The sequence below is a fragment of the Scytonema sp. PCC 10023 genome (assembly GCF_963920835.1).
Lineage (GTDB): Bacteria > Cyanobacteriota > Cyanobacteriia > Cyanobacteriales > Nostocaceae > Kalymmatonema.
Map to the genome: position 1 here is coordinate 1 of NZ_CAWUDP010000053.1, position 56944 is coordinate 56944.

General features: G+C 45.2%; 58 protein-coding genes and 2 pseudogenes (1 of these 60 cut by a window edge). 13 read left to right on the forward strand and 47 right to left on the reverse strand.

Annotation, left to right across the window (positions count from 1 at the left end):
* Positions 1 to 26: 26 nt before the first annotated feature.
* The 4 genes from ACM0OZ_RS27945 to ACM0OZ_RS27960 form a co-directional block, all read right to left on the reverse strand.
* Complete coding sequence (locus ACM0OZ_RS27945; protein ID WP_414586101.1) at positions 27 to 161, reverse strand: hypothetical protein; 135 nt, start codon at positions 159 to 161, stop codon at positions 27 to 29.
* Between the two features lie 196 nt (positions 162 to 357).
* The gene (locus tag ACM0OZ_RS27950) at positions 358 to 495 is read right to left on the reverse strand and encodes a hypothetical protein (protein ID WP_414586102.1); all 138 of its coding nucleotides are present in this window, start codon (positions 493 to 495) and stop codon (positions 358 to 360) included.
* Positions 492 to 1424 carry a macrolide 2'-phosphotransferase gene (locus ACM0OZ_RS27955; RefSeq protein WP_414586103.1) on the reverse strand — a complete coding sequence of 311 codons (933 nt, stop codon included), beginning with the start codon at positions 1422 to 1424 and terminating at the stop codon, positions 492 to 494. The genes ACM0OZ_RS27950 and ACM0OZ_RS27955 overlap by 4 nt, the downstream gene beginning before the upstream one ends.
* A gap of 385 nt (positions 1425 to 1809) precedes the next feature.
* Complete coding sequence (locus ACM0OZ_RS27960; RefSeq protein ID WP_414586104.1) at positions 1810 to 2397, reverse strand: Uma2 family endonuclease; 588 nt, start codon at positions 2395 to 2397, stop codon at positions 1810 to 1812.
* 167 nt (positions 2398 to 2564) lie between these two features.
* Here ACM0OZ_RS27960 and purH point away from each other — a divergent pair, with 167 nt between their 5' ends.
* A complete protein-coding gene (gene purH, locus ACM0OZ_RS27965) occupies positions 2565 to 4133 on the forward strand; it encodes a bifunctional phosphoribosylaminoimidazolecarboxamide formyltransferase/IMP cyclohydrolase (protein ID WP_414586169.1) in 1569 nt (522 codons plus the stop codon).
* A gap of 405 nt (positions 4134 to 4538) precedes the next feature.
* On the opposite strand, the gene ACM0OZ_RS27970 is transcribed toward purH, so the two are convergent.
* Positions 4539 to 4691: a hypothetical protein gene (locus tag ACM0OZ_RS27970; protein WP_414586105.1), complete on the reverse strand. Its 153-nt coding sequence runs from the start codon at positions 4689 to 4691 to the stop codon at positions 4539 to 4541.
* A 357-nt stretch (positions 4692 to 5048) separates the two neighbouring features.
* Between ACM0OZ_RS27970 and ACM0OZ_RS27975 the strand changes: the two genes are divergently transcribed.
* Together ACM0OZ_RS27975 and ACM0OZ_RS27980 are read left to right on the forward strand one after the other, a co-directional pair.
* Positions 5049 to 5543 carry a hypothetical protein gene (locus ACM0OZ_RS27975; RefSeq protein WP_414586106.1) on the forward strand — a complete coding sequence of 165 codons (495 nt, stop codon included), beginning with the start codon at positions 5049 to 5051 and terminating at the stop codon, positions 5541 to 5543.
* A 499-nt stretch (positions 5544 to 6042) separates the two neighbouring features.
* Positions 6043 to 7095: an Acg family FMN-binding oxidoreductase gene (locus ACM0OZ_RS27980; protein WP_414586107.1), complete on the forward strand. Its 1053-nt coding sequence runs from the start codon at positions 6043 to 6045 to the stop codon at positions 7093 to 7095.
* Between the two features lie 576 nt (positions 7096 to 7671).
* Here ACM0OZ_RS27980 and ACM0OZ_RS27985 read toward each other — a convergent pair.
* From ACM0OZ_RS27985 to ACM0OZ_RS27995, 3 genes are all read right to left on the reverse strand, one after another.
* Complete coding sequence (locus tag ACM0OZ_RS27985) at positions 7672 to 7824, reverse strand: hypothetical protein (protein ID WP_414586108.1); 153 nt, start codon at positions 7822 to 7824, stop codon at positions 7672 to 7674.
* A 5-nt stretch (positions 7825 to 7829) separates the two neighbouring features.
* Positions 7830 to 8108 (reverse strand): SDR family NAD(P)-dependent oxidoreductase, encoded by a 279-nt coding sequence (locus ACM0OZ_RS27990; protein ID WP_414586171.1) that lies wholly within the window; start codon positions 8106 to 8108, stop codon positions 7830 to 7832.
* Between the two features lie 92 nt (positions 8109 to 8200).
* Positions 8201 to 8452, reverse strand: coding sequence for an SDR family NAD(P)-dependent oxidoreductase (locus tag ACM0OZ_RS27995; protein WP_414586109.1), 252 nt, complete (start codon positions 8450 to 8452; stop codon positions 8201 to 8203).
* Between the two features lie 364 nt (positions 8453 to 8816).
* Between ACM0OZ_RS27995 and ACM0OZ_RS28000 the strand changes: the two genes are divergently transcribed.
* On the forward strand, positions 8817 to 8999 hold the full coding sequence (locus ACM0OZ_RS28000) for a hypothetical protein (RefSeq protein WP_414586110.1): 183 nt from the start codon (positions 8817 to 8819) through the stop codon (positions 8997 to 8999).
* A gap of 56 nt (positions 9000 to 9055) precedes the next feature.
* On the opposite strand, the gene ACM0OZ_RS28005 is transcribed toward ACM0OZ_RS28000, so the two are convergent.
* The 7 genes from ACM0OZ_RS28005 to ACM0OZ_RS28035 form a co-directional block, all read right to left on the reverse strand.
* Positions 9056 to 9631, reverse strand: coding sequence for a hypothetical protein (locus ACM0OZ_RS28005; protein ID WP_414586112.1), 576 nt, complete (start codon positions 9629 to 9631; stop codon positions 9056 to 9058).
* Positions 9624 to 10178, reverse strand: a complete 555-nt coding sequence (locus ACM0OZ_RS28010; protein WP_414586113.1) for a 1,2-dihydroxy-3-keto-5-methylthiopentene dioxygenase — start codon at positions 10176 to 10178, stop codon at positions 9624 to 9626. The genes ACM0OZ_RS28005 and ACM0OZ_RS28010 overlap by 8 nt, the downstream gene beginning before the upstream one ends.
* Before the next feature lie 187 nt (positions 10179 to 10365).
* Positions 10366 to 11469 (reverse strand): Gfo/Idh/MocA family protein, encoded by a 1104-nt coding sequence (locus tag ACM0OZ_RS28015; protein WP_414586114.1) that lies wholly within the window; start codon positions 11467 to 11469, stop codon positions 10366 to 10368.
* Positions 11470 to 11883: 414 nt separating this feature from the next.
* Positions 11884 to 12030, reverse strand: coding sequence for a hypothetical protein (locus tag ACM0OZ_RS28020; RefSeq protein WP_414586115.1), 147 nt, complete (start codon positions 12028 to 12030; stop codon positions 11884 to 11886).
* A 424-nt stretch (positions 12031 to 12454) separates the two neighbouring features.
* Positions 12455 to 12919 carry a lipocalin-like domain-containing protein gene (locus ACM0OZ_RS28025; protein ID WP_414586116.1) on the reverse strand — a complete coding sequence of 155 codons (465 nt, stop codon included), beginning with the start codon at positions 12917 to 12919 and terminating at the stop codon, positions 12455 to 12457.
* Between the two features lie 17 nt (positions 12920 to 12936).
* On the reverse strand, positions 12937 to 13812 hold the full coding sequence (locus ACM0OZ_RS28030; protein WP_414586117.1) for a dioxygenase: 876 nt from the start codon (positions 13810 to 13812) through the stop codon (positions 12937 to 12939).
* Positions 13813 to 13928: 116 nt separating this feature from the next.
* A complete protein-coding gene (locus ACM0OZ_RS28035; protein ID WP_414586172.1) occupies positions 13929 to 14678 on the reverse strand; it encodes a glucose 1-dehydrogenase in 750 nt (249 codons plus the stop codon).
* Between the two features lie 655 nt (positions 14679 to 15333).
* Between ACM0OZ_RS28035 and ACM0OZ_RS28040 the strand changes: the two genes are divergently transcribed.
* Positions 15334 to 16515 carry an RNA-guided endonuclease InsQ/TnpB family protein gene (locus ACM0OZ_RS28040; RefSeq protein WP_414586118.1) on the forward strand — a complete coding sequence of 394 codons (1182 nt, stop codon included), beginning with the start codon at positions 15334 to 15336 and terminating at the stop codon, positions 16513 to 16515.
* Between the two features lie 120 nt (positions 16516 to 16635).
* On the opposite strand, the gene ACM0OZ_RS28045 is transcribed toward ACM0OZ_RS28040, so the two are convergent.
* The 6 genes from ACM0OZ_RS28045 to ACM0OZ_RS28070 form a co-directional block, all read right to left on the reverse strand.
* The gene (locus ACM0OZ_RS28045) at positions 16636 to 17631 is read right to left on the reverse strand and encodes an alpha/beta hydrolase (RefSeq protein ID WP_414586119.1); all 996 of its coding nucleotides are present in this window, start codon (positions 17629 to 17631) and stop codon (positions 16636 to 16638) included.
* Between the two features lie 22 nt (positions 17632 to 17653).
* Positions 17654 to 17848: a hypothetical protein gene (locus ACM0OZ_RS28050; protein ID WP_414586120.1), complete on the reverse strand. Its 195-nt coding sequence runs from the start codon at positions 17846 to 17848 to the stop codon at positions 17654 to 17656.
* 93 nt (positions 17849 to 17941) lie between these two features.
* Complete coding sequence (locus ACM0OZ_RS28055) at positions 17942 to 18388, reverse strand: cupin domain-containing protein (RefSeq protein ID WP_414586121.1); 447 nt, start codon at positions 18386 to 18388, stop codon at positions 17942 to 17944.
* Between the two features lie 206 nt (positions 18389 to 18594).
* Positions 18595 to 19344, reverse strand: coding sequence for an SDR family oxidoreductase (locus ACM0OZ_RS28060; protein WP_414586122.1), 750 nt, complete (start codon positions 19342 to 19344; stop codon positions 18595 to 18597).
* Positions 19345 to 19526: 182 nt separating this feature from the next.
* Positions 19527 to 19811 carry a hypothetical protein gene (locus ACM0OZ_RS28065; RefSeq protein WP_414586123.1) on the reverse strand — a complete coding sequence of 95 codons (285 nt, stop codon included), beginning with the start codon at positions 19809 to 19811 and terminating at the stop codon, positions 19527 to 19529.
* A gap of 216 nt (positions 19812 to 20027) precedes the next feature.
* Positions 20028 to 20186, reverse strand: a complete 159-nt coding sequence (locus ACM0OZ_RS28070) for a hypothetical protein (RefSeq protein ID WP_414586124.1) — start codon at positions 20184 to 20186, stop codon at positions 20028 to 20030.
* Positions 20187 to 20223: 37 nt separating this feature from the next.
* On the opposite strand from ACM0OZ_RS28070, the gene ACM0OZ_RS28075 reads away from it, so the two are divergent.
* The gene (locus tag ACM0OZ_RS28075) at positions 20224 to 21462 is read left to right on the forward strand and encodes an RNA-guided endonuclease InsQ/TnpB family protein (protein ID WP_414586125.1); all 1239 of its coding nucleotides are present in this window, start codon (positions 20224 to 20226) and stop codon (positions 21460 to 21462) included.
* On the opposite strand, the gene ACM0OZ_RS28080 is transcribed toward ACM0OZ_RS28075, so the two are convergent.
* The 19 genes from ACM0OZ_RS28080 to ACM0OZ_RS28170 form a co-directional block, all read right to left on the reverse strand.
* Complete coding sequence (locus tag ACM0OZ_RS28080; protein WP_414586126.1) at positions 21447 to 21596, reverse strand: hypothetical protein; 150 nt, start codon at positions 21594 to 21596, stop codon at positions 21447 to 21449. The two genes, ACM0OZ_RS28075 and ACM0OZ_RS28080, sit on opposite strands and share 16 nt — an antisense overlap.
* A gap of 182 nt (positions 21597 to 21778) precedes the next feature.
* Positions 21779 to 22186: a hypothetical protein gene (locus ACM0OZ_RS28085; protein WP_414586127.1), complete on the reverse strand. Its 408-nt coding sequence runs from the start codon at positions 22184 to 22186 to the stop codon at positions 21779 to 21781.
* Positions 22187 to 22207: 21 nt separating this feature from the next.
* A complete protein-coding gene (locus tag ACM0OZ_RS28090; RefSeq protein ID WP_414586128.1) occupies positions 22208 to 23149 on the reverse strand; it encodes an NAD-dependent epimerase/dehydratase family protein in 942 nt (313 codons plus the stop codon).
* Positions 23150 to 23282: 133 nt separating this feature from the next.
* Complete coding sequence (locus ACM0OZ_RS28095) at positions 23283 to 24137, reverse strand: alpha/beta fold hydrolase (RefSeq protein WP_414586129.1); 855 nt, start codon at positions 24135 to 24137, stop codon at positions 23283 to 23285.
* A gap of 206 nt (positions 24138 to 24343) precedes the next feature.
* Positions 24344 to 24802, reverse strand: coding sequence for a RidA family protein (locus tag ACM0OZ_RS28100; protein ID WP_414586130.1), 459 nt, complete (start codon positions 24800 to 24802; stop codon positions 24344 to 24346).
* Positions 24803 to 24894: 92 nt separating this feature from the next.
* Positions 24895 to 25833, reverse strand: coding sequence for an alpha/beta hydrolase (locus ACM0OZ_RS28105; protein WP_414586131.1), 939 nt, complete (start codon positions 25831 to 25833; stop codon positions 24895 to 24897).
* A gap of 78 nt (positions 25834 to 25911) precedes the next feature.
* A complete protein-coding gene (locus tag ACM0OZ_RS28110; RefSeq protein WP_414586132.1) occupies positions 25912 to 26787 on the reverse strand; it encodes an alpha/beta fold hydrolase in 876 nt (291 codons plus the stop codon).
* A 27-nt stretch (positions 26788 to 26814) separates the two neighbouring features.
* A complete protein-coding gene (locus ACM0OZ_RS28115; protein WP_414586133.1) occupies positions 26815 to 27642 on the reverse strand; it encodes an oxidoreductase in 828 nt (275 codons plus the stop codon).
* Positions 27643 to 27789: 147 nt separating this feature from the next.
* Positions 27790 to 28425 (reverse strand): MOSC domain-containing protein, encoded by a 636-nt coding sequence (locus ACM0OZ_RS28120; protein WP_414586134.1) that lies wholly within the window; start codon positions 28423 to 28425, stop codon positions 27790 to 27792.
* A 352-nt stretch (positions 28426 to 28777) separates the two neighbouring features.
* Positions 28778 to 29065 carry a DUF302 domain-containing protein gene (locus ACM0OZ_RS28125; protein ID WP_414586135.1) on the reverse strand — a complete coding sequence of 96 codons (288 nt, stop codon included), beginning with the start codon at positions 29063 to 29065 and terminating at the stop codon, positions 28778 to 28780.
* Between the two features lie 56 nt (positions 29066 to 29121).
* Positions 29122 to 29601, reverse strand: a complete 480-nt coding sequence (locus ACM0OZ_RS28130; protein ID WP_414586136.1) for a DUF1348 family protein — start codon at positions 29599 to 29601, stop codon at positions 29122 to 29124.
* A gap of 189 nt (positions 29602 to 29790) precedes the next feature.
* On the reverse strand, positions 29791 to 29928 hold the full coding sequence (locus ACM0OZ_RS28135) for a ribbon-helix-helix protein, CopG family (protein ID WP_414586137.1): 138 nt from the start codon (positions 29926 to 29928) through the stop codon (positions 29791 to 29793).
* A gap of 419 nt (positions 29929 to 30347) precedes the next feature.
* A complete protein-coding gene (locus tag ACM0OZ_RS28140; protein WP_414586173.1) occupies positions 30348 to 30722 on the reverse strand; it encodes a zinc ribbon domain-containing protein in 375 nt (124 codons plus the stop codon).
* Positions 30715 to 31425 carry a transposase gene (locus ACM0OZ_RS28145; RefSeq protein ID WP_414586138.1) on the reverse strand — a complete coding sequence of 237 codons (711 nt, stop codon included), beginning with the start codon at positions 31423 to 31425 and terminating at the stop codon, positions 30715 to 30717. The genes ACM0OZ_RS28140 and ACM0OZ_RS28145 overlap by 8 nt, the downstream gene beginning before the upstream one ends.
* 376 nt (positions 31426 to 31801) lie before the next feature.
* Entirely contained in the window at positions 31802 to 31948 is a 147-nt protein-coding gene (locus ACM0OZ_RS28150) for an SDR family oxidoreductase (protein ID WP_414586139.1), read from the reverse strand.
* Positions 31949 to 32072: 124 nt separating this feature from the next.
* Positions 32073 to 33401, reverse strand: a complete 1329-nt coding sequence (locus ACM0OZ_RS28155; protein ID WP_414586140.1) for a condensation domain-containing protein — start codon at positions 33399 to 33401, stop codon at positions 32073 to 32075.
* Positions 33402 to 33587: 186 nt separating this feature from the next.
* The gene (locus ACM0OZ_RS28160; protein WP_414586141.1) at positions 33588 to 33701 is read right to left on the reverse strand and encodes a hypothetical protein; all 114 of its coding nucleotides are present in this window, start codon (positions 33699 to 33701) and stop codon (positions 33588 to 33590) included.
* A 220-nt stretch (positions 33702 to 33921) separates the two neighbouring features.
* Entirely contained in the window at positions 33922 to 34527 is a 606-nt protein-coding gene (locus ACM0OZ_RS28165) for a pyridoxamine 5'-phosphate oxidase family protein (protein WP_414586142.1), read from the reverse strand.
* A gap of 10 nt (positions 34528 to 34537) precedes the next feature.
* On the reverse strand, positions 34538 to 35155 hold the full coding sequence (locus ACM0OZ_RS28170; RefSeq protein ID WP_414586143.1) for a glutathione S-transferase family protein: 618 nt from the start codon (positions 35153 to 35155) through the stop codon (positions 34538 to 34540).
* A gap of 293 nt (positions 35156 to 35448) precedes the next feature.
* Here ACM0OZ_RS28170 and ACM0OZ_RS28175 point away from each other — a divergent pair, with 293 nt between their 5' ends.
* On the forward strand, positions 35449 to 36003 hold the full coding sequence (locus tag ACM0OZ_RS28175; RefSeq protein ID WP_414586144.1) for a TetR/AcrR family transcriptional regulator: 555 nt from the start codon (positions 35449 to 35451) through the stop codon (positions 36001 to 36003).
* Positions 36004 to 36261: 258 nt separating this feature from the next.
* Here ACM0OZ_RS28175 and ACM0OZ_RS28180 read toward each other — a convergent pair whose 3' ends face one another.
* Positions 36262 to 37773, reverse strand: coding sequence for a GMC family oxidoreductase (locus ACM0OZ_RS28180; protein ID WP_414586146.1), 1512 nt, complete (start codon positions 37771 to 37773; stop codon positions 36262 to 36264).
* An 83-nt stretch (positions 37774 to 37856) separates the two neighbouring features.
* On the opposite strand from ACM0OZ_RS28180, the pseudogene ACM0OZ_RS28185 reads away from it, so the two are divergent.
* Positions 37857 to 38273: pseudogene (locus tag ACM0OZ_RS28185) on the forward strand (reverse transcriptase N-terminal domain-containing protein); the annotation flags it as partial.
* A gap of 119 nt (positions 38274 to 38392) precedes the next feature.
* Here the strand turns inward: ACM0OZ_RS28185 and ACM0OZ_RS28190 are convergent.
* Together ACM0OZ_RS28190 and ACM0OZ_RS28195 are read right to left on the reverse strand one after the other, a co-directional pair.
* Positions 38393 to 38929: a transposase gene (locus ACM0OZ_RS28190; RefSeq protein ID WP_414586147.1), complete on the reverse strand. Its 537-nt coding sequence runs from the start codon at positions 38927 to 38929 to the stop codon at positions 38393 to 38395.
* 3 nt (positions 38930 to 38932) lie between these two features.
* The gene (locus tag ACM0OZ_RS28195) at positions 38933 to 39538 is read right to left on the reverse strand and encodes an ISH3 family transposase (protein WP_414586148.1); all 606 of its coding nucleotides are present in this window, start codon (positions 39536 to 39538) and stop codon (positions 38933 to 38935) included.
* A gap of 656 nt (positions 39539 to 40194) precedes the next feature.
* On the opposite strand from ACM0OZ_RS28195, the pseudogene ACM0OZ_RS28200 reads away from it, so the two are divergent.
* From ACM0OZ_RS28200 to ACM0OZ_RS28220, 5 genes and pseudogenes are all read left to right on the forward strand, one after another.
* Positions 40195 to 40895: pseudogene (locus tag ACM0OZ_RS28200) on the forward strand (ISL3 family transposase); the annotation flags it as partial.
* Between the two features lie 111 nt (positions 40896 to 41006).
* Positions 41007 to 46241: a beta-ketoacyl synthase N-terminal-like domain-containing protein gene (locus ACM0OZ_RS28205; RefSeq protein ID WP_414586149.1), complete on the forward strand. Its 5235-nt coding sequence runs from the start codon at positions 41007 to 41009 to the stop codon at positions 46239 to 46241.
* Between the two features lie 220 nt (positions 46242 to 46461).
* Complete coding sequence (locus tag ACM0OZ_RS28210) at positions 46462 to 48204, forward strand: SDR family NAD(P)-dependent oxidoreductase (protein ID WP_414586150.1); 1743 nt, start codon at positions 46462 to 46464, stop codon at positions 48202 to 48204.
* Between the two features lie 98 nt (positions 48205 to 48302).
* Entirely contained in the window at positions 48303 to 53006 is a 4704-nt protein-coding gene (locus ACM0OZ_RS28215) for a PfaB family protein (RefSeq protein ID WP_414586151.1), read from the forward strand.
* Between the two features lie 87 nt (positions 53007 to 53093).
* On the forward strand, positions 53094 to 54806 hold the full coding sequence (locus tag ACM0OZ_RS28220) for a PfaD family polyunsaturated fatty acid/polyketide biosynthesis protein (protein WP_414586174.1): 1713 nt from the start codon (positions 53094 to 53096) through the stop codon (positions 54804 to 54806).
* A gap of 110 nt (positions 54807 to 54916) precedes the next feature.
* Here the strand turns inward: ACM0OZ_RS28220 and ACM0OZ_RS28225 are convergent, their stop codons facing one another.
* The 4 genes from ACM0OZ_RS28225 to ACM0OZ_RS28240 all read right to left on the reverse strand — a co-directional run.
* Positions 54917 to 55078, reverse strand: a complete 162-nt coding sequence (locus ACM0OZ_RS28225) for a hypothetical protein (protein ID WP_414586152.1) — start codon at positions 55076 to 55078, stop codon at positions 54917 to 54919.
* Positions 55079 to 55246: 168 nt separating this feature from the next.
* Positions 55247 to 55684: a cupin domain-containing protein gene (locus ACM0OZ_RS28230; protein WP_414586153.1), complete on the reverse strand. Its 438-nt coding sequence runs from the start codon at positions 55682 to 55684 to the stop codon at positions 55247 to 55249.
* A gap of 78 nt (positions 55685 to 55762) precedes the next feature.
* The gene (locus tag ACM0OZ_RS28235) at positions 55763 to 56593 is read right to left on the reverse strand and encodes an SDR family oxidoreductase (RefSeq protein ID WP_414586155.1); all 831 of its coding nucleotides are present in this window, start codon (positions 56591 to 56593) and stop codon (positions 55763 to 55765) included.
* Between the two features lie 30 nt (positions 56594 to 56623).
* Positions 56624 to 56944, reverse strand: partial view of a DsbA family protein gene (locus tag ACM0OZ_RS28240; RefSeq protein ID WP_414586156.1) — the 3' portion only. 237 nt of this gene lie beyond the right edge of the window; only the last 321 of its 558 coding nucleotides appear in the window; its start codon lies off the right edge, out of view; the stop codon is at positions 56624 to 56626.

Consider the following 56944-nt stretch of genomic DNA (forward strand, 5'->3'; position numbering starts at 1 on the left):
GATTGTCGATAAATGACTGGGGTTGCCTAGGTTTTTGGCTGCTTAGGACAAACTCCTCCATTTAATGCCAGTTCTAAAATCTTGTCATCTTTCGGATCGCGGCATTCCTGCACTTTTTCAATAATCTCAACCAGTATTGCCCGTTCAACGAATGTCTCCAAAAACTCATCTCGCTCTTCACTCGTTACAAAGCGATTGAATTTCTCCCGCCCAAGTACATCACTGAGTTCTTATAACAACTCAAGCGATAACAAAACTTCTCCGTGTTTCAAAGCATATCGAAACGCTTTCGAGGGATTACCGTTCTCGAACAGCAACGAACTCACAATCACATTTGTATCGAAAACGTAACGTGCCTTACTGCTCATTCAAAATTGAGTCTAAAATTTCTGGTGTCAATCCTCGCTCTTGCGCCTTCTGGCTGATGTCACTCATGACTTCTTCCAGTTTTCTTTTTTCACGAGTTGCTTGAGTCAGTTTTAACACATCTTTCATTCTATCCCACCCCTTGCGTTGTCACTCACGCCAAGCGACTGCCTAGCCATCTGTTTGTATTCATCCAAGTCCGACCTCAGCGCAAATTCCGCAATTGCTATGGGATAAGAAGCAGCCAGTTCAGTTACGTGTTCTGCCATCTCCGGCCAAATGCGCCCGCCCACCTTGGCGTATGCCGAGATCAGCTTATTGAGAGCGTCTTTACCAAACGTAAGGTAATGGGCGACAAAATCAATCGCTGGGTCAGTGACGGCTGCTTCAGTCCAGTCAATAAAGCCGGTCACCTGTGCCTGTGCATTAATAAGAATATGCCCAGCATGTAATTCACCATGAGTTAACACCGTTTCTTTCGGCCAAATCTCATCCCTTTGGAGCCAGTATTGCCAACGGTTCCACAACTCTTCAGCAACACCAAACTCGCTCTTAACTGTATCCATCTTCCGCTTCATCGCAGCACGTGCTTCTTCAGCGGTTTCAACAGGAAGACCTACTGCGCGTGCTTTCTCGATGCTAACTTGATGAAGAGAAACCATACCCTTAGCCAGCGATTCATGGAATTGATCGGGCACATTAGCTTCGTCAATTTTCCACACATAGGCTTTTGCTTCTGAATCAATCGTGCCCGCTGGCACACCGTTTAATGCCCTATAAGCGATGAGTTCATCTGTGGAAACAGTCCATAGCGGCACTTCCACAGTTAGAAGAGGAGCAATCAGCTCCAGCGTGCGTTTTTCCTTGTCCACTAACAGCAGAACATCCTCCCGCCTAGGGAGACGTAAAACCCAGCGTTCTCCCTCAGCGTTCGTCGCCAACACGACTTGAAAATCGAGTCCCGATTCATTAAATTGCAGTGAACCTTCTTGGATGCTCAAACCATGCTTATGGGCTAACTCAAGCACTTCTTGCTTTGATTTTGTCTTTTTGATCATGTCTTTATATCACTGTGCATCAAGAATGCCGCGTGCAGCCACACAACTATTTACTATACGGAAATCTTCCGTATAATTATCTTCGTTGATGGCAATCTATAAGCATTACAGGCATTCTTTCTCATGATATACAGAATTTTTCTATATAACGTCTACATCCAGATGTTATACGGAATTTTTCAGTATTATTACCCGATTTGGGATAGTTATCCAGAATTTTTCCATATAATACCTCTTTTCGGATATTATACAGACGCTTCCCGTATAATTACCCTGTCTTGGGTAGTTACACTGAATTTTCTTGGCTCTTTTTCGGACATTAGACGGAAACTATCGGTATAAGTACCTTATTTGAGCTAAAGTAATATCTCACAGAGGCGGCGCGTCAGTTCCGCCCAGCCAGCACTCGTTCGGCACTTAAATCCAAGCTTGGGAAAGTGGCAGATATGATGCGTTCTTCTCCTACGTATGCAACAGCATCATAGAACCCTTCTACTAGGGTGCATACCGTTACTACCTCTTGAATCGGATCAATAATCCAGTATTCGGGAATTTCGAGGACGGCATACTCGGAACGCTTGCTGCGGTAATCTGTAGTTTGAGTAGATTCGCTAACGACTTCCACTACGAGTATGGGGGGAGGTTCGTTGAGTTCGATGACTGCTTCCCGGTTGAAGAGTGCTTCCCACTGCTCTATTGGTAAAACTACCACGTCTGGAACCCGCGAAGTGTCCCAGCGCCCCCCGCGTGGCGAACGAATACCGACGGAAAACTTTTGTGCTGTCCAATTCCTTCCCATCTTGGCACTTTCATCATCGAAGGTTCGTTCTAAAAACTTGGAGATTCCGCCATGCTTCCCAGTACCAAGACTCATGGGAATTAATTCTCCATCAACCAATTCGTATTGGGTATCCGTGCCATCGTCATACTTGAGATACTCTGCAAAAGTCAGTTTCTTGGTTGCTGCGGTCATAGCGATCGCGCTCTTCATCAATGACTCAATACAGCTATTGTATTCCAGACAATGCTTCGTCTTCGCGCCAAGCACCTGTTCAAGCCGCTTTGCGTCTACGTGCCTTGCCGGTTTGTACAATAGACATCTGCACTAATTGTAAATACACCAAAGGAAGCTTGGGAAATATGGCGCGTCTAGCACTGCTGAGTGTATCTAATAAAACAGGATTAATTGACCTTGCCCGTAGCTTAGTAGAAGAATTTGACTTTGAATTCATCAGCAGTGGAGGGACAGCCAAAGCACTGAAAGATGCAGGACTACCAGTTACGAAAGTTGCTGATTACACAGGTTCTCCAGAAATTCTAGGTGGTCGGGTCAAAACGCTGCATCCTCGAATTCATGGCGGCATTTTAGCACGGCGTGATGTGCCTGAAGATGTCGCAGATTTGGAAAATAATCAAATTCGCCCGATTGATTTGGTTGTGGTGAATCTTTATCCTTTTGAAGAAACTATTGCCAAACAAGGAGTGACTTTACCTGAGGCGATCGAGCAAATTGATATTGGTGGTCCTGCTATGCTCAGAGCTGCTTCAAAAAACTTTGCCCATCTCACAATTTTATGTGATCCGGCGCAGTATGAAGAATATTTACAGGAAATGCGCCGCTCTAGTGGCGAACCATCCCTAGACTTTCGCCAAAGGTGTGCCTTAAAAGGATTTTTGCATACGTCTAGCTATGACCAAGCAATAGCAGCATACCTCAGCCAGAACCTCACCCCCTCAGTCCCCCTCTCCGCTAGCGGAGAGGGGGAGGTATCCCAAGAATACAATCTTTCTGGAAAACTCCTGCAATCCCTTCGTTACGGCGAAAATCCCCATCAAAGTGCAGCTTGGTATCAAACTGGTACTACGCCAACTGGATGGGCAGCTGCTACTAAACTTCAAGGCAAAGAACTCAGTTACAATAACTTGGTTGATTTAGAAGCAGCACGGCGCATCATTTCTGAATTTACCGACATCCCAGCAGCAACAATTATCAAACACACAAATCCCTGTGGTGTCGCTCTGGGAAATACTCTGCAACAAGCTTACCAAAAAGCATTCAACGCTGACTCTGTTTCTGCTTTTGGTGGAATTGTCGCACTGAACCGTCCGATTGACGCGGAAACGGCTACTGAGTTAACAAAGACATTTTTAGAATGCGTGGTTGCACCAGGTTGTGATGGGGAAGCACAGGAAATTCTGGCTGCTAAATCAAAAGTCCGGGTGTTAATTTTACCAGAATTAAGCAGTGGACCGAAAGAAACCGTAAAAGTCATAGCAGGCGGTTTCCTTCTGCAAGCTTCAGATGACACGGTAGCTGACACCAGTAAATGGCAAGTTGTCACCGACAAGAAACCTACTGACGATGAGTTAGCAGAATTGTTGTTTGCTTGGAAAGTTTGCAAGCACGTTAAGTCTAATGCAATTGTTGTAAGTGGCGATCGCACCACCTTGGGTGTAGGCGCAGGTCAAATGAACCGCGTTGGCTCAGTTAAAATTGCTTTAGAACAAGCTGGGGAAAAAGCGCAAGGTGCAATTTTAGCCAGTGATGGATTCTTTCCCTTCGACGATTCAGTCAGAACAGCAGCAGCAGCGGGAATTAAGGCGATTGTGCAACCAGGAGGAAGTTTGCGCGATCAAGATTCCATTCAAGCTGCCAATGAACTCGGTTTACTCATGGTGTTGACGGGTATTCGTCACTTTTTACATTAAAAATCCCTGTCCAAAGGAGGATGTGGACATAGGTATAAGCCATAATACATCGAAAATTACTTGTGCCTTATGCCTCAAGAGGGAGTGCAGTTGCCAAAGTGTCACTTACTATAACAGTCATTAGAATTGACCCGTGATATTGTTTATATGGTGTGAGGAGTAAGTTGAAAACAGAAAGCGCCTGGAGTCGAAACACGGCAAGACGTCCAGGCGCTTTTTGCTATCTTATGGAGGTAGTAAAGGTTCAGTTTTGAAAGTGTCACTTGCCATACTTGTGTTTTCAGTTGGAGGGTGTTATTCTCTAGTTGTGTGTGAGGAGCAAGTGTAAAGCAAAGAGCGCTGGGGGTGGAAACACGGTAACACTCCCTGGCGCTTTTTGTTTTAGCTGACTCCGCAATTCATCTCTCACTTACCCGTTAGGGGAGTCATAAGATGAATTGCGGGATAAAAACGAGGTACACCCTCTTTGATTGGTGCGACAATAAAAGGTGTCGTGATGTTTTCTTTTCGTGGTTCCGGTAAAGAATGTATCCACTCATCAACAAGGCTAGTAGACATCTCCAGAAATTAATTGTGCGTTGTCTACAATCCTTGTAGAGACGGGCTGAATGAAAGCGTCTCTACATTGTTTTTCACTCCTATGTCTAGCTAGGCAGGCGGGAGTCCCCAGACCATAATCTTTGATTTGGTGTGGTGGTGAAAGCCGAGTGAGTTGAGGAGCGTTCCGCTTCATAAAGCATGGACAAATATGCGAGCGCCTTGGTGGTCAGTCGCTGAGATTAGTTAGATTTGGTAACTATGTGATACGAAAACCGCCTCGCCACCGCCTCAAAGAGAAATCTTTCTTGGGTATGAATGGATAAGGCGGTCTTGTTGTCTATTTCAGACCCAACCCCACACCCTTTTTAACAATTAGTGAGAACTGGAAAGCAAGTCTTCTTTCACGAAGATCTTAATCTCAAGGGTTTGACCAAACGCAACAAGGCAAAACAGGCTGATGATGGGACTTTTCTACCTAATGGTCAATCTGCTAAGTCAGGACTGAATAAATCCTGGTCTGATGCTGCGTTTGGTAATTTCTTTAAGACGCTGGACTACATAGCCGCAAAAGCTGGAGCAGTCGTCATTGGGCAAAAACCTGCTTATTCGTCAATGATTCTGTGCTATCGGGATGAAATCATCTTCACCGATTGCGACATTCGGGACTATTGGGATGAGCAACATTCTTTGAAGGTTGACCGCGATATCAATGCAGCAATCAACCTAAAAAGGCTTGGGTTGGGCATTTTCCCAAGCATAAAACGCCGTAGTGGGAAGTTAACCGTAGTTGGAACTATGGATCACAGTACCACGAAGGAAATCCTGCACACCCTTCATCGGGCTGTTGGAAGCCTACCCTGTAATCTTTGATTCAGGGTAGGAGTATGTCACTGAGAGTACTGTCTATTTCAGCAGACTATAACAGGAACTTATGATATCTGCGGTTAGTAATCCTTACATTTAATCTTTTAGTTTTCATCACATATATATCAATACAGTTCACTTAAGGCTATGCAGTGCTTAACAGAAGGAAAACGCGAGGATTCGTTATTGTTCCAGTACCTCTGTGTTTGACGGTTTTCGAGCGAAATTTTGATACAAGCTTTTTTACAACCCTTGGGTTGTTTCTATGAACCCCACTCTCTTCTAAGGGTAGGAGAAAGGCGATCGCCCCATATAGTATCGCATTTCATCAAAAATTGCTATAATAAAAATAAAAAAAATATTAACGTTATTTTAAAAAATTAAAATTCATGATTTGTAATTAGTAATTCGTAGTTACTCGCTTGATTACGAATTACTAATTCTTTGGTAATATTTTATTTCAAAATAAAAAAATCTTAAATAGACTATTTAATAATTGAAGTATATGTCAAAGAGCTTAACACCCGACTCTTTCAGCCCTTGGAATATTTCCGAAAGTGACTTTCCGTCTAATGGTAGTCCTTCTGAACAACTAGAATTTTTATTAAACTATGCAATCCTGGCTCCATCGGGACACAATAGTCAGCCTTGGCTGTTTAAAATCGCTCACGAAACTATCGAACTTTATGCTGATAGAACCCGTGCTTTACCTGTCTGTGACCCCCAAGACCGCGAATTGACTATGAGTTGCGGTGCAGCACTGTTTAATTTACGCTTAGCAATAAGGCACTTTGGCTACACCGATGCAGTAAAAACTTTTCCTAACCCTGAGGATCCAGATTTGCTGGCTCATGTGTGGTTAGGCGATCCCACAGAGGAAAATGAAGAGGAACATCTGCTGTTCGCGACAATTACTAGGCGGCACACCAATAGGTTACCCTTCCAAAATTGGGACATTCCAGAAACGCTGCTTTCTATTATGCGAACATCTGCAGTTCAGGAAGGTGCCTGGCTTACTACAATTGAAGGCGAAGGCGATCGCAATGCGGTGGCTAATTTAATTGCAGAAGGCGATCGCATTCAAATGGCAAACCCTCATTTTCGTCGCGAACTAGCTGCATGGATTCACCCCAGTCGTAAAATCACCCGTGATGGTATGCCTGCTTATGGCCAAAGTGTCAGGCAACTGCTGGACTTTGTCACCCCCATTGTTGCCCATATTAATCGTACCTTCGACATAGGCAGAGGACAAGCAGCAAAAGATCGGGAATTAGCTATTGGGTCACCTATTCTTGCGGTTTTAGGAACCGATGAAGACACTCCCGTTCACTGGTTTAGTGCTGGACAGGCGTTAGAGAGAGTTCTGCTGCTTGGACAGGCGGTTGGTGTTTCTGCATCGTACTTGAATCAACCTATACAAGTGGCACAACTGCGTCCTAAACTCCGAACTCTTCTAAATAGAGCCGGTTATCCCCAGATATTGCTGCGTCTTGGTTTTGGTCCTGAAGTAAAACCCACACCTCGAAGAGCAGTCAGTGAAGTCCTTTTATCTGAGTAATACTAAAAACTATTAAACTTCATAAAGTTTTATACAGCCGTGTATCAAGATTTTAAATATAAATACTTGCCATATAAAATTACAAGTATAAGCACTAACTACCCAACAAATTGCCACGTAAAGAAAAGTAAAGCTTGAAAACTAGTTCGTAGTAAGCGCTGTCTTCGCGCTTAGCGCTTACTACATACCTTTAATTATTTACACCGACCTACTTACAACGGCTGGACGAATAGCTTTATCAAAGCTATCCGATAGTATTTACCCCACTAACCGCAAGCCGATTACTCTTTTATATTACTGGACTTGGTCTCTAAAGAGTTTACTCTTTCCCTCAAAGCACATTCAAACCAAACTGCTCGTGGAAGCGCTCTTCCGTGATGTCTGCAAGTGGGTAACTTTTGTGACATCCTCCCCCACTGAATCAGAGATTACAGTGGGGGCTTCCAAAGAATCACTTCTTGGATTTCCTGGTTTTTCCCTTACGGGGTTGTGACTTTGACCTAGACTGATTTTCACCAGTCCCCGGCAAACCGTCTGCACAGGCACTTTCGATTCCCGTCTGTCCAACGGTACTAATTAGTTTAATTCCTCTATTTCTGAGTCACTGGTTGCCAAAAACTTGGACAGTCCCACATCAACGCCAATCGGATGACCGTAGGGCATTGGAGCGGGAACGTTGTCATCGCATTGCAAGTTAATAGATGCGTACCAGCGGTCTGCTTTTCTCAAGATTCTTACCTGCTTGGCAGTGCGGCTTGCACCGTCAAAAAAGCACCTGTTAGATTGACGCGAATAATGTTCTCAAAAACGGCTTCGTCAGTGCTGCCAACAGGCGTTCTTCCAGAGATACCAGCATTGGCGAAGACAATGTCAGTAGACCGAAAACTTTTGTAAGTTGAGGAAAGAATAAGGGTTTCAGGCGACGTTTCTGTGACTGACGAGAGCGATTGCGCTCCGCGCAGTGCCCTTTGGGCAATCGCTTGCCTGGGCTGGAGAACTGATCTACAACCTATTGCTCAAAAAGCAGATGATACGGGCACTCTGGCGGATTGTGTACACGGGCGTCAAATGAACGGATGGTAAGCCTTCTAGAAATCTTTTCGGTCTACTGAATGTCCAAATTGCCAAACCGTTGACCAATCTTATCGAAAAGGTCAGTGCGGGCAGTGGAGTCCGTCACATCTGCACGGTAGGCAACAGCGTTCGGACCCAACTCCTCAACAGCGGCATCCAGTGTCTTTTGATCGCGTCCAGTAATAGCAACTTCAGCACCTTCACGAATAAAGACTTGAGCAGTAGCAAAGCCAATGCCGCTGTTGCCTCCAGTAATCAATGCCTTTTTACCTTCAAGTTTCATAGAACAGTCTCCTTATCTGTATTATCTGTAATTGGTGGATTCAGCCAGAGCCCGCCATTTTGCCGTCTCTTGCTCAACGTAAGCGTTCTTCTCGGCGATCGCCACTTGATTACCTAACGTGAGTTGTCATAAAGCGACGGATACGAGCTGCAATCGCATCCCCTTTTTCTTCTAGGGCAAAATGTCGCCATACGACTCTCTTTGTGCTCACTGTGTAAAGCAAACTTAGATGTTGCAACGGGCATTGCTATCAATGTTTGCATGATTTCAATATATGCAATTGTCTCTAACTTGTCGTCCACGTTGAGTTGAAACTTTTTTACAGTAGAGTGATTGATAAATCAGTCCATCTCAAAATGGAACGTTGGCTCCAACTAAAGGTGGAATCCAAATTCAAACCTTATTTAACAGTGAACAGTACCAGCCGCAGTTATCAGTTAAATCCTTGGGGGAAACACCACACTCCTGTGCACCGTTCGTCGTCAGACGTGCCGTAGGCATAGGCGTTGGTGGCGGTGAGCGCATCCCCCACCATACGCCTGACTGACTGATAACTGATAACTGATAACTGATAACTGATTTAATAACACCCGCGCTTAGGATTCAACTTTTCGTACAAGCTTGCTGCATCAAGATACGGTTGTTTTTATACACCTCTAAAGTTCCAGACTGCGGGTTATCCAACGTGCCATCCCACACCCAATATTCATAATTTGCATTCCGAAACTTATACACTCGAACACCTTCTGTCGCTTGGCTAGTTCCTGAGCCCAAACTTAAATTACCGTTGGGACTGGTCGCGCGATACAGCAGTTCCCCGGAAGTATAATTGCGCCAAATATTGATGTTGTAGCCACTCTGGCATTTCGTACTTAGGATGATGCCAGCAGTAGAATCAGCAGAGGCTCTTAAGGAAAAATTAGCTAAAATAGTGATTGGCAGAGCAAGGAGTAACACGGATCTTTTCAGTAGTGTTTTCATTGTTTTCAAGAGTGTTGTAGAACTAATTAAACTGAAATCGTTCACATCGAATTGCTTCGACATTAATGCGAGATTGACGAGCGAGGTTCCTCTACCCAAACTCAAATTAGCGTTAGGACTTGTCGAGTGATAGAGTAAGCTGCTATGGCTTTGGCTCCCGGAGGTAATTCCCTCTATGTCATCCGTCGTGTTAGACACCGGCAGCTTGAGGGAAACGTTTTTCAGTATTCGTATATTCCGGTACCCAGCCTTCAGTCGTCGTGAAGTAGCGCACAGCTTTAATCCGTTGCGATGGTGTTAGATAAAACCAGTGCTTAGTGTTCGCTGGGACGTTGATGTAATCCTCTGCTTGCACCGTCAACTCGACCTGAGTGCCATCAGGACGCACAAAGCCAAATACCCCATCACCAGCAATGATGTAGCGGACTTCAGGGTCAGTGTGGTAGTGAATTGGGTCAAACTTAGCCAGGAGAGTGCTGAGGTTTGGAACCTCTGGATGCAGCACAATTAAGTCACGAGACTGATAGCCGGCTGTTTGCTTGAGTTCTTTAAAGTAGCCATCAAGCGCTTCCAGAACCTGTGCCTTCTCCTCATCGCTGAGAGCATCCTTTGCTAGTAGATTTTGAACGTCTGGATTGTCTCCAATCGACCAGCGCTTTAGCTGAACATTTAAGGGAGCCAGTTCCCGCGCGATATCATCTACCTGAGTGTAAGTTGTACCATCTTCAAGTTTTAGAATTGCCATAATACATCTCCATTTGTAATTGATTGGGCTGTAGCTCTACAAGGGCTGTACACTTTAGGGATAACTCTAATGTCGTCGTAGTATTGGGTGTCCACTTCCATCTCCTTTGAGTTTGACGTTACGCCATTGCGTCTACAACCTCGTTCGTGGACAGAACTGCATTGGCAATATACCCAAAGTTGATCAGTTAGATATGTTGTCTAGTACCGGTTGCAGCCGATTGTTCAACTGCATTTATGAGACGGTGCAAAATCACAGCATCTGCAAATGTCGGTGCCGTTTTTGTTGCATTTTTAAGGTCGGCAGCCAGTAGGGCATAGTTATTGGAAACAGTCGTTGCTATTCTCCCTATATCTGCATTTGCCGTTACATATTTTTGCGGGACATCAAGGTTCCGCACAGCAGCATCTTCACCTTGAGCGCCTTGGACTTTAGTTTCGCCAACTCCAGGATAGCCAAGCGAACTTGTGACAATCAAATCGCCTTGCGTTCCATTAATCTCCAATCTGAAATTGCTGCCACGTGATAAACCACCTCGAAAATGGGCAGAAACCACGGCACCGCTTTTCATTCTACCGCTGATGACAATTTGATCTGGCGTCTCCATCGCAACGATAGCGCCTGTTTCGACTACCTGCGCCGTCTTCCTCCTAATGTCTAACGTTGCCATGACCTCACTCAAGTCAGAGCCCAGCACATAACCCACAGAATCAATCGCATGCGCAAAGGCAACGTTTATCATGCCGGCGCCATTTTTCGGATTCAAGGTGTAAGCAAATTGTTCAGGAATCATTGCTCCGCCGATTATTCCTGAACCAATAAGTGAAACGGACAGAACCTCGCCTACATAACCGTCGCGAATTAAGTCGCGAATGAAATTCACCTCCGGCGTTGCGCGGGACTGCAGTCCCACCACCGCGTGAACCTTGTATTTTTTAGCGAGTTGCTCCAGTTCGACTGCCTCTTGCAGTCCGTTACCCAAAGGCCATTCGCAATAAACCGATTTTCCAGCCCGGATTGCGGCGCTCACCAATTCAAAGTGATATGGCACTTTGACCGTAACGACAACCAAATCCACATCCGGACACGCCAACAGATCCTCGTGAAGTTGGAAGGCATGTCGCACATTAAACTTGAGTGCCGCTTCACGCGCCACATCTAGATTTGAATTTGTCAATGCAACGATTTCAAAATCGGGTGATGCTTGCAGCGCAGGTAGATGGGCGGTCATAGCCCATCCACGCGAGGGATGGACACCAATGATACCAACGCCGATTTTTCCGTTTTTCATGCTAATTATTCCTTGATTACATTTCGATTACAACCCGTCCGGTGATTTCACCAGCCAAAGAGCGCCCGCTGCGCTTCGGCCACTTGTTGAAGTGGAAAAACTCGGTCGAGGTGAACTTGCAACAGAAGCGCGCGAGAAAGCAAACGAGATTTACTGTCCATAGTGGTTACAAGCGCGAATCAGCTTCTCGATAGAAAATATCTAAACCATCGATTGCGATCGTGTGAAATGTAGTCATGGAATGGCTCCTTGTTTATAGAGGTGAAAGTCTTCTTCCAATCGTTCAATTGAAAAATTAACGCATCGCGGAAGTCCCCACCTTCAATGTACTCATAAGGTGGGGATGGACACCGGACGACGACGAGGGCATCCCTAAACGGTAATAACCTGCGGTTATTCAGTGTGAGGGATGTTTCAGGAGTCGTCAATCTCCGGTGTCGGCAGTCGGTCAATATAATCTTCAATTATTTGAGTTACTGTTTTCTCCTTCAACGTGGCATAGTTTTTTAGTTTGTTGAAACGCCTTTCTGATATACGAATATGCACTTCTTTTGTTTTCATAAATATGTCCACAATATAGACATATTTATGCCAGTATATAAATGGTCGATGACCCACCTGACTGTATGGAACATAAAAGCTAACTTCAAAGTAGCGGTTCGACGCTTGCTGAAGAAACATGACTAGATCGGGGAAAGAACATGACCACTGGTTCGCACGATTACGCTCTGCGGTAAAAGATAAGCCAAGCCATGTTGTACGTAAAGCTATACACCTGCGGGAGGCGGGTGTCTGCCTGTGGACGCGGAGTCAGACCAAATCAAACACGAAAGCCAGTACTGCAGGAGGGTTTCCTGACCTAGGGTTCTGGCGTGTTTGAGGAGGCATCGGCGGATGAAGCGGGAAGCCCACTCATACGAATAAGACCGTCGTTGCGGAACTGGAATTGGAAGCCCCTTTTTCAGCGAAGCACTCATGGGGTACTTCACATGCGCTCCCACACCAACTCGAAAACTGTTTCAACGCCATCACTCAAAACTGGCGGCGTCGAGAGCGTTACTCGGTTCTCACTCAGAGTAAAGGTGCGAACTAACGTTGTACCAACCCGATTAGGAATCGATGCAATTTCGATTTGGTGAGTCACTGTGTTGTGACTCAACGTATAAGTTCCAGCGTAAGCACTAAATGTCATGAATGCTTGAGCAAGCTCTTCAACGGGTAGGGATTGCATTTCTGGACTTAACGGCGATTGAACCTCTTGACTCAGCGGTGAGCGATCGCTTCTGGAAAACATCACCATCATGTGACCATCCAATGTGTAAGTGATGTAGCCAACAGGATGAGTACCATACACCTGTGAGTTAATCGTTCCATCTGGCTGGATGGCGATTGCAGAAATTAACTTCCAAATGCCAATTAGCGGATTATTTTGAATCGCTGGTGTAGACATAATGTTTAGCCGTTGCTTTATAGGTTTTCGCTGTTTGTAACGGGTTTCAACACAAAATCAAACTCAGCCGAGAAAAACGGTTTATTTTGATTGTGCGCCTTGAGTTCATCCGGTGCTTCGTGCTTTTGCAATTGAATGATCGCCGCTCGCACTGCAAAGGTTGTATCTGAATCCAGGTGAGGATCGCCAGCAATAAAAATTTGTGTTGTCAGCGAAGTGTACTCCGGGGCACTGACTTTGAAATGGATGTGAGCCGCCCGCCAGGTATGCCGTCCCAAGAGTCGCAGCAACTCGCCAGATGGACCACTGGCTGGCACGTTGTAACCTAGGGGCACCACAGTTTCAAACATATACTTGCCACTGGCATCTGTTTTGAAACGCCCTCGGAAGTTTCCCTGAAGCTGAGATGAATCCTGAATGTCATACAGTCCCTTGGAATTCGGTTGCCACACATCAATCAGGGCATTAGCGATCGGCTGACCGTTGACATCTAAAACCCTGCCTGACAGGAAAAGCGTGTCGCCTTCTGGATCAATGCCCAAGCGATCGCCCATCTGCCGTTCTGGTGCATTCGGCACATACAATGGTCCTTCTAAATTGCTTTCTGTGCCGCGATGAGCATCGCCCAGCAGTTCTACCAACTCTGAGATCCCTAGTAGGTCCGTCAACAGATGGATCTCTCCAGTGGGAATCTCCTGAGTGTGATGACTTGCCTGGTTGAGAAAATTACGTCCCTGCTGTAATTCTGATTCAGTTAAATTCACCTCGCGCACAAAGTCATGTAAATGTTGAATTAAGCTTGTGTAAATTTCATATAGTCGTGGATGAGATTTGCCGCGATCGCCATGATTAACGACAGCTTGAGTGATAGTGTCAAGCGTGATGTTCTGCATGATTGAACTCCTTTTTAGTTACGTTATTAACTTACTGGTTCGCCTGTTTTAAAAAAGCGCATTGAAGTAGACCTGGGAAGCGCTGTTCAAACTCTTGCGATCGCTTTTAGAGCGCTTCAAATCTGTGCCATACCGCCATCGACAAACAGCTCGATGCCGTTCACAAAGCTGCTGTCGTCTGAAGCGAGAAAGACAACGGCTTTGGCAATTTCATCGGGTGTGCCTACTCTTCCCAAGGGGATGGTGCTGGCTTGGCTATCCACGAATTCCTGCACCTGCTCACCACTCAGTCCCAAGTGATCGTAACCAGGAGTAGGAACTACGCCAGGACTAATAGCGTTAACCCGGATCTTGCGCTCTTTGAGGTCGAGTGTCCAATTACGGGCAAACGATCGCACGGCCGCTTTAGTCGCACTGTAAACACTGAAGGCTGGGGTGCCCATGATAGAAGTGGTTGAGGCGTTCAGAATGATGGAAGCGCCCTCTGGCAACAGAGGCAGTGCCTTCTGCACGGTGAACAGCAGACCTTTGACGTTAGTGTTGAACGTTTTGTCAAAGTGTTCTTCGGTGATGGAGCCGAGTGGGGCGAGTTCTCCACCGCCAGCATTGGCGAAGAGCACATCGAGGTGTCCTTGCTCTTGCTCGATTGTGGCGAACAGGCGATCGAGGTCTGCCAGTTTGGAGGCATCGCTCTGAACACCCGTGACGTTTTCACCAATCGCTTTCACGGCGGCATCAAGTTCAGTTTGGCGACGACCGGTGATGAAGACATAGGCACCTTCGGCAACAAAGCGCTTGGCAGTGGCAAGACCGATGCCGGAGGTACCGCCGGTGACAAGAGCGACTTTTCCTTCTAGTTTTTTCATTTTGGATGAGTCCTGTAATTGTTGAGGTTGAAAGAGTTGCTTGTAACAGATGGCAAAAAGATGATAATTTACTCGTTCGGCTCTACGACATTCGATATCTCCAGCAGCCTTAGATCTTGCAACGGGCATTGCTATCAATGTTTGCATGATTTCAATATATGCAATTAACTCTAAAAAGTCGTCCACGTTGAGTTGAAACTTTTTCACAGTAGAGTGATTGATAAATCAGTCCATCTTAAAATGGAAGGTTGGCTCCAACTAAAGGTGGAATCCAAATTCAAACCTTATTAAAAGGGAACAGGGAATCCCTATGACTAAGCTAGGGGGCTGTCTTACCGTATGGCAGAGCACAAAGGACTTTTTTGTATAAAAATTGACATTTTTTTCGTTTTGTGCGCCGCAGTATGCCTCGTCCCTTTCTTTGATAAGAGTTGCTTACAAACTGACAATCCCTCATCTAAAATACAAGATTTTGCGATCTGCCGAACGCTCATGCTGAGCGCTTTGCGCTTAGGCAGCAGCGAAGCTATCCCACCTGAATCGCGAGGGGCTACGGCTTCAGCCGAAGGCAAGCCGTAGGGGGAGAGCGGGCAAGCGATGGGGTTCGATACCCCTGAGCTTGCCAACTTTCTACACTTGTGGTAATATTTTACCTATGAATCAAGTACTGACGCTAGTTGTAAGACTTCAACCCGACTCAGAGCAGTATGCCAAACTTAAGGATACTGCAACCGAGTTCGCGTCGTGCTGTGAATTCATCAATTCTTCGGTCAAACCGACTTTAACTAATCGCAACTCAATCCAGGCAGTCATCTACAACGATGCCAAAAACAAGTTCAACTTGGTGTCTAACCATATAATCAGGGCTTGCGCTAGAGTTGGAGCTAATCGCTTAACTGCCAAGCACAAAGGTAAGAAAGTTAAGGCATTTAAGCCGACCAGTTTTGATTGTGATAAGGATACTTTTACCTTCAGAGAAAAGGACTGGACGGTTAGTTTAAGTACGGTTAGGGGAAGAGAAAGGATTTCTCTAAATGCCAGTAACTACCATCGTGGTAAATTAGCAGGACAAAAGCCAACTTCGGCTACTGTCTGCTTGCACCAAGATGGTAATTTTTACGTGCATATTCAACTGAAATCTCAGGCTCCGAAATCAAACCGAACAACTAACGTAATCGGGGTTGATTTCGGACGTAGGGAAATTGCTAAAACTAGTACAGATAAGGGTTGGGATGGAAAACAAATAAATCAAATCCGAGATAAATATGCCAGAGTGCGAGCTTCTTTACAACGCAAAGCTTCCCAAGGCACAAGGTCTACTCGTCGTAGAGCAAGACAGATTTTGAAACGGTTATCGGGAAGAGAAAGAAGATTTCAACAATGGCTGAATCATAATATCAGCAAGAGCATAATTGCCGAAGCCAAAGATAACAGTTGTACGGTAGCAATAGAAGATTTGACAGGAATTCGCGAACGTACAAACGAACAGCCCAGGAATAAAACAGAGCGTAGGCGTTCTAACTCTTGGGCGTTTTATCAGTTGCGATTTTTCCTAGAGTACAAGGGGATAAAAGAAGGCGTAAAAGTAATAACTGTTCCCCCTGCTTATACAAGTCAAACCTGCAATTGTTGCCTGCACATTGGCGTAAGAACCGATAAGAAATTTAAGTGCATTAATACGAACTGCGGTTGGATCGGGGACGCAGACACTAACGGTTCTTTGGTAATTGCTTTGCTTGGGGGCTGCCTTGTAAACCAGCCCGATAAAGGTTCCTGGTTGTCTTGTCCTTTGGATAAGACTGTTGGAGGGCTATTAGAAGCTCCCGCCTCCGCGTAAGCAAGGCGGGAGTAGTTTACCTGTAGAATGTGGGTATCTTTAGATAATAGTTTGGTTTTTTCGTCTTTATGACAAGAACGAGGATTCATTGCAACTGGCGGTAAAAGAAACGATCGTTGCCTATTGCAGATGTTTCTTCAGTTCAGCCGCTGCGTGGACAAAAAGAGAACGGGTTGCCGGAAGCTCAGCCAAACCATTCAGCAGTCCGAAGTCATGAATCATGCCGTTGTAGCGCACGGTTGTCACGTCTACCCCGGCTTCATCTAGCTTGCGTCCATACGCTTCGCCTTCATCATGCAAAATATCGCTTTCCGCGAGCTGAATTAACGCCGGAGGCAATCCTTTTAGCTGCTCAACAGTAGCCTGTAAGGGGGAGGCATAGATGTCTTTGCGCTTTTCTGGGTCAGGGATGTACATGTCATACATCCACTTCATTGTAGATGTGCTCAAAAAACGTTTCTCGCCAAATTGGTGATAAGAATCCGTTTCAAAATTAGCGTCTACGAGCGGCCACATTAAGATTTGCAACTTAATATGCGGACCCCCTTTCGCTTTCGCCATCAACGTGGTTACCGTTGACATGTTACCGCCGACACTGTTTCCGACTACTGCCAGATTTTTGCCATCAACACCAATCTCCTCACCATGTTCGGCGACCCATTTGGTAGCGGCATAGATCTCATTGATAGCTTGTGGATACTGAGCATCTGGAGTTGGAGTGTAGTTGACAAATACAGCCGCAAAACCTGAAAGCACGACGAGATCGCGAACCATGCGCTTGTGTGTTGGATAATCGCCCAGCACCCAACCGCCGCCATGAATAAAGATGAAAACAGGCAATGTGCCTTTGACACCTTCAGGTCGCACGATATTGAGCGTAATCGGATAACCGTCAGCGGTAATCGTCTTCTCAGACTCCTCAATGCCTGAAAGATCGACTTTAACGGAAGCCTGTCCATCCACAAGTACTTGACGTGCTTCGAGTGGAGGTAGTGTCTCTAAACCCACACCACTTGAATTCAACACTTTCAAAAATTCCTTCGTTTCTCTGGAAAGACGCGGATCATCTGCGACTTCCAAAACTTTTACCGCTTGTGAGTTTTCTTGAGTAACCATTACGTTCTCCTTGTCGCCTCTGCTAAATTCTTGTCAATCTCAACACCGTAGTAACTAACGTTGGCATCCGCATCAGTACCTGTTGCCATGAAATATGCCAGTTTGCAATCAGTGCCACAACTCCACGACGAATATATTCAAATTCGATGCGTTCTACTCGTCCCAGTTTCATGGGTTGAGCCGGGTAAGCTCTCTGCAAAGCTTGGATGCCTGTCATTTCATCGGTACTGACTACATGGATACCTTTGTCGAGTAATTCTTTTGCCTTCAGATGTAAAGAACAGATGTATTTTACTGCAATGCGTGCGTCTTACTCTTTGTCGTTTATGACCAGGTTCTGTTCATTGGTATTGACGACATGCACTGCTAGCAGGCGTGCGGGTTCAGTATCACTGGTATTTGCGCTGACACGATGATGATCGCCAGGTAATTCAAAAAAGTTCTCACCAGCGTGATACACCTGCTCCGGATTATCATTGATTTTGCTACGAATCGCACCTTCCAGGACTGTTGCATAGATGAAAGACGAGTCTGGATGGGTGTGAGGGAGCGATGAGACACCTGGCGCATATTCGACCAACTGGACTTTCATGCTCTTGCCGGGCACATTGGGAAGGGCATGATCGAAGACCAACGTTACCTTTTCAGCCAACACATCGGCTGAAGCTGCGAATACGGGGAGTGCTGTGAATACGGAAAAAGCTGCGAATATGGAGAGTGCTGCGAATGCAAATCCGTGAAGAAATCGAGTAAACATTTGGGTTCTCCTTGCGTGAATACAAACGTGAACACGAATTGGTGAATATAAATCAGTCTGATGTGTCCTCATGCTGAATCAAGCCGATCGCGGATCAGACATGTGTAGGTTGAGTTGAGCTTTGCACGCGCGAACGCAGTTGCGGGATGTTGGGCTTTGTGTCCTCAACTCAACCGATGTCAGCATTGAATTCTCATTGCTGATCTTTAAGCGATAGAGCGGTTGAGCCAGTCCTCGAAACGGGTCGAGCCGATGAGCGAGTTGCCCTGCGGAACGAGCTGATCGTTCAACGCTGCACCAAAGTAACGGGCGTGAGTGTCTACAACCACCTGACGTGAGTCGTGAGTTGCACTCAGGAATTGGCGGATGATTTCCTCGAAACGGAACCGCTCTGGACCAGCTAAATCGATAATGCCGTTTACTGGCGCTCCCAGTGTGATATCGACCAACGCGTCAGCAACGTCCTCCGACAGGATGGGCTGGATAAAGGCAGAGGGCAAGCGAACCGTTTGTCCATCGGTGGGGAATTGAGCGATGATCGTCTCGATGAACTCAAAGAACTGCGTAGCGCGAACAATTGTATAGGGTATTGCTGCGGACTGGATCAACTTTTCCTGAGCAACTTTCGCACGCATATAGCCGCTATCAGGGATGCGATCGGCACCGACGATTGATACTGCAATGTGATGAGCCACACCAGCGTCTGCCTCCGCCGCCAGCAGGTTCCGGGATGACTGAAGGAAGAACTCCAACACCGCCGCATCCTCAAAGGAGGGTGAATTCGTCACATCGACAACAACTTGAGCACCCACTAACACCTCAGCCAGTCCCTCACCTGTAACAGCGTTGACACCTGAAGAAGGGGATGCTGCCACCGCCTCATGTCCGCGCTCCTGTAGCTTGCTCACAAGCTTCTTACCAATCAGCCCACTGCCACCAATGACAACAATTTTCATGACAACACCTCTGATAGTTTAAAGAACATGGTTGTTGAGTTTTGAGCCATCCGCAGTGAGTTGTTCTCAACTGAGATGGCTGTTTCCACCCGCTTCAAGTGGCGCACTTTCTGCCTGAGAGCATCGTGCTCAACGATTCTTGCGACAGAACCCAAAATTTTGCATCCGGTTAGCCCAGTCGCTTATTTGATCTCAGCCGGGTCAAACTCGGTAACTCGTCCCGGACGAGCAGCCAGAAAGACATCGTAGGAAGTACAATAGGCAATCGTGACATCATTAACTTTGTTATAAAGATGAACCACGGTATTCGCTCCTCCGGGTTGAAGAGCAATGGGTTCCAGGTCGCCAAAAAAGAGACGACGAATGGTATCACCGCTGCCCAATTCATCCCTTAATTTCCGTAACAGAGCCAGTTTCCCTTCTAGGGTTGGAGGGGTTGGATCGGCTGGATTCGCTGCTTGAGTCATAATTGTTGTTCTCCAATGTTGTTGAAATCTACTGGTCAAACTTTTTCATACCCAGACGCAGTCAATTTGCGATGAAACCATGCTGCTTAGGTAAGTGGCAGGTTTCCGTTTAACTAAGAGCCACGGTGGTGTCAACCCAGGAAGCCGCACCTTCACCTTCTGGAGCACTCAACCTTTACCGTTTGGATCACTAAACGTTGAAATGCTCTACTTTGTTTAGCTAAATCGCCGTAAGCCCCGCGCTCGCTTCTGGCGGGGATACATCGAGCCGACGAGAGCGAGTACCCCGCACCATTTGAGCGTCGGGATATAAGGCGGGTCGCCGTAGGAACGGAGGCGACCAATAAATGTAGTGGGTTGGCGATAACTTAGCATAACTCACTACCTGTGCTAAACTACTGCAATGCTAACCATGAACTACACGTACCGAATTTATCCAGCCGCCAACCAGCAAGCTCAAATGCTTGCCTGGTTAGAAAGTTGTCGCAGGCTTTATAACTATGCCTTGCGAGAACTCAAAGACTGGATGAATAGTCGCAAGTGCATGGTTGACAGGTGTTCTCTGGAAAAGGAATACATCATCAGTGCAGATGTCCCTTTTCCGGGATACATGGAGCAAAAGCGTCAACTGCCTGTACTCAAGGAAACATGGACAGGACTCAAGGATGTTCATTCTCAGGTATTGCAAGACGTAATTAAACGCCTGCATAACACTTGGGAGAACTTCCGCAAGCGAAACTTTGGGTTTCCTAGATTTAAGAAGTACGGACAATTCAAGTCGTTTCTGTTTCCGCAGTTTAAAGAGAGTCCCATCGTTGGGCACCAAATTAAACTGCCCAAAATTGGTCTTGTTCCTATAACCTTGCATCGACCTATCCCTGATGGGTTTGCTGTTAAGCAAGTCAGAGTATCGTCTCGATGCAGAGGAACTCAATGGTATATCGTCGCAACCATCCAATCGGATGTCAGCGTTCCTGACGTACCTGTTCATGGTCGTGCTATTGGTATTGATTTGGGACTGGAGCGGTTTATCACCTCTTCTGATGGCAGTTATGTCGAACGTCCGAAGTTCTTTAAGACTGTGCAAAGTAGGCTGAAAGTGCTGCAACGCAGAGCCGCAAGGAAACAAAGACGTTCTAAAAACTGGGAAAAAGCACAGATTAAGGTAGCCAAACTTCATCACCATATCGCCATCCGTCGCAAAGACTTTCATCTGAAAAATGCCCACAAGCTTTGCGACCAAGCGCAGACTATTTTTGCAGAAGATCTGAACACTGTTGGACTCAATAGAGGGATGCTCAGGAAAGAATGCGTTGACGCATCGTTTGGAGCATTCTTGAGTTTGTTGGAATGGGTTTGTTGGAAGCGTGGGGTGTACTTTGAGAAAGTCAACCCCAATGGCACATCCCAGACTTGCCCCAATTGCCAAGCGGCTGTGTCTAAAACTCTTGAGGATAGAGTCCATAATTGTCCTGAGTGTCAATACTCTACTCATCGCGACCATGCTGCGGCTCAAATGGTGTTAATTCGTGGGCTTGATAATGTAGTACCCGTGGACGACGGGGAAAGGAAACTGCCTGGTCTTGCCGTACTGTCAGGGGCTTTTTGCCTAGATAAGTGGTTATCCAGGAAGGCTCAAGAGCGATCTTGAGAAGCCCGCGCTCTACCCGGAACGGGTGAGCGTCGGGAGAAGTCACCTCCTTCAACGGCAATTTTCACCAGTTTTTTGTTGACAGAATCTTGGCGAGCACTCCCGGCAAAAGCGAGAATTTTGGCAGTGATCATGAATTTCTCCTAGTTTTATCATGATGAGTCTATGGTTGTTGAGTTTTGAGCCATCCGCTGTGAGTTGTGAAACCACGAGAACTTACGCTTGATCGGCCGTGTTTTTCACTCATGGCATTCCCACACCGGTACGTAAACCGGAACAGTAGGGGACGATAGTGGTTAAAACCGTTGAGAGGAACTTATATTGCCTTCTCTGGTGGCTGAATCGTTCTCAACGCCAATACACTAATCCAACATCCCAATCCATCGACAATTAACATCAGGTAAGCGGTGACTTGGAAAAGCAAGCCCCATCCTTCAAAGGAAACTTGAGAAACATGATCGGGGCTAATGACCAAGTGATGATTGTAGATTGCAGAAAGGAGTGAGCCTGCCATTGAACCCAGCAAGAGCCAGCTACCGATGCGGTGGAACGGCGTCCAGAGTAAACCCGCTGCAATAATGGGAGCCAATATCACCACAACACCCACAAACAAACCCTGAAGCAGAGAAAGGGGAACTGGGATTTCCTGATGCGCTAAGCCGTGCAGTCCATGAAGGAGCGCGTGCATGACTACGATCGCTGTTCCATATTGAGCAATCTTCATCTTGTCTTCTCCCTTAACTTGTTAACTGGCATGAGCCACGGTGGTGTCAACTACCCATTCCAACGGTCGCGGCTGAAAATTCAGTTCGCGTTTTGCCTTGGCATTCGAGGCACCTCGCATCTGAGTCTGGTAGTAAACAATGTCCGCACCACCCTCCATTTTGAGAGCATCCTCAACCGATACCCGTGGCGGGGGTGGAGCATTCAGCGATCGAGCAAACGCAGGCAGCCAGTCGCGCACCGCTAAAGGCTGATCATCCACAATCAGATAAACACCAGGATTGCCCTGCTCTGCAGCAGCAACGGTGGCGACCGCGGCATCCTCAATGTGTATCCACGACCAGACCCCATCCCCATTGCCCACAATCGGAAGCTGTTGCTGCCGCACCTGTTGTCCTACATCACCGTCCGAGTTGAACCAAGTGCCAGGTCCGTAGAAGAAGCCATAGCGTAAAGCAATTCCTTCCAGGTCAGGCGTTTGGAGCAAACGACGTTCAGTCTCAATGACGAGACGAGCATCGGCGGCAACGGCGGGGGAGGCATCAAGCGATAACGGGGTTTCCTCATCTGCCAATCCAGCACCGGGAATTCCCCAGAAGGCCATCGACTGTTTCAGGAAACGGCGCACCCCTGCTGCCTTTGCTGCCGCCAGCACATTGCCTCCCCCTTCCGACCGAATCCGCGTATTCAGAGCCGCTGTCGCATTCATGGATTCGCGAGTGTAAGTTCTGGGTAGAGCGGTGAGTTGTTCAATCACCACCTCTGGTTGAGCGCGAATGACAGCCGCTTTAACTGACTCTGCGTCGAATACATCCGCGATCGCAGGTTCTATTCCCTGTTCCACTAACGACTGTGCTCTTTCTGGAGAGCGAGTCAGCGCTACAACGTTGTGTCCTCTGGCAAGTAATTGGTCGAGTATGGGGCGACCGATCGCTCCTGTTGCCCCGGCAACAAAAATCTTCATCTGTAAATCCTCTAAAACTTTGTTGACTACGAGTATCTTACTCGTTCAATCGTTTTCATTGCTTGATTCATAGCTTAAGAAAATCAACAGAAATCAAAGTGGTGTTTCTTTGTTCTCAATAGACAGGCATGGGTTACAGCCGTGACGTGAGAAATTGAGCGATATGGTTTGCGATCACGTCCCCGTCCTCTTCCAGGGCAAAATGTCCGGTATTGAGTAAATGGAACTCAATGTCTTTCAGGTCGCGCTGGTAGGGATAAGCGCCCTCGGCAGGGAAGATGTAATCGTTCTTGCCCCAGACAATTAAAGTAGGAGGTTGATATTTGCGGAAATACTCCTGCCATTGTGGATATAATGGCGGGTTCGTGCCATAGCTATATAGCAGTGCCAGTTGAATCTCACCGTTACCAGGGCGATCGAGGAAATGTTGATCCATCGTCCAGGTATCCGGGCTAATCGCTTCCAGATTGCGAACGCCATTGGTATATTGCCACTTCGTGGCTTCCAAAGTGACAAGGTATTTGAGCTTGTCCGCATTCTCAGGAGAACGGTCTTGCCAGTATGCCTTAATCGGGTCCCAAAACTCACGCAATCCTTCCTCGTAGGCATTTCCATTTTGCACAATTAGTGCTTCCACTCGCTCTGGATATTTAGCTGCAATGCGATAGCCAATGGGAGCACCATAATCCATCACATAAAGACTGTATTTCTTGAGGTCGATCGCAGTAATAAACTTCTCTACGATCTGGGCCAAATGATCAAATGTGTAATCAAACTCATCCACAGTTGGCATAGAACTGTTACCGTAACCTGGATAATCGGGGGCAACTAGATGGAATTTATCAGCAAGTGCAGGGATCAGGTTGCGGAACATGTGAGATGAGGTCGGAAAGCCATGCAACAGCAGAATTGTTGGATTGTCACGGGAACCAGCTTCCCGATAAAAGATATCTAAACCATCGATCGAGATTGTGCGATATGTAGTCATGAGATTTACTCCTTGTTTATGAAATCCATTTGAGATCGAATGTAAGTTCTGGAAGTTTTACGGTGAGTCCTCGTGTTGTCATTGCTCAGCAGGCGGGGGAATAATCTCGATGCCGTACTTAGGTGCAGTGGTGAGGATTTTATCTCAGTCTTCAGAACTCAATGGTGGGGCAGATGTAAATTGACCGCAGCGAATGATTTTGTAGCCTATCGTACCGATGCTGTGACGACCAATTCCACCGCAGCATTGAGCGGTAAGGTTGTTTGTCCAAAGACTGTCCGTGCGTGACCCGCCCGATTGTTCAAAACTTGTGCAAATAAATCCGATGCCCCATCTAGTACCCCGGCATGGTTATACCAGTTCGGTACACATTGGATATGTCCATCCAGGCGCACAATACTATCTAGCGTTTCAAACTGTTGGGTTGCAGCGTGCAGTTGAGCCAAAACATTCAGTCCTGCTAACTTGGCGGCTTGATAACCGTCTGCATCATCCAAATCTGCTCCTAATTTGCCTGCGTACTTCAATACGCCATTGACCAGAGGAATTTGCCCTGACACAAAGATGAGATCCCCGGTTCTGACCCAAGGATGATACTGTCCCAATGCCTGTGGAGGCTGAGGTAAAGTCAGCCCTAAGTCCGCTAAACGTTGTGTGATAGACATAGACATAGCACCATTATTTTTGCAGTAGATTTCATGGGGTTTAGGGCTTTAGAACAATCGTGCCAACGCCAGCAGACCGATCGCATGAATCGTTAAGCAGCAGCAACTTCCAAGACAGGAACTTCAACCTGTTTCAGATATTTCTCAAACCATTTCACGGCAGTTGTGCTGGCAATCTCGAAGCCCTCTCCCTGGAAGCCGTCGAAGTGTCCGCCCTTCAAGATTGTGAAGGACTTCGGCTCCATCGCACGCGCATAGACACCGGCGATTAAATCAGGAGATGCTAGAAAGTCCTTCTCGCCTGCAATCAGACATAGCGGAGTGGGAAAGATCGCCTCAAGGTGAGGAACGGGTTCGTAATAGAGACAGTGTTCGATCGATTCAAAGGTGATGCGATTCTCCCATCGTCCTTCGCTGGCGCTTTTAGCTGATTCAACCCAGGTGAATGCATCGGGTGTTGGCAGGAAGCTAGGTTGTCCGGGCGGGGCAACCAGGGGAAAGTAGCTCACTCCCCCGGTTTGATACCGTTTGATTCGGTCTTGTGAAAGCAACTTTGTGAGTTCATCGAGTTCAAGGGGTGAAGTCAGGCGACGGGAGTTAAGAAACGCATTCACTGTAGGCATCTGTGCCACGACGGCTTTCACGCGCCTATCAAATGCCGCCAGATGCAGCACATGACCACCGCTATAGGAGAAGCCCCAAACACCGATGCGATTAGGGTCAACTTCACTTTGGAGTTGAGTCCAGGTGATAGCATTGCGATAATCCTCTTGCTGCTCGGCAGGGAGCATTTGTCCACGAGGCTCTCCCTCACTGGCACCCAGGTAGCGATAATCGAACAGCGAGACGACGAACCCAGCTTGAACGAAACGCTCAGCAAACTGTGGTAGACCCATCTCTTTAGTCAAGCCAATGCCATGAGCCATGATAATCGCTGGATAGCGATCGCCAGATACGGCTTTATCTGGAGTGTAGAATGTGACGGAACACTTCAGACCTTTACTGTCAAAACTGGTGGTTCTTCTTGGCATACGTCAAATTAGAATAATTTTAAGGTTTTCTCGACAATCGGTGTTCTAGTAAGATTGCTCAACGACCTTCAGCACCGATTACACGGGGATGGGTTGCAGCCGTGACGCGAGAAATTGAATGATGTAGTTTGCGATCGCGTTCCCATCTTCTTCCAAAGCAAAATGTCCGGTATCGAGTAAATGGAACTCAATATCTTTCAGGTCGTGCTGGTAAGGATAAGCGCCTTCGACAGGAAAGATGTCGTCGTTTTTACCCCAAACAACCAGGGTGGGAGGTTGATATTTGCGGAAATATTCCTGCCATTGTGGATAGAGCGGTGGATTAGTTCTATAGTCATAAAACAGCGCCATTTGAATCTCAGCATTCCCAGGGCGATCGAGGAAGAGTTGATCCATGTTCCAGGTGTCGGGGCTAATTGCTTCCGGATTGCGAGCGCCGTTAGTGTATTGCCACTTCGTTCCTTCCAGGGTGAGAAAGTCTCTAAGCTTTTTAGCATTAAGAGAAGAAGGATCTTGCCAGTATGCCTTAATCGGTTCCGTAAACTCCCGCAATCCTTCCTCGTAGGCATTCCCATTTTGCACAATTAGTGCTTCCACTCGCTCTGGATATTTAGCTGCAATGCGATAGCCAATGGGAGCACCATAATCCATCACATAAAGACTGTATTTCTTGAGATCGATCGCGGTAATAAATTTCTCCACAATCTCAGCCAGGTGATCAAATGTGTAGTCAAACTCATTCACAGTTGGCATCGAACTGTTACCAAAACCAGGATAATCAGGCGCAACGAGATGGAAGCGATCGGCAAGCGCAGGTATGAGATTGCGGAACATGTGGGAGGAGGTTGGGAAACCGTGCAGTAGTAGAATCGTTGGATTACTGCGCTCTCCAGCTTCTCGATAGAAGATGTCTAAACCATCGCTCGTGATCGTGCGAAATGTTGTATGACTCATATCGTGTTCTCCAACGTGATTGAACTATCAGTAGTTTGTGGATTCAGCCAAAGTGCGCCAGACTGCTATCTCTTGCTCGACGTAAGCGTTTTTGTCGGCAATTGCTTGAAGAGTATCCGTGCCCAAAGGTAATCGCAGAGGTGGCTTGTCTGCGGCTGCAAGCTGGAGGATTGCAGCCGCAAGTTTGGTCGGATTTCCAGGTTGCTGGTGATTGTGTCCAGCGGCAAAATCACGGGTTTTGCCAACCGTCTCAGCATAATCAGGGATTTGTGTTGTGGTCTTGCGGAGTGAACTGCTCTCCAGAAAATCAGTACGGAAGTATCCTGGTTCAACAACGGTTGCATGAATCCCCAACGGTGACAACTCATCATGCAGGGCTTCGGTAATGCCTTCCACCGCAAACTTTGTCGAGCTGTATATCCCCCAGCCTGCGGGGGCACGATAGCCACCGATTGATGAGAGATTAATGATGTGTCCAGATCTGTGTTGACGCATACTGGGCAGCACGGCACGGATTACGTTCAGCAGTCCAAAGACGTTGGTTCGATAAATGCTCTCAACCTCCTCCGAGCTACTCTCTTCGATCGCCCCCAACAAGCCGAATCCAGCATTATTGACCAGCACATCGATTCGTTCAAATCTGTCCAATCCTGCTGCAACCGCCGCCTGCACCTGAGCTTCGTTCGTCACATCCATACTCAATGTCAACAGATGTTCGCTTGAACCAAGGAGTTGCAGATCCGTTTGATTACGTGCCGTCGCAATCAATGTGTCACCTGCTGCCAAAACCGCCTTTGCGATTTCAGCTCCAAAGCCCCGTGAGGCACCTGTAATGAGCCATATTTTGTCGGTCATGATAATCTCCTTAACTTTGTATAGGTTATGTCGATGAGGTGAGCAATGCACTGGGGTGAATCAAACATCCCCTTTTTCTGAATAGCGTTGGGTTTCATACCTCCATCCAACCTACCGTTAATCTAGCAGGTTAATCCATCCCCTACCCTAACGATGCTGCTGCCGAAAATAATCGCGCCAACTTTCAGGTAAAGCTTCCAGTTGAGCAGCGCGGTGAAGTAACTCTGGATTGTCCTGCTCACGAACATAAAGTTGAGTGATATCGGCAACAGTGATGTTGTTATAGTCCCGGCTCACCAACTCTAGAGTGTCTCCGACTCCCACTTCGCCCTCTTGCAAAACACGGAAGTAAAATCCGGTTCGACGACTTGCGAGAAATCGTTTAACCATATCCGGTCGTCCAAACCGAATCCCAAGTTTGTAGCAGGGTAGGCGAGGTTGTGTCACCATCAGTTTGACAGTGCCGATCGCAAAGCGATCCCCAATGTTCAGTTCCTCTTCTTTCAACCCAGTGGTCGTGAAATTTTCACCAAAGATGCCTAACGGTAGCTCTGTGTCAGGCAATTCACTTTGCCAGTAATCGTAATGCTCGAATGGATAGACATAAACTGCTTTGTCTGCTCCGCCATGAACGGTTAGATCGGCTTGCTTATCACCGTCTAAATTGAGCGATCGCACCATAACCCGTTCGCTGACTGGCTCTTTGAAAATTCCAGTGCTAACGGTTTTTCCTTTCCAGCTGACTTCACGCGGAAGTCCTATGTTGACAGAGATGAGTTTCATCTTTAGCTCCAAAGTTTTGGACAGCATTTTGATGGCGTGCGGAGGCAGTTCCTCCCGAAATCTGGGAGGCGCTGCTCAAACCCCTAAAATACAGGTATTGCACGCTGTCACAATTTGCTTGGTACTGCGGAGACGATCCATGAGTTGCAAATAACAGAGTACACCACTCCACCCTCCGTTCTTAAAATCGTTAACAGAATTTTTAATTAGGTAAATGGTCAAGCACTCCTTTAATCAACAAATAAGTTGATTAAAGGAGTGCTTGATGGATTAAAGCTGCAATGACAGCGATCTTCTTCACCAACTCATTAGAGAGAGAATCGCTGTTTTAAGTAATTGGGATCGTTGTAACTCAGTCACACCTTGCCGTCAGTCGCAACCCGAAAGCCAGTACTTTCAGAGGTAAATCCAGGGCGCGAGTCGGCTCTGCCACCATGAGCGGAGTTCCGGCTTTCGGGTTGCCAAACAGCAACAACTGCGTCGGACACAAGCTTAGTCCGACTTTTTCGGCTTCCGCCTGATGATCAATGCGGGCAAAAACGGTGATGCCTTTTGCTTGAAGGATGGCTGCTAAGCGATCGATAGTTTCAGTCACTGCATACGGGCTGAGCTGGTTGATAATGCCGTTGTTTGCATTCATAGCAGTGGACTCCTTACACGACAAAAACTGGGTGATATGGTCGTTGCTTGGGCTTCTCAAAGATTGAGGTCGGACAATCCGGGATGATCATCGGGACGACGACCCAGTATCCAGTGGTATTTGCGTTCGCTCTCCTGAATTGGCAGGTCATTGATGCTGGCAATACGCCACCGCATGAATCCGTATTCGTCGAACTCCCAATTCTCATTACCGTAGGAACGGAACCAGTTGCCGGAATCATCATGCCATTCGTAAGCAAACCGGACAGCAATTCGGTTGTCCCGAAAAGCCCAAAGCTCCTTGATAAGACGGTAGTCCAATTCTTTAAGCCACTTACGTGTCAAGAACTGTACGATCGCCTCACGACCGGATAGAAATTCTGAGCGGTTGCGCCAAACGCTATCTGACGTGTAAGCAAGTGCTACTCGTTCAGGGTTACGTGTATTCCAAGCATCTTCTGCGATTCGGACTTTTTGGATAGCGGATTCATGATCGAAAGGCGGCACGGGTAGTCGAGGATTTTCGGGATTGTTCATAGCATGGTAATGTAAAATAGCATTTCAAGCGTTTCTATCAACACATAGTGGGAGGGTGAGAACCCCTGTTCGCGTAGCGTCCCGAAGGGAAGATGTAGTTTGACGCACGGAGGAAAACTACATCTGTGTTTTTAACCAGGGGATGAAACCGTTCGGCTGAGCTCACGGCGAAGCCCGACTCAGAGGGCTTTAGCTATGCGTTTCTTTTTCAATGTATTGCCTTACGGCTTCTGTGATTAACTCATTTATTGACCTCTCTTTTTGTTTACTTAGTTTTGCCAATTCTTCATACTCTTCTTTAAAGAATCTTGCACTAAACCTACTCATGACATCATTAATGTGTTATATTGATGTCATGGTAACACAGGATGAAAAACTCCAAAAACAAACGTGATGCCATGCTGAACCATGACAACTGAGGATATGGGGTTGTGTTGAGAAGAACTTAATTGTTGCCTTCAACACGTAAAATCTTCAAGGTTGGAAGGAAGGAAAGTGCCGCACAGCCCTGAGCTTGTCGAAGGGTCGAGGCGGGTAGGGCTGTCTTACCCTCGTCAACGTGTTTTACAAAAACATGAGACAACGTTACGGAGTGTGGCTTTTAGCCCAGGTCGTAACAACAGTCTAGAATCCACGTTTTTTCAAAGCGTGGAGAGTTCAAGAGCTAGCTTAAACTTAAAAGGGCTATTTCCTCTGGTTTATTCCTCCCTCGTTGAGAGCTTTGAGTTGAGCGAAAAGTAAACTACCTACACTGACCTTGCGGTGAGCGTGTAGGCTTTCAGTAGCCCGTTAGAGTCTGTGCTGAGATTACAGCACAAACCGTTCGAGCCTCCAGGCAGGTTTACAGACTGCCCCAATAACGCAATCATTTTCGCTCCGTTCAAATCAGCATCACAGGACAACCCGCAATTACCGCATTTGAATCTCTTGTCAGAGCGCAAGCCAATGTGTAGGCATTGGTTACAGGTTTGGCTCGTGTAGGCGGGAGGAACAGCAACAACTTCCACTCCGTCCTTAAGTCCCTTATATTCCAAAAACATCCGCAACTGATAGAACGCCCACGAGTTACTTCTACGGCGTTCTGTTTTGTTACGTGGTTTTTGGTTTGTGCGTTCACGAATACCTGTTAAATCCGAGTGGAGCTACAAGCGCTTTTTCACTTTTAGCTTGCTGGATGATTGTTTTGCTGATATTGTGGTTTACCCACGCTTGAAATCGTCTCTCCCGCCCCGATAGCCGTGCCAAGACCTGACGACATCTACGCCGACTAGACCTTGTGCGTGTGGAAGCTTTTTTTTGAAGAGACGCCCTAGCTCTACTGTATCTATCTCTGGTTTCGGTTAACTGTTTCCCATCCCATGAGTCGCCGTTGCTGGTTACAGCTATATCTCGCCTACCAAAATCAACGCCAATGACCTTTTTGGTGGGATGTGGATCAGGAACTTCGTCTTTTAGCTGAATGTGGATATAGTACTGACCATCGCGGTGCTTGCACAATTGAGCGCTTGTTGGTTTACGCCCTGCAAGTTTACCGCGTTGATAATTGCCAGCATTAATTTTGATATGTTCTCGACCAGATAATGTGGTCAAGCTAACAGTCCAATCCTTCTCTCTAAAAGCAAAAATCCTAGCATCATAATCAGCAGATGTAGGCTTAAATGCTTTTACGGGTTTGTCTTTCTTTTTGGCTGTCAGTCGATTAGCACCGACCCTGGCACAAGCTCTGACTGCTAAGTTAGCTGGCAACCCAAATTTGGCTCTCAAATCTTCGTAAACAATACCCTGAATTGTCAGTTTACTGGTTATTTCTGGCTTGATTACCATCTGATTAGTGTAATTGCAGGCTTCCGCAAAAGCATGAAGAACCACTTCCAGTTTTTCAGACTGTAACGGCGTGGGGTTGAGTTTGCTTTCCTAGCGTCAGTACTTGTTCCATGAGTTCGACCTACTCACTACGTGATTATACTCATAGAGTACAATTCTTCGTTGTGTGTTTCCGGAGATCCAAAGAATCGAACTGTCTCCACTTCCTTTGTTAATCTACGATTAACATTAGTCGGGAGACGTTTCGTTTTTAACCCGCAATTCCTCTCAACACCGAATCAAAGATTACGGTGTGAGCCTCCTTGCGGAAATAGGTGAAAGAGTCGTCCGCAACAAGTTGCGAAAACACGAGAACTTACCCCCGATATGCAATATCTCACACTGTCGGGATGGTTCCACCGTCAATAACGAATTTAGTACCGTTGATATAAGAAGCGCGATCGGATACCAGGAAAGCAACAAGCTCGGCAACTTCTTCGGGGCGACCAGGGCGAGCCATCGGAATCCCACCAAGGGAATCCATCAGCCCAAGTCTTGCAGTATCAAAGTCTTGCGACCAATGAAGCAGGAAATTTCTTCGGGGCGACCTGGAGAAGCCCACACGCTCATTCGGTACTCCGAATCAGTGTGTGGAGAATGTCACATTGCTATTCGATCGCCTCCTTCAGTAGATGTATTGCCTCCTCGTGAAGTGTTTTCGACTGCGCTCGCGACATCACCGATTCTTCAGACACGAGCGTGAAAAATAGCCGATCGCCCAAAGTCGTCACGCCCAGATCGTTTTTGGCACCTGTCCTCACAACAGGTCCATAGATTGCCTGAAGTTCAAGCTCTCCATACTGTTGCTGGATCGTCAGTCGCCCCAGATTGCTAACGTCTATGTCGGAGTCGAATAGTTGGTCTTTAAATCCTTGTAGGACGACATCGGGACTGGGATGGGTGGATGCCCATTGCTGAGTTTGGAAAATTTCCTCAAACAGCTTGTCTGGTGTCATGATTTGATTGAGTTGCTGCTTCAAAGAACGGGCAACATCCCACAAATTGGCATCAGCGCTTAAGTGGTGCGATGTCCGTCCAGCACTAATCCAGAGACTGACATCTTCCTGGTTGAAAGATGTCAAGTAGGGTCTGAGATTAATCGGTGACATACACTTGAGGTTCTGTGGCTGTTCTGAATGATTTTGCTGGCGGATTGCTAAGAGAAAAGCGGCACAAATCGCACCATGAACGCTCGTTTGCTCTTGCCGAGAGCGAGTCAGGAGCAACAGCGTTGTTTCGGGTGAAAGCGAACTGGCACTGACCGATTGACGGTTATTTTGCCTCATCGGTTGCACAACTGGGAAGGAACCGCTCATCCTTGTGAATTGAGGCATCGGCTTTAACCCAGAAATCGTTTCCGGGGCGTTCCCTGGAACCAAGTCCTCTCGCGACGGCGGAACAGGTAAAGACTGTCCCAAGGCAGTGGGTGTGGCGATTGCCCTTGAGGGCAGTGCGCGGAGCGCAATCGCTTGCAAAATATCTCGAATTAAGTAAGTAATCGAGATGCCATCTGCGATCGAGTGATGGCACGTCACAATTAATTCCGATAATTGTGCATCATTGCCTGAGTGAACTAAGACGACACGCACTAACGGAGCTTGCGACCAGACAAAGGGTGTTTCGATTTCTCGCTCAACTTCTCGCTCAAAGTGTTGTTCGGATTGTCGCTGCACAACTCGCAGTGGAATGGCGGCAGAGTCTTCAACAAACCAAGGTTGCTCTGCTTCATCAAGGGCAATGCGAACTCGCAGTAATGGATGCCGTTGCTGTACGAGGGTCAGTGCTTGCTGAAGTTGATGAACGCTGAATCTTCCTTTGATTTGTGCAGTGAGAGCGAAATGGAAGGGATGAGCTCGGTCGTAGAGCCAGAAGAGATGCTCTAGGGCTCCAAGGGGGCGACACACAGCAACAGCTTGAGTGCGATCAACGCATTGCATACAGTTAATCTCCAATACTGTTCGGATGATTGGCAATTGTCAAAGGAGCGTAAGTTCTATCAGGAATGAGCCGGAATTGATTGGTTTAAAGACCGTTCGCTATGTTCCACCTGTAACGAGTGCGACTTTTCCAGATAACGTGGTCATTGTTAATCTCCTTCTTGTATGAAAGTGAATGATTTACTTCTAGATGCCAGCGGCGACTACATGGCGTGTGCCAACTGCAATCAGGAAGCTTTCACCAGCATTCAGCACAGCCTTATTCTCACCTGCCCAGACTGTGAACTCCCCGGACAGCACATAAAGTTGTTCCCAATAGCGCGTGTGGCAATGCAGCGGGTTTGTGTGCCAGGTGGGAAGTAGCCTTCAATCAGATCGTACTAATCTGCGGTTGTGATGTGGTCTGCAACCATGTTCAGACGGGGATCAAATAGCCAGAGTGATTGTGACATCAGATTGCTCCTACTAATTGATGACTTGTGTCATCAGCAGTAATTGAAGAAGTCTGATACGCGTAGCGTCAAGCCAGAGGCTTATCGCCCAACTGCTGTTCTAATTCGGCAATCCGAGCTTGCAGGGGAGCCATCATTGCTGCAACTTCTGTTTCTGAATAGCGGATGGGAATATGCTGAGGACAATTCTCGCTGGTGGCTTCTACGTGGAAGAGGATAGCGCCTTGCACTTCGGCTGAATAATCTGAGTCTCGTAGTCGTTCAATCAATGCTGGATTATCTTCAACATATTCGGCTGTTCCCCAAATCTTGATGCGTTTGCGATGCCGATAATCCATCAAGAACAAAAACGCTTTGTCGTTGCCAGACAGATTGCCCACCGTGATGTACTGCACATTCCCAGTAAAGTCGGCAAAGCCGAGGGTTTTCTCATCGAGTACCTTAAGGAAACCGGGTGATCCGCCCCGAAACTGGATATAGGGATAGCCATTAGAACTGACGGTTCCCAAGTAAAACCCATCGAGTTGAGCGATGAATTCTTCAATTTTGGGAGTAATGGAATCATTGTTAGGACCATTTGCAATGTAGCGTTCATACATCTGCCGCGAACCCCGTTGTTCTTGTGCGGCTTGCACTTCAGGTGTAAAAGCAATTTCTCCAAACTTACGTGGCATAATGCCCTCCTTACGCTGCAACAGGCTCTGCAATGCCAATCATGCCGACAAAACCAGGAAGATGTTTGACGCGATCGATCCAAGAAAGTACATTTGGGTAATTGTCTAGGGAAATTTTGCCATCGGGAGCGAGGGCAACGTAAGGAAAGACTGCTACATCGGCGATCGTCGGGCGTTCTAACTCCAGCCATTGCCGATCTGCTAAATGATCATTCAATTGAGTCAAGATGAACTCTGCTTTCTGATTGGCGCGTTCCAGATTGATGCTGGTCGCTTTGAATAGGTAGTACAAACGTGCGGCTTCTGGACCTTGCCGAATTTCTCCCGCTGTGGTCGATAGCCATCGAATCACGCGGCTCATCGGTTCTGCCTCTGTTGGCAACCAGGATTCACCACCATACTGCCTCCCCAGGTAAACGAGAATCGCTTGAGCATCAGCTAGAACAGTATTTTCATCAACCAACACCGGCACCTGCCCAAACGAATTCAGTGCTAAAAACTCAGGCTGTTTGTGCGCCCCTGCCAACAAATCGACTTGAATCCACTCGTAGTCTAAGCCCAGCAACGAGAGCATTAATTTTGCTTTGTAGCTGTTACCAGATAGTTCGTGACCGTAGAGCTTAATCATGGGTTAGTCCTCCTGCATTAGATAATACCGAATCAGAAAAGAACGGACAATGAGCCGGAAGTGATTCCCGTTAAGAGTGGAAACACAGAGGCGAACGCCGAAGGTGCACCCAGCGTGACCGCACAGAGTACATCCCAAACGCTAGACATTTTCTTTGCACACGGCTTAGTATCACTGGGTTCAAGGCGGTTCATAAACACTCTCTACTTCTGATTTGTACCGTTCGTTCGGTATAGATTTAATGTACCGAACATTTGGTACAATGTCAATAGAAAACTTTAAAGTTAAGATAAATGCCTAAAGAAAGCTATATTCCCAGCCTGATGCGCCTGTTCCGGCAGTATGGCTACGATGGCGCAACTCTATCCAAGATTTCTCAAGCAACTGGATTAGGGAAAGCTAGCCTTTACCATCACTTCCCTGGCGGCAAGGATGAGATGGTTGAAGCAATGCTGGATTATCTTGAACGCTGGTTAGACCAAAATATTCTGCAAACGCTCAACAGCCGAGGCGAACCCTTATCTCGCTTGCAGCATATGTGCGATCGCGTGAATGAAGTCTATGAAGGAGGAAAGCAACCTTGCTTATTTGCGATTTTGCTATTGGGTTCCGCCCGCGATGTGTTTCATGACAGAGTAAAAGCAATTTATCGGGTCTGGATTGATGCGATCGCCACTGTGCTCATTGAGTGTGGTATAAATCAGGAACTTGCCCAACAGCGTGCAGAAGACGCGGTCAGCGCTATTCAAGGCTCATTGATTGTATCTCAGGGATTGGATGATCCATCTGGGTTTGTGCGGCTGATGCAGCACCTACCAGGAGAACTCTGCAAAGGTACGTTGCTTTAGCTCTCCAGCTTTCGACTCAGATAAAGAAGGCGTTCATGCCGTCAACATCAGTTGTCGTATCGTCCAATTGAGCACCACGCGCTTTGGCAATGTGCACTGGGCGGATGAACCCTCACCAGTCGCGATTGCGCTCCGCGCACTGCCGTTCGCGGAGCGTCTCCGCTACTGAGAAGGCAATCGCCGATTTCCAGATAGACTAACTGGGCTGGATTTTTTACGTTGTACTTGGTGGGAAAGGTTTGTCGAGTGCGGTTTGCTTTAAATTAAATCCGCTGCCTTCTCACCAATCATGATGGTTGGTGCATTCGTATTTCCCGTGGTGATCGTTGGCATGATGGATGCATCGACGACACGCAACCCCTCAACCCCATGTACCCGTAGTTCGGGGTCTACAACCGCCATTGGATCAATGCCCATTTTGCAGGTGCCGACAGGATGATACACCGTACCGCAAACGCCCCGGACGTAAGCCTCGAGGGCTTGATCACTACTCACCTCGGCACCGGGAGCAATTTCCTCACCTCGAAACTCATCAAAGGCACTTGAATGAAACAAGTTGCGAAGTAATTTAATCCCGGCAACTAGCTTTTGCACATCAGATTGACTTTGCAGATAGTTCATTTGAATCATTGGTGCGTCTTTAGGGTCAGGCGAACCCAAACTGATGCTGCCAATGTTTTGGGGATGGGTCAAAATGCCTGTACCGGTGAATCCCGAATCAACGTGGGCATAGCCAGGAGGGGACCAGGGAATGGCACCGAAGAACAACTGTAAATCTGGCACAACATCCCGATTCTCCTCGCTATGCACAAACATTCCAACTTCAGAAATACCATTACTAGTGGTGGCAGGATGTAACTCCTGAGTTGCTTGGTGTACCACAGGGATGAGAATGTGGTCTTGCAGGTTTTGACCGACACCCGGCAGATCAACGAGGACCGAAATCCCCATTGCTTGTAGGTGTTTTGCGTCACCAATGCCGGAAAGCATTAGCAGCTTGGGCGAATCGAACGCGCCCGCACTTAAAATCACTTCGGAGTTGACCCTCGCTTGGTGCAGCGTGCCCTGATGTATGTATTCCACCCCAACGGTGCGAGTGCCCTCAAACAACAACCGCGTCACCAACGCTGCTGTCATTGTGGTCAAATTGGGACGCTTGAGAATGGGCAGGAGGAAGGCAGCAGCGGCACTGTGTCGTTTACCATCTTTGATAGTGAACTGACACGATCCCACCCCTTCCTGCTGCATCGCATTGAAATCAGGATTGTAGTCATATCCCATTGCCACTGCTGCTTCGACAAATCGTTGGGAGATCGCAGTAGGGGTTGGGAGATCGGTGACGCTCAACTCCCCACCAACACTGTGATATTTGCAGGCACCGCGTTGCTGGTTCTCAGATTTCTTGAAATATGGCAATACATCTTGGTAACTCCAACCGGGATTCCCCAATTCCTGCCAGTGGTCATAATCGTGATGATTGCCCCGCATATACACCATGAAATTAATCGAACTGCTGCCTCCCAAGGCTTTGCCGCGAGGACAAAACATTTTGCGGTTATTAATGTACGGTTCTGGTTCAGAAAAATATTTCCAGTCCACCTCAGTACCCGGTAGGTTGGTGCATTCCAACGGGATTTGAATCTCCGGTTTAGTATCCTCTTTGCCCGCTTCGAGTAATAACACGGTTGTTTGACTGTCTTCTGTCAGACGGTTGGCAACAACGCAGCCTGCCGAACCTGCACCAATCACAATATAGTCATACTGAGTCATGGAAATTCTCCTTCTTTTATATATTCATGGGTGTGAGCGAATCAATATTATGCAGCGATTGTGATAAAAAATTTATTTTTGCCATGCTGTATTATCGGAAAGCGAAGTCCCTACAAAAGCTTATCCTGAAATCCACCGAGCGCGAGATTACTGGCTATCCGTCAAGTATCGCAGTTAAACCCTGGGAAAAAGACACTCTTGTATCGACGGCAAAGCCAAACTCACTTTCGAGCAAAGGCTTGAACTGAGCGAAGAACTCAAACGCCACGGTAACAATTGGCATCACCAAGGGCTACGCGAAATTCCCATCCCTAAAAAAGACGGGAAAATTAGGATTCTGAAAGTCCCCACTATAGGCGACAGAGCGTGGCAATGCCTTGCAAAGTACGCACTCTTATCCAGCGCATGAAGCGACCTTCCATGCCAGGAGCTATGGTTTTAGAACGGGACGCTCAGCGCACGACGCACAAAAGTCAGTAGATCACAAACTTTTCTCACGCTTGGCGATCGCTGGCAAATTTTGTAGTCTGTAATACTTTTTCTCAGCCACCGTTTAAGCAAGTAGGTTGGTTATGTATAATATTTGCTTATATCTAGGCGACAGCTTAGTTTCTGAGAACTAACCCGATGGAAGATAAATGCCCTCAACGACTTCATGTATTTTTTCAACAGCTTGCGCGTATATTGCCAAGATTTGTTTGAGGCTAAACAGTTCACGGTAAATTAATCGTCCACCTTTCCTCGGTTGACTAATTTTTAACCAGAGAAGATTAACCCAGATATTTACTAAAATAAAAGAGATACCAACAAATACGAAACTAAAGGCTGGCTTTTTATTAGTTGTTCTAATCCGACAGATCTTTTTGAGCCGATAACTACTTTCAATTCCAAATCTTTTTCGATAATCTTGATGAATATAAGATAAACTTGTTTTTACCTTATAGACTACATAAGCAAAGTATTCCACTCCCTTTTGACCGCGTTTACCTTTTTTATATTTGCAGACAATCCACAAATTAAAAGTTACTGAATTTTCTTTATTCCTGGTCATAGTATATGTAGTTTTATAACTTTTTCTTCCTTTGAGGAAGTGTTTAATTCCTCCTTTTTTACCAGTTTTTATTGCTGGTATGAGAAAAGGTATATCTAAAGCCATAAGTCAACGAATGACAGGAACAGTAAAAAATCCTCTATCTAAATAAAGCTTTTTCACCCGAATTTTAAGAGTTGCAAGTTCCGCTAACAAATAAGTAATAATACCGACACTCGTATCTAGCCATCTCACACCTCTAATTGCCAGAGTTACACGTTTTCCTTTCATCAGGACGTACAAGGTAGCATAGGCATAAAATGAACAGGTGCCAGATTTTGCTTGACTCCTATATATATAGGTCAATTCTTTATTACTAGGGTTTCCTGAGTTCTGAATTAAGTTTAAATCAATAGCTATCTTTAGGTAACCTTTTTCAATCCCAATTGGAATTCGACTTTTTAAAGCTTGATTAATTTGTATTTCTAAATCTTCAAAGTTATCAATTTTATCTAGATGATATCTAATATCGTTACCAGACGGAATTTTTTTCAAACTTTTAGCTGTATTTTCAATACTGTCTCCACTACTAGCAGCTTTTATTAAAATCTCAAATAGAGTTTTTTGGTCGCAGGCACCAGTAGTTTCAATGGAGAAATTTTCTGGCTTACACTCAAGAACTTCTTCTAAAGTTTCTGAGTCTGTTAGCCCTAGTTGTCCTGATAAAAAAGTCAATTATCTTACCAATATGCTACGTACAATCTTTATGATTTCATATTTTAGAAGTTGATGATTCATTTATAAATTTTACTTATTAAAAACTCGGTGATAGTACATGTGTTTGCTGCATTGGACGCTTGGCGATCGCCAAGCGTGAGAAAAGTTTGTGATCTACTGAATTTGATGGCAGGCTTAATTGCGTACACTTATTTGCCTAAAAAACCCTCCCTTGATATTTATCCCAAAGACTTACCCGCTCTACCTCCTGCTATTTTTTAGTTCGTCGAACTCACGTTAAAATAAGGGCTTCAGGCTCCGTACTTAGTATTTAAATAATATCAATTTTTCTTGGTGCAAGATTTCAGTAAAGAAAATTGTTGATGGTATAGATCCGTGCAAGGAATCTGATATGCTGAAATAATTTTAAATAAGTTTAGCTATGTACGCCATCAAACGAGAGCTAAAACTAAATAACGCTCTTTCATCACTTTCATGAGAGAATAATAGAAGAAAGTGTCAGAAACAATTTATAGCAATCCGCGCAGGATTTCTGAAAAATCTTAAGTATTGTAGGGTGGGCAGTACTTACCGTATTTTGCCCACTACATCCGGGTTTTGCGTTCGCACTGCCCTCGGCAAGCGTGTCGTTCAAAAATCTGCGGAGGAGTCCTATAGATACATCTAAACTTATTGCGATTTTAAGCGGACGTACCCAAGAAGTAGTCAAGACAGTCTTTATGCAATGGGGTTTTGAGATTTTAGAACAAATAGAAGAAGTAAGTATAGATTTGTGGCAGGGCTATAAGAACTTAGTAATAGAATTAATGCCGAATGCTCAAGTAGTCGCAGATAGATTTCATGTGATGACACAGATAAACAAAGAACTAGATACACAAAGAAAAAGAGAAAAACGAAATATAAAAGACTCAATTAAGAAATCAAATGTAGCAGCAGCTAAAGCTAATTTAAAAAAAATGTCAGTATAAAAAAATAGTAAATCTCCCTTAGTTAAGAATGAATATAACTTAAATGAGGAGCAATTGAAGAAACTTATTCAAGTCAAAAATGTATCTCCTATTTTGAAAGTGATGCATGAATTGAAAGAAAAGATTAGAAAAGTTTTTAATCAGACTTACATCAGACTAATGATTGGTACACGGAAGTCTTTAAACTAGGTATGTGGTTATCGAGAGCGAAAAAATATTTCCCAAAAAGTAACAATACTATTATTCGTTGGTTGGATGAAATTATTGATTACTTTGATCATGGGACAACTAGTGGTGCTGTTGAAGGTATCAATAACAAACTCAAGCTAATTAAACGCTCGGCTTATGGATTTATAAAGTTTGAAAACTTCCGAATTAGATGCTGATTAAGTTGGCATTTCAATTGTTAGTTTAGCAAAATATGTACTGAATAGCCAAGAAAGTTCTCTATTTCCATCGGCAAGGCAGGTCATAGATTTGTCAAGGAAAAGAAAAAGATGACAGAAAAATCTGTGTCAATTCATAAAATTAACAGGCTCATACAACATAATCCTATAGCCATCATTGGTATGGCTTCTCTTTTTGCTAAGGCAAGAAACTTGCAAGAATACTGGCAAAATATTATTAACAAAGTTGATGGCATTAGTGATGTTCCACCTACACACTGGAACATAGAAGATTACTATGACCCAAATCCAAGAACACCAGAGGAAAAAACCTACTGTAAAAGAGGTGGGTTCATTCCTTATGTTGATTTTAATCCTATGGAATTTGGGATACCTCCCAGCATTTTAGAAGTCACGGATGTTTCACAACTCTTAAGTTTAGTCATCGCCAAAGAGGCGATGGAAGATGCAGGTTACGGCACATCGCGTGAGTTTAATCGCGAGAACGTTGGGGTGATTTTAGGCGTAGCAATGACAAAGCAATTAGGGATGCCACTTGCTGCTAGGTTGGAGTACCCTATTTGGGAAAAAGTTCTTAAAAGCAGTGGTTTATCCGATGAGGATACACAAAAAATTATTAAGAAAATCAAAAGCGCCTATGTGAACTGGGACGAAAATGCTGTTCCAGGAATGTTAGCTAACGTAGTTGCTGGTAGAATTGCTAACCGCTTAGATTTAGGCGGGATCAACTGTGTAGTTGATGCAGCTTGTGCTAGTTCATTTGCGGCTTTAAAGATGGCGATTAGTGAACTGGTAGAGCATCGCTCTGACATGATGCTAACTGGTGGAGTTGACACCGATAACACCATCATGACTTATATGTGTTTCAGCAAAACACCCGCACTCTCAGGAAGCGAGAATGTAAAACCTTTCGACGCTAAGTCTGATGGGATGATGCTGGGTGAAGGTATCGGTATGATTGTGATCAAACGCCTGGAAGACGCTATCACAGACAACGACAAAATTTACGCAGTCATTAAAGGAATTGGCACCTCCAGTGATGGACGGTATAAAAGTATTTATGCTCCCCGAAAAGAAGGACAGGTACAAGCATTAAAGCGTGCTTATGAGGATGCTGGCTTCCTACCCCAGAGCGTGGGTATGATTGAAGCGCACGGTACAGGCACTCAAGTTGGAGATCCCACGGAATTTGCTTCTCTCAAAGACTTTTTTGGGGAAAACAACCCAAAAAGACAATATATCGCCCTTGGGAGTGTTAAATCCCAGATTGGACATACAAAAGCTGCTGCGGGTGCGGCCAGCCTAATTAAAACCGCCTTGGCGCTACATCATAAGATATTACCACCAACGATTAACATCACTCAACCTCACCCCAAACTCAACATTAAAAACTCGCCGTTTTATTTAAATACTGAAACCAGACCTTGGATTCTCGCCCCAGGAGAACCACCAAGACGTGCGGGAGTGAGTTCTTTTGGCTTTGGTGGTACAAACTATCACGTCGTTTTAGAAGAATACTCAGCCGAACAGAACCGCCCTTACCGTATACATAATACTCCCTGTGAGGTAGTGCTGTTTGCCCAAACCCCTGCCCAGTTATTGACAAGCGCTCAACAGACTTTAGCTGAGTTGCAATCTGAGACTGGTGACAAACATTATGCAGAACTTGTAGACGCTTGCAAATCTAAAGAAATACCTCTTAGCGCCGCCCGATTCGGGTTTGTTGCTTCTTCTCGAGATGAGGCTTGCAAATTGTTGCAAACCAGTATTGAATTACTCAACAGCAAAGCAAAAGATCTGTCGTGGGAAGATCCTCAAGGAATTTACTACCGCCAAACTGGTATAGAGCTAGCAGGAAAAGTAGTCGCTTTATTTTCTGGACAAGGCTCTCAATACCTGAATATGGGTAAGGAATTGGTGATGAATTTTCCTATCCTACAGCGTCTATATGGTTATATGGATAGCCTTTTACTCAACGATAATTTGCAGGCGCTGTCAAACATAGTTTTTCCCCATTCGGTGTTTGAAGAGGCAGAAAAAAATGCCCAAGTTGCAGCATTGCAGCGCACAGAATATGCTCAACCAGCAATCGGGATGTTAAGCGCCGGACTTTACAAAATACTACAACAAGCTGGGTTTAAGGCAGATTTTGCTGCGGGACACAGTTTCGGAGAACTAACAGCTTTATGGGCTGCGGGGGTTTTAAGTGACGAATATTACTGCTTCCTAGTTAAAGCTAGGGGTCAAGCAATGGCAGCTCCTCAAGACCCTGATTATGATACAGGAGCGATGCTGGCTGTTAAAGAAGAAGTTGTTACAGTAGAAGCAATTCTCAGGAATTTCCCCAAAGTAGCGATCGCTAATCTCAATTCTCCTCGTCAAGTTGTCTTAGCAGGTCCTAGTGCCGAAATTGCGAAAGTAAAGCAAGCCTTGCACGTCCAAGGGTATGCTGCTGTTGTGCTACCTGTATCAGCCGCTTTCCATACACCGCTGATAGCCTTTGCTCAGAAAGCCTTTGCTCAAGCAATAAAGTCCACGGCTTTCCAAACCCCAAAAATACCTGTTTACACTAACGTGAGTGGAAAGCAATATCCTCAAGAACCAGCAGGTATCCAAAAAATCTTAGAAACCCACCTCTCAAACGCAGTGCTGTTTAAACAGGAGATAGAAAATATCTATGCTGTAGGGGGTTATTGCTTTGTCGAATTCGGTCCTAGGAAAATTCTCTCAGATCTGGTCAAAGATATCCTAGGCGATCGCCCACATATTACCGTAGCTTTAAATCCCAGCAGTCAAAAGAATAGCGATCGTTCTCTGAGGGAAGCCGTTGTACAGTTGCGGATAGCTGGGTTAACTCTGAAAAACCTCGACCCCTACCAATTACCACAACCTATAGCCAAAACTGAGAAAAACAAAGGGTTGAGCGTCAGCTTAAATGGCATTAACTATGTGTCTGAAAAAACGAAAGCAGCATTTGAGCAAGCTTTGCAAAATGGACATCAAGTGACATTAACAGCAAGCCAATTTGCCGATAACACTCCTACTGACTCAAAGCCACCCATCGCAACACAGAGCTCCAACACCGCCACTTCCTTAACAGCGCTAAAAGAAAACAACGGACACACAAATAAATCCCTTTCCCTGACCCCATCTTTGTTACCTCAACCGATTCCAGAGTCAAAAATGCCTAACTTACCAGACCTAGCCGTGAATTATCAACAGATTTTAGCAAGCTTAGAATATTTCCTGAGACAGTTTCAACAAAATCAAAGCGAAAATTTAGAAGTTCACGGACACTATCTCAGCCATCAGATGGAATATGCCAAAACATTTTTCCAACTGATGCAGCAGCAGAATACTTTATTTGCCAACAGTAAATCTTCAAAAGAAGCAGCTCAACTCAAAGCAACTATTATCGACAGCTTCGACCGCAGTATGATGCAGTTTCACAACCAACAAAGTGAAACTCTACGTATTCACGAGCAGTATCTTCAGCATCAGGTAGAATTCACCAAAAACTTTTTCCAACTTATAGAGCAAGAGTATTCCCAGCTAATTGGCGGTGAATTGCCTACTCAACCTTTGGAGAGAGCAAGGGAGATAAAAACTCTAAGTAGCGGAGCTCTTGAGCAAGGATATCTGAGTAACAAAGCTCTGGAGCAGGGAGCACCGGAGTTGGGAGAAAGACTTTCCTTTGTGTCTCCTACACCAGTTCCCTGTGCAGAAGAAAACCCTATGTCTCCTGCACCGCTTCCCTCTGCTTTTTCATCTCCCCATCACACCTCTGTCCTGAATTCTGAGTATGCTACACTCAGCACTCAGCATTCATCACATAGCACTGATAGTGCTACCATGACAATTGTAAATTTGGCTGAGTTGGGTAAAAACCTGTTGGCAATCACTAGCGAGAAGACAGGTTACCCAGTCGAGATGCTAGATTTAGACATGGATATGGAAGCAGATTTGGGGATTGACTCAATCAAACGTGTGGAAATCTTAGGGGCGATACAAGAAATGTACCCCGATTTACCCCAACCCAATTTAGAAGAACTGACAGAAAAACGCACTATAGGTCAAATCGTTGACTATCTGCAATCTCATGCATCTAAATCCACTTCTGTTGACACAGCTTCTTCCACAGTCATAAAAGACACAAATAACACAGTGTTTCAATCTACAACAACTGAGTTAATTGTAGAGACTGAGATATCAACACCCACACCCCACATATACGAAAATACGCAGCCGCCCCGAACCACACCAAAAGTCACCGCAGAAACAGAAGCACCAAATCATAACGATGTGACTTCCTTGGGTCAAACCTTACTAACCATCACCAGCGAGAAGACAGGTTACCCAGTAGAGATGCTGGAACTAGACATGGATATGGAAGCAGACTTAGGAATTGATTCCATCAAACGAGTGGAAATACTAGGGGCGATGCAGGAAATGTACCCCAATTTACCCCAGCCGAATGTAGAAGAACTAGGGGAACTACGTACTGTCGGTCAAATTGTAGAGTATCTTCAAAAATTAGTTAACGGCGAAAAAAAAAAGTCCCAGGACAACTCTTGCAACCAAGTAGTTAACCTAAACCACAATTACCTACGCCGACAAGTCAAACTTAAAACCCTGCCTCAACCTGATTTTTTAGATTTCACTCTCCCAAAAGGACACATCGGCTTACTTACCGATGATGGTTCCCTCACTACCTCAAAGTTAGCTCAATCTCTCACAGAGCTTGGTTGGAAAGTAGTTGTTTTAAGTTTTCCTCCATCGCTGGTTCCACAAACAACACCTCTACCCCCAACAGTCAATCGTGTCAACCTCACAGATATGAGCGAGGAGCATCTGGAACAACAATTAGCAGATGTCAGTAGCTACTACGGTTCGATTGCTGCTTTCATCCATCTCAATCCTGTATTTGAGGTAAGTCATAACGGCAAAATACCTTATATCGAGGAGGAAAAGGCGATTGTTAAGTACGTTTTCCTAATGGCAAAACATCTCAAAAAATCCTTGAATGAAGCGACACGCTATGGACGCAGTTGTTTCTGTACCGTTACTCGCCTTGACGGAGCCTTTGGTCTTGGAAGAAATATAAACTTTAGTCCGATCAGCGCTGGTTTGTTCGGATTAAGCAAGGCTCTTAACTGGGAATGGCAAAAAGTGTTTTGTCGGGCTATAGACTTAAGTCCTGCTATTGATGCAGAAGAGTCAGTACAGCACATAATAGCTGAGCTACACGACCCCAATCTTTATATTACTGAAATTGCCTACAGTTTACAGGGGCGAGTCACCCTCATTAGTGTACCTGAAGCTTAATCACCAGAGGTAGCGAGTTGACACCAGAGAAGGGGGCTGGATTGACCAAAAAAAACAAGCACCTATTAGTGCAGCTAAAGTCTCACTAAATCTCCCTGGTAGTTCATCTTTTGTGTACACAGACTTAAAAATATTTTACGTATTTATACTTAGTTTGATACCGTCACTGACTTGAGGCTTCCCTGTTGAATTAATTAGAAAATTGGACAACGCAGACGATATGAAGCTAACGACGCACATCCCTTACTCATCAGTTTTTGTAGTCACTGGGGGAGCAAAAGGCATTACAGCTAAATGCGCTATCAAATTGGCTCAACATTACCCCTGCAAATTTATTCTTATCGGTCGTTCAGAACTTTTAGACAGTGAACCGGAGTGGGCAAAAGACAGTTTTGAAGAACCAGTTTTAAAAAAACGCATTATGGAATATTTTCTTTCACTGGGAGAGAAGCCCACACCTATAAGCGTACAAAAGCAGTATACAAAAATAACTTCCAATCGAGAAATCAAACAAACCTTAGAAGCAATTCATCAAGCTGGAGGTTACGCCGAATATTTAAGCGTTGATGTCACCGATAGTCATACTTTAAAGCAGAAACTTAGTGCTATAGTTGAACGCACTGGAGCAATTACTGGCATCATACATGGCGCTGGTAACTTAGCCGATAAATTGATTGAAAAGAAAACAGAACAGGATTTTGAGAAAGTATACACCGCCAAAGTTAAAGGGCTAGAAAATCTTCTATGTTGCATCAAGCCCACGCAATTGGAGTATTTAATCTTATTTTCTTCAGTAACAAGTTTTTACGGTAATATTGGTCAAACAGATTACGCTATTGCCAACGAAATTCTGAATAAATCAGCGCATTTAGTGAAACAGCTCTATCCCGAATGTCATGTAGTAGCTATCAATTGGGGCGGATGGGACAGCGGTATGGTGACACCAGAACTGAAAAAAGAGTTTGCTCGACGGAGTATTGACATTATTCCTGTAGAGGTAGGAACACAAATGCTAGTCAACGAAATGCATCCAGCCAATAGTGGAACTGCACAAGTTGTCATTGGTAGTCCTCTGATTCCACCTCCGATACCGTTAGACACTGAACTGCGAACCTACCGCATTCGTCGGAGACTATCACTAGAAGCTAATCCCTTTTTACAAAATCATATAATTGCTGGTCAACCAGTTTTGCCTGCTGTTTGCGCGGTGTCATGGATTGTTAATTCCTGCGAACAACTTTCTCCTGGTTATAAATTGTTCAATTACACAGATTTCAAAGTTTTGAAAGGAATTACCTTCAATGAAAGCTTAGCAAAAGAATATATTCTTGACCTGCAAGAAATTGCTAAAACCAATTCTCAGGAAATCATCTTTCAAGCAAAAATCTGGAGCCAAACCCCAGAGGGGAAAATTAATTATCATTTTAGTATCGCTCAGGTTAAACTCGTAAAAAACCTTCCTGCTCGTTTCACTTATGAATCATTGAACCTTGAAGAAGATAACATCATTACCATTACTGGGAAAGATTTTTATCAAACCCAAACTACATCATTCTTTCCATTATTTCATGGAGAGGCTTTTCAGGAAGTAAGAAAAGTCTTAAACATCAGCCACGAAAAAATCACAACTGAATGCATCTGGTATGAAATCACAGATAAACAACAAGGACAATTTCCAGTACAATCGTTTAATCCGTATTTAATTGACTTAAGTACTCATTCCTTATGGATTTGGATGCAAAATTTTCATCAAGAAATTTGCTTACCTGCAGGGACACAACAATACGAGCAGTATACAGAAATTCCCGCCAATACATCTTTTTACGTTTCTTGTGAACTTAAGGCAAAGACAGGGAGTAGCGTTACCGCTGATTTTATCCTACACGACAATCAAGGAAGAGTATACTCTCGTCTGCTAGGTGGCAAAGGAATTATCATACCAACTCAATCACTTAGTAGTTAATATTTAGAAAAGCGATGCCGTACTTTCTTCGGGACTGGTAAAGAGGTGTCGCGTTAAAGAATGTTTACATCTACCTACTTAAAAATAGGATAGAAACTGTGGAAAAAATTGCAATAATTGGATATTCATGCCTATTCCCAGATGCCCAAAATCCAGAAGAATTTTGGCAGAATATTATCCAGCACAAAGACTCGATATCATTAGTCACCGCTGAGGAAATGGGCGTAAAACCGCAAGTTTTTTATGACCCAGTTAAAGGGAAAACAGAAAAAATCTACTCCCTAAAGGGGGGATTCATTCGCAACTTTCAGTTTGATGCAAATGGATATAAGCTACCAGCGCAATTTCTGCAAAGCTTAGATAATACCTTTAAATGGTCTCTTGATATTGCCAAACAAGCTTTAGAACATAGTGGTTATTTAAACAACGAAGCGATTCTCTCAAAATGTGGAGTTATATTAGGTACTCTTTCCCTTCCGACCAAATTCTCAAATCAACTATTCGCTCCTATATATAAAGAGGTTCTAACACCTGCGATTCGAGAACTTTTACAGGGATCAGACTTTGAATTACCATCGGCAAAAATATCAACCGCAGTCTCAAACTACAATGCGATGATTTCTGGTTTACCAGCTACCATCATCGCCCAAGCACTTTCTCTATCCAATATTCATTTTTGCATTGATGCTGCTTGCTCATCACCGTTGTATGCGGCAAAACTAGCATCTCATTATCTGTGGACGCACAAAGCTGATTTAATGTTAGCTGGGGGAATTAGCTGTTCAGACCCTTTATTTTTGCGGATGTTATTTTCCGGTATCCAAGGGTATCCAGAAGACAACGAAATCAGCAGTCCGTTAGATAAGTTCTCTAGAGGGTTAATCACCGCAGATGGAGTTGGGATAGTCGTACTTAAACGATATAGCGATGCACTCAGAGACGGCGATCGCATTTATGCCACTATCTGCGGTAATGGACTCTCAAATGATGGTAGAGGTAAGCACCTCCTTGGTCCTAATTCTAAAGGGCAAATTCTGGCGATGGAGCGTGCTTACCAAGAAGCACAACTCAGTCCAAAAGACATTGATTACATGGAGTGCCATGCTACAGGCACATTGTTAGGCGATACTACTGAGTTTAACTCTGTAGAAACCTTTTTTGGGAAACATCAAGCAACTCCTCTAGTAGGTTCTGTCAAGGCAAATGTTGGTCACTTATTAGTTGCTGGCGGTGCGGTTAGCTTAATTAAAGTGCTTTTGAGTATGTCTAAGGGTGTAATCCCAGCGACTCTGAAAGTAATCGAGCCTATAGGAACTGAAAACAACGTAATTTCACCTCAAACAATTGTCAGAAGTACCACAAACTGGCCCAACAACGCACCAGTGAAACGAGCAGCCATCAGCGCTTTTGGTTTTGGTGGTGTCAATGCACACATGATTTTGCAACAAGAAACTACACCACAACCAGTTCAAGCAACAGAACCTGTGCAACAGGCTAAAATCGCTATTGTGGGTATGGATGCCTTTTTTGGTGACTGTAATGGATTAGATGCTTTTGAGCGCAGCGTTTATGACGCAAAGCAGCATTTTATACCCCTTCCCCCTAACAGATGGCACGGCTTAGAAGACCAACAGGACTTGCTCAAAAAATATGGATTCGCAGACGGTAAACCACCAGTAGGGGCATACATCCAAGAGTTAGAAATTGATACCTTAGCATATAAAATCCCCCCCAACGAACTATCCAAACTGAATCCCCAACAATTGTTACTTCTCAAAGTTGCTGAGCGCGCTTTAAAAGATGCAGGAGTTAAACATGGTGCAAATGTAGCAGTTCTCATCGCCGCTGAGACAGAGTTTTCTGTTCACCAGTTACAGCAAAGATGGAATCTATCTTGGCAAATTAAAGTTGGCTTAGCTGCTAAACAAGCTTCCTTACCCACAGAAAAAATTGCTCAATTAGAAACTATTGTCAAAGACAGTATTCACCATCCTGTAGAAAGATCGGAATATGTAAGTTACATTTCCAACATTATGGCGAGTCGTATTTCTTCTCTATGGGATTTCTCTGGTCCTACATTCACGATTAGCTCTGGAGAAAATTCTACCTTCAAGGTGTTGGAAGTAGCACAAATGCTCCTGAGTGCTGGGGAAGTAGATGCTGTGCTTGTGGGTGCAGTTGATTTAGCCGGGGGTGTCGAAAACGTTTTATTGCGAAACCAATTGGCAAAAATCAATACAGGTGTTAACACTCTAAGTTACGACCAGAAGGCAAATGGATCATTGGTAGGTGAGGGTGCAGGAGCAGTAGTCCTCAAGCGCTACGATAGAGCAAAGAAAGAAAACGACCGTATTTATTCACTCATCGATGCCATTAGTTTTGCACAACAAGAACATAATATTAGAACCGCTGATGGACAAGCGGTCAATCAAGCTTGTCAGCAAGCTTTTCAAAGAGCAGGTATCAAACCCACAGACATTGAATATTTGGAAGTTTGTGGCACCGGTATTCCTGAAGAAGATGAAGCAGAAATTCAAGGTTTAGTCCAGGCTTATTCAGCAGATAAAAATGGTCTTAGCTGTGCAATTGGTAGCATCAAAGCTAATATTGGGCACACTTATGTCGCTTCAGGAATTGCTAGCTTAATAAAAACTTCTTTGTGTCTCTATCATAGATATATTCCTGGTACTCCTCAATGGTCTGGTGTCAAAAACTTAGAGATGTGGCAGGGTAGTCCTTTTTATGTCCCTCCTGAATCCAGACCTTGGTTTACAGATAAAGAAGCTCAAAAGAGAGTAGCTGCGATTAATGGGATGGGAATAGATGGGACTTACGCTCATGTTATCTTATCGGAAGAACCCGACCAGAAACAGCGTTGCAGTAAGTATTTGGAGCAAACGCCTTATTATTTGTTCCTTATAGTCGGTAACAATCGCGCTGATTTACTACAGCAGCTAAACGCTCTGCAAGGGACTATAGACAATTGTACTTCTTATGGAGCTGCTGCCAGTCAAACTTTTGCTACATATAAACAACATTCACAAGCCAACTACGCCCTAGCAATTCTTGGACGCAACAAAAACGAATTAGCAAAAGAAATTGAATCCGCCATCAAAGGAGTGAATAATGCCTTTGAACGTGGAGAAGACTGGCACACCCCAGTGGGCAGTTATTTCACAGCTAAACCATTGGGTAAAAAGGGAGGTATAGCTTACGTATATCCTGCTGCGGTTAATTCTTATCTTGGCATCAGTCGTAATCTCTTTCGCTTATTCCCCAGAGTTCACAATGACTTAGCAATCAAAAGTCTTTTTAGCCTTGTCTGTGACATTTCCAAGCTAGTCTTCCCCAGAAGCTTAAATAAACTATCAACCAGACAACTGGAAAATCTTGAACAGCAATTACTTAATGATTCTTTAGCAATCTTTGAGACTGATATAGGCGTTGCTAAACTGATTACAACGATTATTCGAGATGATTTCCAGCTTAAGCCAAAATATGTCTTTGGGTATAGTTTGGGTGAGACGAGTATGATGACTGCGATGGGAGTATGGAGCAACTTGAGTCAAGGAATTAACACATTTCACACATCCCCTTTATTTGGAGACAGAATATCTGGAGCTAAAAACGCTGTACGTGAGTATTGGGGATTACCGTCAGTAGAGCAGTCACCAGACAACAATTTTTGGAGTACTTATGTTGTGATGGCAACTTCATCTCAAGTCAGAGAATGCCTCAAGAATGAAGATCGTGTATATTTGACTCAGATAAACACACCAGAAGAAGTTGTAATCGCTGGTGATACAGCCGCCTGTCAAAGAGTCATTAAAACACTCTCTTGTAATGCTTTCCGCGCTCCCTTCAACCATGCCATCCATTGTGAGGCGATGATTTCGGAGTACGACGAAATAGCTAAAGTTAATACCTTCCCATCGCAAAATATTTCTGACATTATTTTTTATTCGGCTGCTGAATATGCACCCATTACTCTTGACAGCAGTGTAATCGCACATAGTCTAGCTAAAAATTTTTGTCAACCAGTAGATTTTCCGCGATTAGTGAACCGAATTTACGACGATGGGGCTAGAATATTCGTCGAAGCTGGCTCTGGGAGTATTTGTTGTCGATGGATTGATAAAATCCTCGAAAACAAAGAACATGTCACCGTATCCTTCAATAGAAGAGGTATAGACGACCATACTTCTATTATCAAAGCACTAGCAAAACTCTTCAGCCATGGAGCTTCTGTAGACTTATCGCCACTCTACACTCAGACAACAGAAACCTCCAATTCAAGTAAACCTACCGTTAAAACTCTCACTCTAGGAGGAAACCGAATTACTTCCACAATCTTGAGTGACGAAAACCGCAAACTGTTCCAAAATCTATCTATCAATTCGCTCCCCCACCCTGATATTCAACACCAAAAATCTCAACTAACCAATTCTTTGAAAGCTCAAAACAATAACCATAACGACACAAGTCATTTCCACAACTTTCTATCAGCAACAACAAACGAAGAGGAAGAAAACATGAAAAATTGTGCCAATAACAGCTTTGTGCCAATAGATAAAATCCAATCTGATGAGCAGCATAACCCATCTATCATCCCTCAAAAAAATGAAAATATAGTCAATAATTTACACTTAAATATATCTCAATATCAAAAACTAATCAGCAACAACTCAAACCTCACCAAAACCCATATCGCCTTCTTAAAATCCCGACAAGAATTTAGCCAACAAATCAGCAAAATCATTCAAATACAATTAGTATGCACTGAAAAATTGCTCAATCAATAGCCAATACCTGCAGAGCTACAACAGGCTGCTACAGGACGCGGTTTCAAACTCAAAATCAACATATTTTAGGAAAAAACCATCGTGAAAATAGCAGATACATTACAAAGTCAATACGACAATGGTTTGAACCTGAATACTAACCCCGTCAATCACAATCAGGTGTGGAAAGGAGCTTTAGATTGCATAGCATTTGAAAAATCAGCAATCAAGAATAAACTACTAAACATAAACAAACCTTGCTACATAGTTAGAGTTGGAGGAAAAATTGGTGTAACTAATGAAGGATATTTATCTCCTGCTTATAACGGAAACACAGCAGAAGTAGAACTCCTGACAGCTGTTAAACCCATCTCAACTCACAGCTTAGGAGAGCCAAGTTTTTTATCCTTTCATGGTGTAAAATACGCCTACGCAACCGGTGCGATGGCTGGTGGAATCGCTTCTGAAGAAATGGTCATTGCACTGGGGAAAGAGAAAATTTTAGGTTCATTTGGCGCTGGTGGGTTAAGTCCAGACCGTTTAGAAGCAGCGATTTATCACATTCAAGAAGCCCTACCTCAAGGTCCCTACGCCTTTAATTTAATTCACAATCTCAACGAACCAGCTATTGAACGCCGCACAGTAGATTTATACCTCAAATATGGAGTAAGAACCGTAGAAGCTTCTGCATTTTTGGACTTGACTCCTAATATCGTTTATTACCGTGCGGCTGGACTTAGTGTGAATCAGTCCAATCAAATTGAAATCAAAAACAAAGTCATAGCTAAAATTTCTCGCCGAGAAGTTGCCAGCAAATTTATCCAACCAGCGCCAATTAAAATTCTTAAGGAGCTAGTTGAGCAAGGACTAATCACTGAATTGCAAGCAAATCTTGCAGCCAAAGTCCCAATAGCCGATGATATTACCGCAGAAGCTGATTCTGGTGGTCATACAGATAATCGACCTCTGGTTTGTCTGTTACCTTCTATTATGGCATTAAAAGACGAAATTCAGGAAAAATATCGTTATTCAACACCTATTAGAGTTGGAGTAGCAGGAGGAATAGCCACACCTCAATCAGCCTTAGCAGCATTTATGATGGGCGCTGCGTATATAGTCACTGGTTCAATTAATCAATCCTGTGTTGAAGCAGGAAGTTGTCAACATACCAAGCAGTTACTAGCTCAAGTAGACATGACTGATGTGATGATGGCTCCCGCAGCAGATATGTTTGAAATGGGAGTAAAACTACAAGTTCTTAAACGAGGAACTATGTTTCCTCTCAAAGCGCAGAAACTGTATGAAACCTACAGAAACTATGACTCAATTGAAGCCATTCCTTTTCAGGAAAGAGAAAAACTAGAAAAACAAATTTTCCGCAAGAGTTTGGCTCAAGTTTGGGAAGAAACTGCTGCTTATTTATCTCAAAGGAATCCTGAAAAATTGGCGAAAGCAGTTAATCATCCCAAAATGAAAATGGCTGCTATTTTTCGCTGGTATTTAGGAATGTCTTCTCGCTGGTCTAATTCAGGAGAAAAAAGTCGAGAAATCGATTATCAAATTTGGTGTGGTCCAGCGATGGGAAGCTTTAATGACTGGGTACGAGGTTCTTATTTATCTGAGCCAAATAATCGGCGAGTCGTTGATGTAGCTAACCACATCATGACAGGAAGTGTGTTTTTATACCGCATTCAAGGTTTAAAAATACAAGGTTGGCAAATTTCCGATTTTTACAGTCAGTATCGTCCAGCTATCCAGGAGATTTCTAAACATTTTGATGTGGAAATAATGTCTCCAAAACCGTCTCATACAGCAGAATAAATTCAAGCTTTGTTAGTATCCAATCTTGCTCTTGAGCTAAAAATATCACCAGATGAAATAGATGTTCAAGCGCTCTTAGATAGTTATGGCTTGGACTCAACTAAGGTGATCTACTGATTGTCAGCACTTTGGCGCAACTGCTCAATCTCATGGGTGGGACGGCTGCTGCCATTGCGATCGCGGTCTACGGCTGTTTTAGCAAATTTTTCGGCAAGTTGATGACCTGTAGTGAGGACATCTAGAGACTCTGTTTTCTTAAGGACTTGCACCATTTTTAGTTCTCCTTCAAAACTTGATTGTTCAGGTGAATGAACGCTTTCCAAACCCCTTCAAAGCAGAAAAACAACACAAGGATATGTTTTTTGGTACTTAGCCCAGAACAAAATCAGGGGTTTCATTTTTTGTTCTGGGTTCTTGAGGATTGCTATGTTTTTATAGCGTTATGCGGAGGGTAGGGTTCCAGGCGGACCAAGAATTTCGTCGCCGAGTTCAGCGGAAATGCGCTCTGCCAGCGCCATGTCTGGTGTTTCTGCCTCAGAGAGCGTACCCACTGCTGCGATCAGCCGAGCAAAGCCGCTTGGCGCAGAGATCATCAATCCGCGAGCTGGTTTATCATTGAACACGCCGATCATGTGGGGTGTGCCAACAGGAATCAGGAAGCTTTCGCCAGCGGTCAGCACGACCTTGTTCTCACCCGCCCAGACCGTGAACTCCCCGGACAGCACGTATAGTTGTTCCGAATAGCGCGTGTGGCGATGGAGGGGGGTTTGTGCGCCGGGAGGAAAGTAGCCTTCGATTAGATCGTACTGCCCTCCGGTCGTGGTGTGATCTGCAACGATGTGCAGTCTCTGTCCAAACAGCCAGAAAGATTGTGGCATAAGCTTGCTCCTGTTGATTAATGATTTATGTAATAAGCAGTGATTTTGGTTGTGTTGCAAAACCTGGAGCGGCACGGGTTACGCTTTGGTACCAAAGCGATCGCGCATGAAAGCAATGTATTCGTCCTCAGAAGTTTCTCGCCGCGCCTGCACCATTGGTTTAATGTCTTCTGTTGCTACATACCGCAAACGATCCGTGCCGTCGGTCGCTGCCTGGTAAATGACCTTGGCAACGTCCTCCTCTGTGGCTTGGCACACTTCGCGGAGACCCGCAAAGACAGCGTTGGTGTGCGCGACGAAGCGATCATAGTCAGGAATCGCCGCATTTTGTACAGCCTCGGCACCACTACGTTGCTCGAACTTCGTGCTCGTCACGCCGCCAGGCTCGATCATCTTCACGACAATATTCTGCGAAGCCAGTTCGTAGGAAAGTGCCTCGGTGAAACCTTCGAGTGCGAATTTGCTGGCGCAATACAGCGAAAGCATCGGCAGTGTGAATACGCCGGCTCCCGAGCCTATATTGAGGATCAAGCCGCCTTTGTTTTGCCGGAAATGCGGCAAAATCGCGCGCGTAACATCCATGACCCCAAAGACGTTGACGTTGAATTGCTCCGCTACCTTCTCGGGTGGCGTCGCCTCGAACAACCCGAAAAGCCCAAAGCCGGCATTATTGACCAAAGCGTCGATCCGTCCAAATCGAGCGATCGCAGCCTCGATTGCCGTGGTGATGCTTACGTGATCTTGAACGTCCAACCGCGTGACAAGCACGTTGCTGAGTTGGACGAGTTCTCGTTCTTCCTCCGGGCGCCGCATTGTGGCGACGACGTTCCAACCTTGGTGAGCGAAAAGGTGCGCGGTGGTTTTGCCAAGACCAGAGGAGGTTCCCGTAATCAAAATCGTTTTTTTCATATTTATCTCAGATGCTTTTCTTTGCCTAACTTAATGATTTGCAGCGACAATAGCTGCCATCAACGGCTCAATGCTCCAGCGACCGATATACCGAATTCCATTAATAAACAGTGCTGGGGCAACTGTTACTCCACTGTGTAATCCAGTTTCGATATCTTTATTGATGCGATCAAGATGTACGTGTTTACACATATCTTGCAGAAATTGGCAGATATCAAGTCCTAGATTATTGCCATACTCAACCAGATAGCCGTTTCCCAACTCCTGTTGATGGATGAACAAGGTATCATGCATCTGCCAAAACTGACCTTGGGCAGCTGCCGCTTCAGCCGCTTCAGCAGCACATTGAGC

What these genes read in the sequence shown, in the direction of transcription:
- ACM0OZ_RS27950 (WP_414586102.1), bottom strand. Translation starts at nt 495, where the DNA reads ATGAAAGATGTGTTAAAACTGACTCAAGCAACTCGTGAAAAAAGAAAA.
- ACM0OZ_RS27955 (WP_414586103.1), bottom strand. Translation starts at nt 1,424, where the DNA reads ATGATCAAAAAGACAAAATCAAAGCAAGAAGTGCTTGAGTTAGCCCAT.
- ACM0OZ_RS27960 (WP_414586104.1), bottom strand. Translation starts at nt 2,397, where the DNA reads ATGACCGCAGCAACCAAGAAACTGACTTTTGCAGAGTATCTCAAGTAT.
- purH (WP_414586169.1), top strand. Translation starts at nt 2,565, where the DNA reads ATGGCGCGTCTAGCACTGCTGAGTGTATCTAATAAAACAGGATTAATT.
- ACM0OZ_RS27970 (WP_414586105.1), bottom strand. Translation starts at nt 4,691, where the DNA reads ATGTCTACTAGCCTTGTTGATGAGTGGATACATTCTTTACCGGAACCA.
- ACM0OZ_RS27980 (WP_414586107.1), top strand. Translation starts at nt 6,043, where the DNA reads ATGTCAAAGAGCTTAACACCCGACTCTTTCAGCCCTTGGAATATTTCC.
- ACM0OZ_RS27995 (WP_414586109.1), bottom strand. Translation starts at nt 8,452, where the DNA reads ATGAAACTTGAAGGTAAAAAGGCATTGATTACTGGAGGCAACAGCGGC.
- ACM0OZ_RS28010 (WP_414586113.1), bottom strand. Translation starts at nt 10,178, where the DNA reads ATGGCAATTCTAAAACTTGAAGATGGTACAACTTACACTCAGGTAGAT.
- ACM0OZ_RS28015 (WP_414586114.1), bottom strand. Translation starts at nt 11,469, where the DNA reads ATGAAAAACGGAAAAATCGGCGTTGGTATCATTGGTGTCCATCCCTCG.
- ACM0OZ_RS28020 (WP_414586115.1), bottom strand. Translation starts at nt 12,030, where the DNA reads ATGAAAACAAAAGAAGTGCATATTCGTATATCAGAAAGGCGTTTCAAC.
- ACM0OZ_RS28025 (WP_414586116.1), bottom strand. Translation starts at nt 12,919, where the DNA reads ATGTCTACACCAGCGATTCAAAATAATCCGCTAATTGGCATTTGGAAG.
- ACM0OZ_RS28030 (WP_414586117.1), bottom strand. Translation starts at nt 13,812, where the DNA reads ATGCAGAACATCACGCTTGACACTATCACTCAAGCTGTCGTTAATCAT.
- ACM0OZ_RS28035 (WP_414586172.1), bottom strand. Translation starts at nt 14,678, where the DNA reads ATGAAAAAACTAGAAGGAAAAGTCGCTCTTGTCACCGGCGGTACCTCC.
- ACM0OZ_RS28040 (WP_414586118.1), top strand. Translation starts at nt 15,334, where the DNA reads ATGAATCAAGTACTGACGCTAGTTGTAAGACTTCAACCCGACTCAGAG.
- ACM0OZ_RS28045 (WP_414586119.1), bottom strand. Translation starts at nt 17,631, where the DNA reads ATGGTTACTCAAGAAAACTCACAAGCGGTAAAAGTTTTGGAAGTCGCA.
- ACM0OZ_RS28050 (WP_414586120.1), bottom strand. Translation starts at nt 17,848, where the DNA reads ATGACAGGCATCCAAGCTTTGCAGAGAGCTTACCCGGCTCAACCCATG.
- ACM0OZ_RS28055 (WP_414586121.1), bottom strand. Translation starts at nt 18,388, where the DNA reads ATGTTTACTCGATTTCTTCACGGATTTGCATTCGCAGCACTCTCCATA.
- ACM0OZ_RS28060 (WP_414586122.1), bottom strand. Translation starts at nt 19,344, where the DNA reads ATGAAAATTGTTGTCATTGGTGGCAGTGGGCTGATTGGTAAGAAGCTT.
- ACM0OZ_RS28065 (WP_414586123.1), bottom strand. Translation starts at nt 19,811, where the DNA reads ATGACTCAAGCAGCGAATCCAGCCGATCCAACCCCTCCAACCCTAGAA.
- ACM0OZ_RS28070 (WP_414586124.1), bottom strand. Translation starts at nt 20,186, where the DNA reads ATGCTAAGTTATCGCCAACCCACTACATTTATTGGTCGCCTCCGTTCC.
- ACM0OZ_RS28075 (WP_414586125.1), top strand. Translation starts at nt 20,224, where the DNA reads ATGAACTACACGTACCGAATTTATCCAGCCGCCAACCAGCAAGCTCAA.
- ACM0OZ_RS28080 (WP_414586126.1), bottom strand. Translation starts at nt 21,596, where the DNA reads ATGATCACTGCCAAAATTCTCGCTTTTGCCGGGAGTGCTCGCCAAGAT.
- ACM0OZ_RS28085 (WP_414586127.1), bottom strand. Translation starts at nt 22,186, where the DNA reads ATGAAGATTGCTCAATATGGAACAGCGATCGTAGTCATGCACGCGCTC.
- ACM0OZ_RS28090 (WP_414586128.1), bottom strand. Translation starts at nt 23,149, where the DNA reads ATGAAGATTTTTGTTGCCGGGGCAACAGGAGCGATCGGTCGCCCCATA.
- ACM0OZ_RS28095 (WP_414586129.1), bottom strand. Translation starts at nt 24,137, where the DNA reads ATGACTACATATCGCACAATCTCGATCGATGGTTTAGATATCTTTTAT.
- ACM0OZ_RS28100 (WP_414586130.1), bottom strand. Translation starts at nt 24,802, where the DNA reads ATGTCTATCACACAACGTTTAGCGGACTTAGGGCTGACTTTACCTCAG.
- ACM0OZ_RS28105 (WP_414586131.1), bottom strand. Translation starts at nt 25,833, where the DNA reads ATGCCAAGAAGAACCACCAGTTTTGACAGTAAAGGTCTGAAGTGTTCC.
- ACM0OZ_RS28110 (WP_414586132.1), bottom strand. Translation starts at nt 26,787, where the DNA reads ATGAGTCATACAACATTTCGCACGATCACGAGCGATGGTTTAGACATC.
- ACM0OZ_RS28115 (WP_414586133.1), bottom strand. Translation starts at nt 27,642, where the DNA reads ATGACCGACAAAATATGGCTCATTACAGGTGCCTCACGGGGCTTTGGA.
- ACM0OZ_RS28120 (WP_414586134.1), bottom strand. Translation starts at nt 28,425, where the DNA reads ATGAAACTCATCTCTGTCAACATAGGACTTCCGCGTGAAGTCAGCTGG.
- ACM0OZ_RS28125 (WP_414586135.1), bottom strand. Translation starts at nt 29,065, where the DNA reads ATGAATGCAAACAACGGCATTATCAACCAGCTCAGCCCGTATGCAGTG.
- ACM0OZ_RS28130 (WP_414586136.1), bottom strand. Translation starts at nt 29,601, where the DNA reads ATGAACAATCCCGAAAATCCTCGACTACCCGTGCCGCCTTTCGATCAT.
- ACM0OZ_RS28135 (WP_414586137.1), bottom strand. Translation starts at nt 29,928, where the DNA reads ATGAGTAGGTTTAGTGCAAGATTCTTTAAAGAAGAGTATGAAGAATTG.
- ACM0OZ_RS28145 (WP_414586138.1), bottom strand. Translation starts at nt 31,425, where the DNA reads ATGGTAATCAAGCCAGAAATAACCAGTAAACTGACAATTCAGGGTATT.
- ACM0OZ_RS28150 (WP_414586139.1), bottom strand. Translation starts at nt 31,948, where the DNA reads ATGGATTCCCTTGGTGGGATTCCGATGGCTCGCCCTGGTCGCCCCGAA.
- ACM0OZ_RS28155 (WP_414586140.1), bottom strand. Translation starts at nt 33,401, where the DNA reads ATGCAATGCGTTGATCGCACTCAAGCTGTTGCTGTGTGTCGCCCCCTT.
- ACM0OZ_RS28165 (WP_414586142.1), bottom strand. Translation starts at nt 34,527, where the DNA reads ATGCCACGTAAGTTTGGAGAAATTGCTTTTACACCTGAAGTGCAAGCC.
- ACM0OZ_RS28170 (WP_414586143.1), bottom strand. Translation starts at nt 35,155, where the DNA reads ATGATTAAGCTCTACGGTCACGAACTATCTGGTAACAGCTACAAAGCA.
- ACM0OZ_RS28175 (WP_414586144.1), top strand. Translation starts at nt 35,449, where the DNA reads ATGCCTAAAGAAAGCTATATTCCCAGCCTGATGCGCCTGTTCCGGCAG.
- ACM0OZ_RS28180 (WP_414586146.1), bottom strand. Translation starts at nt 37,773, where the DNA reads ATGACTCAGTATGACTATATTGTGATTGGTGCAGGTTCGGCAGGCTGC.
- ACM0OZ_RS28190 (WP_414586147.1), bottom strand. Translation starts at nt 38,929, where the DNA reads ATGGCTTTAGATATACCTTTTCTCATACCAGCAATAAAAACTGGTAAA.
- ACM0OZ_RS28205 (WP_414586149.1), top strand. Translation starts at nt 41,007, where the DNA reads ATGACAGAAAAATCTGTGTCAATTCATAAAATTAACAGGCTCATACAA.
- ACM0OZ_RS28210 (WP_414586150.1), top strand. Translation starts at nt 46,462, where the DNA reads ATGAAGCTAACGACGCACATCCCTTACTCATCAGTTTTTGTAGTCACT.
- ACM0OZ_RS28225 (WP_414586152.1), bottom strand. Translation starts at nt 55,078, where the DNA reads ATGGTGCAAGTCCTTAAGAAAACAGAGTCTCTAGATGTCCTCACTACA.
- ACM0OZ_RS28230 (WP_414586153.1), bottom strand. Translation starts at nt 55,684, where the DNA reads ATGCCACAATCTTTCTGGCTGTTTGGACAGAGACTGCACATCGTTGCA.
- ACM0OZ_RS28235 (WP_414586155.1), bottom strand. Translation starts at nt 56,593, where the DNA reads ATGAAAAAAACGATTTTGATTACGGGAACCTCCTCTGGTCTTGGCAAA.